Genomic DNA, 56396 nt, shown 5'->3' with positions numbered 1-56396 from the left:
GTGTTCCCCTGGGGGACACACGCGGCCAACGCGATCGCCTGCCTGCTCCTCGGGTCCGTCACGGTCCTGGCCCTCCCCGCGTGGGCCTATGCCCTGGTCGCGACCGGGTTCCTCGGGGCCCTGTCCACCTACTCCACGTTCGGGTACGAGACCCTGCGGCTCATGCGGCGCGAGACCTGGTTCCTGGCGGTCGCCAACGTCCTGGCCTCCGTGGGCGCGGGTCTGGGCGGGGCGTTCGTCGGCGCGGCCGTCGCCGCCGGCCTCTGAGGCGGTCCGCTGCCCTGCTGGAGGGTCCGGGCGGTCTGGGGATAACCTGGCCTCTGTCGACCCGGAGGTTCTCCTTGGCCCTTGTCCCGCTCCAGTACCGCCTCGACGGTCCGCGGCACGCGCCCGTCGTACTCCTCGTCCCGCCCTTCGGCACGACGATGTCGGTGTGGGACCCCCAACTGCCCGTGCTGACCGGTCGGCGGCGGGTCTTGCGGATCGACCACCGGGGGCACGGTGCCTCCCCCGCCCCGAAGGGGCCCTATACGGTCGAGGAACTGGCGCTCGACCTCCTCCACCTGCTGGAGGAGCACGGGTTCTCCCGGGTCTGCGCGGTCGGTGCCGGGCTCGGCGCTTCGCTGCTGGTGTGGATCGCCGCCAACGCGCCGCGTACGCTGGACCGACTCGTGCTGATCGCCGCCGCCCCGCGCACACCGGAGTCCCACGACTGGGGTCGTGTCGCGGCCGAGGTCCGTGCCTCCGGTACCGCCGCCGTCGCGGACGAGGTCGTGCTGCCCTGGTTCACCCCAGGCATGGCGGAGCGCCGACCGGAGGTGGTGGAGGGCTTCACCGAGGGGGTCGGCGCGCTCGACCCCGGGGCGTTCGCGTCCATCTGCGACGCCGTCGCCGATATGGACCAGCGCCACCTGGTGCCGGCGGTGCGCTCGCCGACCCTCGTGGTGTCGGCGGCGCACGACCCGCTGCTGCCGCCGGGGCACGGCCGCAGGCTGGCCGACGGGATCGGTGACAGCCGGTTCGAGGTGGTCGACGGCGCTGCGCACCTGGTGGGGGTGGAGCGCCCCGAGCGGGTCTCCGAACTGCTGGCGGAGTACCTCGTCCGCTGACGCTCAGCCGAGGTCGGGGACCAAGGGTCGACTGATCTCCACCAGGTATCCGTCGGGGTCGCGGAAGTGGGCGGCCCGAATGCCCCACGCGGTCCAGTCCCTGGGGTCCAGGACCTGCCGTGCCCCGTTCGCCGTCAGCTTGGCCGCGGTCTCGTCGACGTCGTCGACCTCGAAGACCACCGCGATCCGGTCCTGGTGGGGGAGTTCGGGGTCGGCCATGTCGGTCTCCAGGGCCTCGGCCATCACCTCGCGCTGGTTGAGGGCCAGGCGCGTGCCGGAACCGACGTCGAACTCGGCGTAGCGGCTGGCGGTGTCCCCCCGGAGGACGGGGAGCCCGAGGGTCTCGGAGTAGAAGTGGAAGCACGCCTCGTAGTCGTTGACGAGGAGTCGGATGTAGCTGCAGCGCATGGAGCCTCCTGGCGGTCGCGTCCGGTGTCGGTCGGATCCCTACCCGTTCACCGGAACCATCGCCCCTTCCGGTCCCGTGCGCTCGGCGACGCGCCGAAGGGTTGGGACTGGATATGTCCGGATGCGGCCATATTGTTACTGTACTTCTCTGTGTAGTACATCTACTATCGATCGCAGTGGAACGACCACAGAAAGAGGGAGGGATATGACGGACGCATCAGCCGCACCGGCCTTCAGAGCCGTGGCGCAGGCGTCGGGAGAACCGGCGGACACCGTGATCCGGGTCAGCGGGCTGCGGATGGCCTACGGCACCACCGAGGTGCTCAAGGGCGTGGACTTCACCGCGGCCCGGGGCGAGGTCGTCGCCCTGCTCGGACCCAACGGCGCGGGCAAGACCACCACCGTCGAGATCCTGGAGGGCTTCCGCGGGCGCTCCGGGGGAGAGGTGGAGGTCCTCGGTGCCGACCCCGCCCGGGGCGGAGAGGACTGGCGTGCCGGGATCGGCGTGGTCCTCCAGTCCTGGCGGGACCACGGCCGCTGGAAGGTACGCGACCTCCTGCACCACTTCGGCCGCTTCTACGCCCCCTACTCCACCCCCGGCCACGTCCGGCCGTATGGGACCGACGCGCTACTGGAGCGGGTCGGCCTCGCCGAGCACGCGGACCGGCGGGTCAACAAGCTGTCCGGGGGCCAGCGGCGCCGCCTGGACGTGGCGATCGGTGTCGTGGGCCGCCCCAGGGTCCTCTTCCTGGACGAGCCGACCGCCGGCTTCGACCCCGAGGCGCGCCGCGACTTCCACGCCCTCGTGCACGACATCGTCGACCAGGACGACACCACGGTCCTGCTGACCACGCACGACCTGGACGAGGCGGAGAAGCTCGCCGACCGGATCCTGCTCCTGGCCGGCGGCACCATCGTCGCCGACGGCAGCGTCGAACAGTTGTCGGGCCTGGTCGAGCAGGACAGTGAGGTTTCCTGGCGGGTCGGGGGAAGGCGGCACGTGCACACCACCGCCCACCCGGCCCGCCACGTCGCCGAACTGTACGAGAAGCACGGCGCGGACCTGGCCGACCTCCGGGTCAGCAGGGCCTCGCTGGAGGACGTCTACGTGGAACTGGTCCGAAGCCACGAGTCCGGTGACGCGGACCTGGCCGCCCGCGAGTTCGTGAAGGGGATTCGGTGAAGAACACCAGAGGCAACGCGGTCCGTGCGGGGCTCTCCCGGGGGCTCCTGGAGTTCCGGGGGACCTTCACCAACGCCATGGACCTGTTCGGCTACCTGTACCTGCCCGCCGTGTTCATCGTCGTGGGGGTCTTCCTCGCGGGTGAGCAGGTCGGCGACGCGCCCGTCGCCTACGGGGCGGTCTCCTACTCCGGTGGCGTGGCGCTCATCCTGATCATGCTGGGGACGATGAGTGTCGCCCAGGTGCTGGCGGCCGAACGCGAGGACGGCACGTTCCTGCGGGCCAAGGCCCTGCCGCACGGGATAATCGGCTACGGTGCCGCCAAGATCACTCATCTGGTGCTCATGTCACTGGTGGCGGTCATGCTCATGGTGGTGCCGGGACTGTTCGTCGTGGAGGGCTTCGGCCCCCGGGGCTGGGGTGCCGCGGCCACGCTCGTGTGGGTCTGCCTCCTGGGCCTGCTGGCCATGGCACCGATCGGGGCGATCGCCGGAGCCCTGATCGGCAACCCCAGGTTCGTGGGGCTGATGATGATCCCGATCATGGCCCTGGTCACGCTCTCCGGGGTCCTGTTCCCCATGGAACTGCTGCCGGACTGGGCGCTGACCGCCGCACAGGTGCTGCCCGTCTACTGGCTGGGCCTCGGCGTGCGTGCGGGAACCCTGCCCGTCGACTACGCCGCGCTCGAACTCGCCGGGTCCTGGCAGTTGCCCGTGGTGGCGGCGGTCCTGGCCGCCTGGGCGGTGGTTGGGTGCCTGGTGGCTCCCGTCGTGCTGCGGCGCATGGCCCGCCGTGAGTCGGGGTCGCGGGTCCAGGCGGCCAAGGAGAGGGCGATGAAGCGTGCCTACTGACGACGGCGGAGGGGGCGCGGGCCGCAAGGGGCGGTCCTCGGTCGGCAACAGCGAGGCGATCTACAACCGGATCGCGGTGCTGCGAGTCGAGCGGGGCGTGTCCCGCCGCGAGCTCTCCGAGGCGCTCGGCGTGCACTACCAGACGGTCGGCTACCTGGAGCGGGGCGAGTACAGCCCCAGTCTCCACCTGGCGCTGCGCATCGCCCGCTACTTCGAGGTGCCCGTGGAGGTGGTGTTCTCCACGGTCCCCTTCCCCCGCATAGGCCAGTGACCGCTCCTGAGGAACCGTTCATGCCCGTGATGTGGCTGATCTACATGGCGCGCACCGCGGTTCCCGCGCTCTACCTGGCCTGGACGCAGCCCGACGAGGTTCCCGACGACGAGGGCGAGTGGGGCCGGGCGGCCGTGCGGAGGCGGGTGGGCCCGCCCAGCCGTAGGTGTCGCACCGAGAGCCGGGAGACGGGCGAGTTCTCCGTTCTCCTGTGAGACCGAGAAAAATCTGATAGTCAGATATCATGGTGTGCATGCGTACGATCACCGCGACCGAGGCCGCGAGAAAGTTCTCGGATCTCCTGGACGCCATCGAGAGCGGCGAACGGGTGACCATCACGCGGGGCAGGACCCCGATCGCCCTGATCGGCCCCGCCCCTCGCTACACGGGTGCGGACCTGCGTGCGGCCCTGGAGAGAGCCGAACCGCTGGACGACGAGTTCGAAAGCGATGTGCTCAAAGCCAGGGCCGTGATGGACGACGAGGTAAGGAACCCGTGGGACGACGCCTGATACTCGATACCAACATCCTGATCTCCTATGAGCGGGATGCTCTGGACCGATCCCTGTTCGACCAAGACGAACTCGCCATCGCGGCCGTCACCGTGGCCGAGTTCCGTGCGGGGATCGAACTCACCGATACCGTGAAGCGAGCGGCGGCGCGTTCTCGTGCGCTGGCGGAGATCCTCACCTACATGGAAGTGCTCGATTACACGGAGGCCACGGCCGTGCACCACTCCAGGCTGATCGCACACACGATCGCTGGTGGGCGCAAGCGCGGTGCTCTGGACCTCATGGTGGCCGCGCACGCCGCCCAGACCGGGCGGACCGTCGTGAGCCGCGACGCCAAGGTGCGCTTCGGCGACCTCCCCGGCGTCCTGGCCACGGGCGTCGAGTAGGCCCTAGAAGATGTCCGGGCCCGCCCAGCCGTAGGTGTCGCGCACGCGTACCCGCGCCAGCTCGTCCTCCGACAGCACCCGGGGCTCGCCGAACTGCCGGGCCCTCAGGTAGGTGGCGCTGAGCCAGTCCAGCAGGCGCAGGTTCTCCAGCGCGTGCGCCAGGCCCCGGCCCAGGGCCACTCCGCCGTGGTTGGCCAGCAGCGCGGCGTCGCGCCCCTTGAGGGCCTTGGCCGCCTGGTCGGAGATCTCGCCGGTGCCGTAGGTGGCGTAGGGGGTCACCGCGATCACCCCGCCGAGGGCGGCGGCCCTGTGGTGCACCGGCGGCAGCTCCACCAGTACGGACGAGGCGGCGACGGTGTCGGCGGTGAAGGCGTTGACCACGGCCGTGACATCGCGTCCGTACTCGGCCGCACCGCGGTGCACGGCCAGGTGCAGGGTGGCCTCCGCGGCCGGGTCGCGGCGCCCCTCCAGTACGCGCTCGTCGAGGGACATGACCGGGCAGTCCACGGGCTGGAGCTGGTCGAGGGCGGCACCGTGGGGGGTGATCACCACGAGGTCCCCGTTGCGGACGCTGACGGTGCCCGCCTCTCCCGGTGCGGAGCCGGCGGAGGCAGCGAGGTTGCGGGCGGTCAGGCAGACGTCACGGCGTTCCTGCTCAAGCAGCATGTGTTCCTCGGAAAGGCGGTCGTCGCGGTCCTGGAACCGCAGCGGAGACTGTCCGTTGAGGTCGGGGCGTGCGGGCGGTCAAGCCGGACGGGCCAGCTTAGGCATACCTAAATGTACGCCACCTAACCGTTGTGTGTCGCCCCGCCCCGGAAAGTCGTCCGCGCGGACCCTCCCCGTGCCGCCCGCACGCGGATACGGTCGCCCTGGGGCGGAGCGCGCCCCGGGGACCGAACGGGAGGAGTCGGAGTGACGGAGACCACGTACGACTACGTGATCGTCGGCGGGGGTACCGCCGGGTCGGTGATCGCCGCCAGGCTCAGTGAGGACCCCGCGACCACCGTCTGCGTCATCGAGGGCGGGCCCGACGACCGCGACCACCCGAACGTGATCCGCCTTCGCGACTGGATGAGCGTCCTCGGCGGTGACCTCGACCTGAAGTACACCACCACCGAACAGCCGCGCGGCAACTCCCACATCGTCCACTCGCGGGCCCGGGTGCTCGGCGGCTGTTCCTCCCACAACACCCTCATCGGGTTCCGGCCCTTCGCGGAGGACCTCGACACGTGGGTCGCCCTGGGCGCGCAGGGCTGGGACAACGCCACGGTGCAGTCCTACGCCGACCGGATCAGGTGCGACATCGTGCCGGTCGCCCGCCAGCACCGCAACGCCATGGTCGCGGACTGGGTGGCCGCGGCATCGGCGGCCACGGGCGTCCCGGTCGTCGAGGACTTCAACGCCCTGACCTCGCACGGTGGCGGGTTCTCCGGAGGGGCGGGCTTCCTGTCCGTCGCCTACGACCCCTACACCGGCCACCGGTCCTCGGCCTCCACCGCCTACCTGCACCCCGTGATGGGTGTGCGCGAGAACCTCACCGTGATGCTGGAGACCTGGGCCGACCGGATCGTGTTCGACGGCGACCGGGCCACCGGCGTCAGCGCCGCCACCGCGTCCGGCGGGCGCGTCACCGTGCACGCCCGCGAGGAGGTCGTCCTCGCCGCCGGAGCCGTCGACAGTCCCCGGTTGCTCCTGCTCTCCGGGGTCGGCGATGCCGGGGAACTGCGTTCGGTCGGCATCGACCCCCGTCACGACCTGCCGGGGGTCGGGGAGAACCTGCTCGACCACCCCGAGTCGATCATCATGTGGGAAACCGTGCGGCCGGTGCCCCCGGAGACGGTCATGGACTCCGACGCGGCCCTGTTCGTGCGGCGCGACGCCTCCGATCCGCGCCCGGACCTGATGTTCCACCTGTACCAACTGGCCTTCGACGACCACACCCGGCGGCTGGGCCATGACACACCGCCCGAGGGGCACGCGGTGTGCATGACCCCGAACGTCCCCCGGGCGCGCTCACGCGGCAGGCTCTTCCTGACCAGTGCCGATCCCGCGGTACCGCCGGCGCTGGACTTCCGCTACTTCACCGATCCCGACGGCTACGACGAGCGCACGGTCGTCGACGGCCTCAGGATCGCCCGAGAGGTGGCCGCCACGGAGCCGTTCCGCTCCTGGATCAGGCGCGAGGTCGCTCCGGGGCCCGGTGTCCGGACCGACGAGGAGCTGTCGGAGTACGGCCGCAGCGTGGCGCACACCGTCTACCACCCGGCCGGCACCTGCAGGATGGGCGCGGCCGACGACCCGGCGGCGGTGGTCGATCCCCGGCTGCGCGTGCGCGGCCTGCGCGGCCTGCGTGTCGCCGACGCCTCAGTGTTCCCCGCCCTGCCCACGCCGAACCCGATGGTGACGGTTCTGGCGCTGGGCGAGCGCGCTGCCGACCTCATCCGCGCCGACCGCGACCGGCCCTGACGGCCTTCCGGGCGGTGCTGCTGATCCGTCCCCACCGTGACCACGATGAGTGTGTGCCAGAGGGTGACCTCTGTTACAGTACGACCGCTGTATGTGACAGGTAGGTGTGATGCGGACTCCAACCCCTCCACGGCGACTCCGTAGGTGCCGTCGCTGCGGCGGCCTCCGGTTGCGCGATCTCGTGGACCGGGGTCCGGTGAACCTGCCGTCTCCCAGCGGGGCCCGGTGACGACGACGTGCCGACAGCCCTTGCACTTCCTTCCTCCAGCACCTCCGCCACGAGCGGTGCGTACGGTCGCTCGTTCCCCCGACGGTCCGGTGCCCCTCTGCTCACCGACCCACCTGGAACCCCATGCCTCCCCGATCGCTCAGCAGTGTCCCCCTCCCCGACCGGTCGGCCATCGAGGCGGTCCGCGTCTCCTGCTCGGCGCTGCCAGCCGGGTCGACCCTCCTGGCCGAACGCTTCTACCAGAACCTCTTCGAGATGGCCCCGGACCTGCGGAGCATGTTCGCCGAGAACCTGCACCCGCAGCACAAGCGCATGGCCGACGCCCTCCTCCAGGTCGCCCACTACCTGGACACCCCGGACGACCTCGCACGCCAACTGCGCGTACTGGGCGCCCAGCACCGGCGGGAGTACGGGGTCGAGCCCAGGCACTACCCCTACGTGGGTCGCGCACTGATCCGTGCGGTCAGTGAAATCTCGCCGACGTGGTCGTCCTCGATGAGCTCCTCGTGGGTGCTCGTCTACGAGTGGATCACCGCCACCATGCTGGCCGGAGCCGAGGAGTCCGAACAGAGGGCGTCCGGAGCCGGCCCCAGCCACGCCCGGCCCGCGCGGTCCTCCCGCTGACCGCGTGCCACGCATCGCCCCACGCAGTCTTCCCGATCCCGTAGCCCCTTCCCCGACGCCACGAGGAATCCCCATGACGCGACAGGACCGGCCCGTTCCCGGAACGGAGGGCGAGCGCTACGTACAGGCGGCGCTCGGCAGTACCGACCGCGCCGACCGCTTCTACCGGGACCAGATGCTCGACCATCTGAACCCGCGTATGCGCGAGTTCATCGCCCGGCAGGAGATGCTGTTCATCGCCACTTCCGACGGCAGGGGCGAGTGCGACTCCAGTTTCCGGGCGGGACCGCAGGGTTTCGTCCACGTCATCGACGAGTACAGCGTCGCCTACCCGGAGTTCCGGGGCAACGGCGTCCACGCCAGCCTCGGCAACATCACGGAGAACCCGCACGTCGGGCTGATGTTCCTCGACTTCACCCGTGACCGGATCGGTCTGCACGTCAACGGGCGGGCCAGACTGGTGGAGGACGAGCGGATCCGCGAGGACGTCCCGGGGCTCCCCCCGCCCCAGGTGCCAGGGCAGCGGGCGCTGATCTGGACCCTGGTCCGGGTCGAGGAGGCCTACATCCACTGCCGCAAGCACATCCCCCACCTGCGCAAGGCCGGGCAGGACGAGGACTGGGGAACCGACGACGTCAAGAGCAAGGGCGGCGACTTCTTCGAGGCCAAGCGGGCGCCGGGCCCCTGGGCGGAGCCGCTGCGGGGTGAGCCCGTCGGACGCGCCTGCCCGTGAGGGGCTCCGGGCGCGCGGCCCGGGCCCCTTCAGGGGCGGGGGCGCTCGTAGCGCAGGCGGCGGCCCACCCAGTACACGTTCACGCACGCGCCGATGAGGCCCGCCGCCAGCAGGACGGTCAGCCAGGGCTCACGGGCCCAGACGAGGGCCGCGACCGTCCCGGCCAGCAGTACCAGGGCACCGAACACCGCCAGGACCAGCCGGAATCCCAGAGCGCTCGCCGGGCGCTCGTGGCTGCCCAGGGGTCCCTTCAGCCGTCCGCGTCGCATGGTCTCCGCCCCCTCGCATCGTCTCCCACTGTTCTACCGGTCCACGCTCTCCCCCTACCCAGCGGGTGAGCGGGTGAGCGGGGGTCCGCTGGGAGCCGGGGCGCCGGACGGGCGCGGGGGTGCCGTGCGGCGCCCCCGCGCGGGTACTACACGCCGTCCATGAGGGCGGGCAGGGCGGACTCGTAGGCGGTGCGCAGCTCGGCCAGCGGCACCTCCACGGACCCGGCCGGGTGCGTGTATGCCAGGACTTTTCTCGGAGAATCACATAGAGAACACCGTGTGTTGCTTAATAATATTCTTAAGTAAGAGTACTCTGGGGCTTGGAGGACGCCATTGGGGTCGTGGCAGATTCTCATGACCGAGGACGTTGCGGAGTTCCTGGACGTGCTCCACAGAGAGGACAGAAAGTCCCACACACTCGTCAATCAAGCGATCCTGGTCTTGGAACGCAACGGTCCGGCTGAAGGTCGCCCACTGGTGGACACCGTGGTCGGCTCGGCCATCGCCAACCTCAAGGAACTGCGTCCTGGATCCTCGGCCGGAACCGAGGTGCGTGTGCTGTTCGCCTTCGACCCGTGGCGTTCGGCGATCCTGTTGGTGGCGGGAGACAAGTCAGGGTCCTGGAAGACATGGTACCGAGCGGCGATACCGCGAGCGGAACAGCTCTATGAGATCTACCTGCAGGAACGGCGGGAAGAGGTGGGCGGATGAGTGGCTACCGTGACTGGCGGGGCAGCGGTCACCTGGAACGGGCGATCGAGACCGCTGGAGGAGAACAGGCATTCGAGGAGGCTGTGGCGCGACTCCTCGACGGGGCGAGGGCATGGCGACTGGTCGAAATGCGCAAGCGCCGAGGATTGGGCCAAGCGCAGGTTGCGCAGCGGATGGGTGTCTCCGTTGCCCGAGTGTCCCAGATCGAGGCCGGGGACCTCTCCACACGCGATGTCTTGGACCGCTACGTCTCGGCTTTGGGTGGGACCCTGGTCATCGTTGCGGACTTCGGTGACGAGCAGTTGAAAGTCGGTTGATACCCGCGCGGGGGTGCCGTGCGGCACCCCCGCGCGGGTACTACACGCCGTCCATGAGGGCGGGCAGGGCGGACTCGTAGGCGGTGCGCAGCTCGGCCAGCGGCACCTCCAGGGCCCCCGCCGGGTGGGTGAGTGCCAGGGCGTCGCCGCCCACCGTGCCGATCGCGGCCGCGGGCACGCCGTGCTCGGCGGCCAGCGCGAGGAAGGCCTCCCGGTGCTCGGGAGCCACCGACACGACTGCCCGCGCACCGGATTCGCTGAACAGGGCGGTGAACGCGTCACCCTTCAGCTCCACCCGCACGCCCCGGCCGCCGTGCAGCGCCGACTCGGCGAGCGCGACCGCCAGACCGCCGTCGGAGAGGTCGTGGGCGGCGTCGGCCAGGCCGCGGTCAGCGGCCGCGGCCAGGACCTCGCCCAGCGCGGCCTCGGCGGCCAGGTCCACCCGCGGGGGCAGTCCGCCCAGGTGGCCGTGGACCACGTCGGCCCACGCCGAACCGCCGAACTCCGCTCGGGTCTCGCCGAGCAGGAACACGGTGGCACCGTCGGTGCGCAAGCCCGACCGCAGGCGGTTCCGCACGTCGTCGATCACTCCGAGCACGCCGATCACCGGGGTCGGGTTGATCGCCACGTCACCGGTCTGGTTGTAGAAGCTCACGTTGCCGCCGGTCACCGGTGTGCCCAGCTCCTGGCAGGCGTCGGCCAGGCCCCGCGTGGCCTCGGCGAACTGCCACATGACCCCCGGGTCCTCGGGAGAGCCGAAGTTGAGGCAGTTGGTGACCGCCAGCGGCCGGGCACCCGTGGCGGCGACGTTGCGGTAGGCCTCCGCGTACGCGAGCTGTGTCCCCGTGTACGGGTCCAGACGCGTGAAGCGGCCGTTGCCGTCGGTGGCCAGGGCCACGCCCCGCTGCGAGTCGTCGGACACGCGGATCATGCCGGAGTCGTGCGGGGCCGACACGACGGTGTCGCCGCGCACGTAGCTGTCGTACTGCTGGGTGACCCACGTCGGGTCGCCCACGCCCGGCGCGCCTAGGACCCGCAGCAGTTGTCCGCGCAGCTCCGCGTCGTCGGAGGGGCGCGCCAGGGCGGCGGCGTCGTCGGCCTGGAGCGCGTCCTGGGAGGTCGGGCGGGCGTAGGGGCGCTCGTAGACGGGGCCCTCGTCGGAGGCGGTCCGCGGCGGCATGTCCACCACGGTCTCCCCGTGCCAGGTCATCACCAGTCGGCCGCCGCGCTCGGCCTCCTCGGGGGTGACATCGGTGACCTCGCCGATCTCCGTGGCGAGGATCTGCCACGTGTCGCAGACGGCCAGGAACTCGTCCATCTTCGCGGGTTCGACGATCGCCATCATGCGCTCCTGCGACTCACTCATGAGGATCTCCTCGGGCGTGAGCCGGGGGTCGCGCAGGGGGACGCGGTCCAACCGGATGTCCATACCGCCGGTGCCGCCCGCGGCCAGCTCCGTGGTCGCGCAGGAGACGCCCGCGGCGCCCAGGTCCTGGATGCCCACGACCAGGTCCCGGCCGTACAGCTCCAGGCTGCACTCGATGAGCAGCTTCTCCATGAACGGGTCGCCGACCTGCACGCTCGGCCGCTTGGCGTGCGATGCGTCGTCGAAGGTGGCGCTGGCCAGCACGGAGGCGCCGCCGATACCGTCGGGGCCGGTGGCGGAGCCGAACAGGACCACCTTGTTGCCCGGCCCGGGGGCCTGGGCCAGCTTGATGTCCTCGTGCCTCATCACGCCCACGCACAGGGCGTTGACCAGCGGGTTGCCGATGTAGCCCGTGCCGAAGCCGATCTCGCCGCCGATGTTGGGCAGGCCCAGGCAGTTGCCGTAGAAGGAGATGCCGGAGACCACGCCGGGCAGGACGCGCTTGGTGTCGTCGGCGTCGGCGGGGCCGAACCGCAGCGCGTCCATCACCGCCACGGGGCGGGCTCCCATCGTGAGGATGTCGCGGACGATGCCGCCCACCCCGGTGGCCGCGCCCTGGTGCGGCTCCACGTACGAGGGGTGGTTGTGCGACTCGATCTTGAACGTGACAGCGTGCCCGTCGCCCACGTCCACCACTCCGGCGTTCTCGCCCATGCCGACGAGCAGGGCGTCGCTGGCGGGCGCCTTCTCACCGAACTGGCGCAGGTGCACCTTGGAGGACTTGTACGAGCAGTGCTCGCTCCACATGACGGAGTAGATGGCCAGCTCGGCCGAGGTGGGGCGGCGGCCCAGGATCTCGCGGACCCGCTCGTACTCGTCCTTGGCCATGCCCAGTTCCGCGTAGGGCTGGGCGGTGTCCGGGGTGTCGATCGCCGTGGCGACGGTGTCGAGGCCGGGTACTTCAGACATGGGTGGTTCCGTTCGGGTGTGCGGATGTGGGCCCGGCCGGGTGCGTCCGCCGACCGGCGCGTCAGACGTGGTCACGGTGCGGGGGGTGCGGCTCCGGCCACCATGAGGAGCGCGGGCGCGTCCTGTGCCGAGTGGTCGGAGGAGTCGGTCACGAGCACCTGCCCGTCCGTGAGGAAGGTCTCGCCGAGGGGCACGTCGCCGGGCGACGCGGCCCCCTCGGGGAGGAGCTGCCCCCAGTCGGCGTCGAGCAGGTGGCGGTAGACCGACTCGATCGCCTCCTCGGAGTCGGGGACCGGCTCGCCGCCGTCGGTGACGACCTGGACCAGGCGGAAGCACTCGGCCTGGGTGCACTGGACGTCCTCGGTCTCGTCGGAGGCGTAGGACAGCCCTTCGGGGGGCTCGCCCAGGACGTCGACGCCCGGGGCCTCCAGGGGGGAGGCCGCCGTCGGCGCCTCGGCGGGGGAGGTGACCGGTGCCCGGAAGGAGCTGAACAGGCCCCACAGTCCGGAGAGGACGAGGCCGGTGACGACCACCACCGCCAGTACGACCTTGAAGCGGCGGGAGCGCAGCAGCGTCATCATGGCGAGGACCGTTCCCTGTCGGTGCGTGGGTGTGCCGGTGTCAGGCGTGCGCCGGGGCTTCGGCGGACAGGTGCCCGAGGACCGAGGTGAAGAACCCGAGACCGTCCGTGGAGGGTCCTGTGAGCGCCTCGACGGCGTGCTCCGGGTGCGGCATGAGGCCGACGACGTTGCCGTGCTCGTTGGTGATGCCGGCGATGCCGCGGCGCGAGCCGTTCGGGTTGCCGCCGACGTAGCGGACCACGACGCGCCCGGAGGCCTCCAGATCGTCCAGGGTCTCCTCGTCGGCGACGTAGCTGCCCTCGCCGCTCTTGAGGACGACCAGGACCTCCTGGCCCCCGGTGTAGTCGCCGGTCCAGGCGGTGCCGGTGTTCTCCACGCGCAGGACCTGGTCGCGGTTGACGAACCGGAGCGAGGAGTTGCGGGTGAGCGCGCCGGGGAGCAGGTGGCTCTCGCACAGGATCTGGAAGCCGTTGCAGATTCCCAGCACGGGCAGGGCGCCCGAACGTGCGGCCGGGACGAGCTCGGACATCAGAGGCGCGAAGCGGGCGATGGCACCGCAGCGCAGGTAGTCGCCGTAGGAGAAGCCGCCGGGCAGGACGACGGCGTCCACGCCCTTGAGGTCGGCGTCGGCGTGCCAGAGCGCGACGGGTTCGGCACCCGACAGCGCGACGGCGCGTGCGGCGTCCTTGTCGTCGAGGGAGCCGGGGAAGGTGACGACGCCCACACGGGCTGCCATGAGCACACTCCGGGTCTTGTCGTGTCCTCCGCGCGGGAGGACCGGGTGGTGGAACGAGGTGGGGCGGACGCCCGGCTGACCGCCGGGCGACGGTGTGTCCGCACCTGGCAGCGTACCCGCTCACCTGTGTCCCGGTGCGGCGCTCACCCGGGTTCGGGGCGGGCCGGCCCGTGCGGTGACCCCGGCCGGTGTGTGGCGGGGCGGGAGCCCCGTCCGCTCACAGGGCGGCGTGGGCGGCGGCGGGCGGGTGCAGCGGCCTGGCCCGGTCCTCCCCGTCGCACCGGGTGAGGCGCTTGCGCAGCAGGACCGTGGTGCGCTGCGCCTCACTGAAGTCGACCTCGTCCATCAGGTGGTGCATGAGGAAGACGCCCCGTCCCGATTCGGCACTGAGCCGGGGGAGGGGCTGGTGTTCGAGGTACAGGTGCCGGGGCAGGGCCGTGCCCTCGGGGAGCCTCCCCTTGTGGGAGATCCGCATTTCGCACAGGTAGGGGGCGAGGGTGGCCTCGACCCGGTAGTGGTGCGCGGCCCCCGCGTGTTCGACGGCGTTGGCGCAGGCCTCGGAGGTGGCCAGCAGAACGTCGTCGACGCAGTCCTGGCACATGCCGGAACGCTTCAGGAGGGAGCCCAGAACATCGCGTACGACGGAGACCGTGTAGGCCTGGCGGGGGAGTGAGATCGAGAACAGGGCATCCATCCGCGCACCTCCCAACGTCCGAAGAGTCATCATTCCGGCACGTTAAGGAGCGTTCCCGAGGCCAGAAGGTGCAAAACGAACATCAGGTGTCGATCCAGGTCACGTGCGTCCGATTGTTGACATACGTACCGCCCGCGGAGGTGTTCTCGATCCCGTTCCCCGGGCGGCGGGGGACACGGCTCAGGCGACGCGGACCTCGAAGTCCTCGATGACCGTGTTGGCGAGCAGGGTCTCGGCCAGGCGGCGGACGTCGGCGAGCGTGGTGTCGTCGGCCTCGCCCTCGACCTCCACCTCGAAGCGCTTGCCCTGGCGGACCTGGCCGACCCCCTCGAAGCCCAGCCGGGAGCAGGCCCCGGCGATCGCCTGACCCTGGGGATCAAGGATCTCGGGCTTGAGCATGACGTCAACAACGACGCGGGCCACAGCGTCCTCCAGAAGAAACGTGGTGTGCGCCGCCCCGCGCACCGTGCGGGGCGAAGCCCCCTTCCGAGCCGCCCGGAAGGGGCGACGCCAGATTACGGCACGACGCCGGTCGGACGGGCCGGGATACCCGCCGGGGAGTCCGGAGGCGGGCACGGCGCACCGTTCTTTACCGCATGCTGAACGGCTCTGGGAAGGCTCTCGGTACCCCCGTGACCCTTATCACGGCGATCGGTGTCATCATTGGAGGCGTGCGGTGGCGTCTCACAGGGTGGAAGTGAGAACCCGGTCGTCCTGAGGGGGAGTCTTGACGACTATCACAGCGGATCAGACCTCCACGACCGGTGAGACCCGCGCCGAAGAGCAGACTCTGGACTTCGCCGCCGCGGTGACACCGTTCGCCGACCAGCTCTACCCCACGGCCCTGCGGATGACCCGCAACCCGGCCGACGCGGAGGACCTCGTCCAGGAGACGTTCGCCAAGGCGTTCGCGAATTTCCACCAGTTCAGGGCGGGAACGAACCTGCGGGCCTGGCTGTACCGCATCCTGACCAACACCTTCATCAACTCGTACCGCAAGAAGAAGCGGGAACCCATCCAGGACACCACCGACGAGATCAAGGACTGGCAGCTCGCCGCCGCCGAGGCGCACACATCGTCGGGCATGCGCTCGGCCGAGACCGAGGTCCTGGACCACCTGCCCGACTCCGACATCAAGCAGGCTCTGGCGTGCCTGCCGGAGGACTTCCAGGAGGTCATCTACCTCGTGGACATCGAGGGCTACGCCTACAAGGAGGTGGCTGAGCGCATGGGGACCCCCCTGGGCACGGTCATGTCCCGTCTCCACCGCGCGCGGCGCCAGCTCCGCGGAATGCTTGCCGACTACGGCCGCGAACGCGGTATGCGCGTGCCGGGCTGACCCGCCCACGCGCCGCGGCCGACACCTCCACACGGTCCGCACGACGCCCGGTCCTGCCCCGACACGCGGGGAGAACCGGGCGTTTCACGTGTTCGCCCCCTCCGGTGTGCGAAATTGTAGGAAGTCCTTGCAATTCATAGGAAGGCCTGGTAGTTGCGCATACGCGCGAGTTCTGGATGATGGGCGGGCAGGCTCAAAGGTGACGCTGAGGTCTTGCGCTCTCCATAGTGACCCCTGTCACGATATGGGGAGGGCGGTCCGCGCCATCCACCACCCCGGGTGGGCGGGCCCTGATCCGGCCGACCAGCGTTCACCCACGCGTATTCGGCCCCGAGTAACCCAAGGAGCGACGTGTCGGACACCACCGCACACGCAGAACCGGAGCTGATCCAGCTCCTGACACCCGAAGGGGAGCTCACGCCGCACCCCGACTACCCTCTGGCCGTCGGAGCCGGGGAGATCCGCGACCTGTACCGGGACCTGGTACTCGTCCGCCGGGTCGACTCCGAGGCGGTCTCCCTCCAGCGGCAGGGCGAACTGGGCCTGTGGGCCTCACTGCTGGGCCAGGAGGCCGCGCAGATCGGCTCCGGCCGCGCCCTGCGCGCCCACGACATGGTCTTCCCCTCCTACCGCGAGCACGGCGTCGCCTGGTGCCGGGACGTCGCCCCCAAGAGCCTGCTGAGCCTGTTCCGCGGCGTCACCAACGGCGGCTGGGACCCCAAGGAGCACAACTTCCACCTGTACTCCATCGTCATCGCCAGCCAGGTCCTGCACGCCACCGGCTACGCCATGGGCGTCCAGCGCGACGGGGCCCTGGGTGAGGACGGCACCGCCGTCATCGCCTACTTCGGTGACGGCGCCACCAGCCAGGGCGACACCAACGAGGCGTTCAACTTCGCCGCCGTCAACCACGCCCCGGTGGTCTTCTTCTGCCAGAACAACCAGTGGGCCATCTCCGAGCCCTCCGCGCACCAGGTGGGCGTGCCCATCTACCGCCGCGCCCAGGGGTTCGGCTTCCCCGGGGTACGCGTGGACGGCAACGACGTCCTGGCCTGCCTCGCCGTCACCCGTGCGGCCCTGGACCACGCCCGCGAGGGCAACGGCCCCACGCTCGTGGAGGCGTTCACCTACCGGATGGGCGCCCACACCACCAACGACGACCCCAGCCGCTACCGCTCCAGTAGCGAACTGGACGAGTGGAAGGCCAAGGACCCCATCCTGCGCCTGCGCCGCTACCTGGAGAAAGAGGGCCTGGCCGACGAGGCGTTCTTCGCAGCCGTCGACGCCGAGGCAGACCGGGTCGGCGCGAGTGTCCGCACCGAGTGCCGGAGCCTGCCCGACCCCGGGCCGCTGGAGATCTTCGACCACGTCTACGCCGAACCGAACGTCCACATCGACCGGCAGCGGTCCGAGTTCGCCGACTACCTCGCCTCCTTCGAGGGCGCCGGCGCGGAAGGGGGCCGCTAGGCCATGGGAACCAGCCTCACGATCGGCAAGGCGATCAACGCGGGCCTGCGCGCCGCGATGGAACACGACCCCAAGGTCCTGGTCATGGGTGAGGACGTCGGCCGGCTCGGCGGCGTCTTCCGGGTCACCGACGGCCTGTACAAGGACTTCGGGGCCGACCGGGTCATCGACACCCCCCTCGCCGAGTCCGGCATCGTCGGCACCGCCATCGGCATGGCGCTGCGCGGCTACCGGCCGGTGGTGGAGATCCAGTTCGACGGCTTCTTCTTCCCGGCCGCCAACCAGACCTTCACCCAGCTCGCCAAGATGCGGCGCCGCTCGGCCGGCGCGCTCAGCGTCCCCGTGGTCATGCGCATCCCCTACGGCGGCGGGATCGGCGCGGTGGAGCACCACAGCGAGTCGCCCGAGGCGTACTTCACCCACACCGCGGGCCTGCGGGTGGTGACCGTCGCCACCCCGGAGGACGCCTACTGGATGATCCAGCAGGCCGTCCGCAGCGACGACCCGGTCGTCTTCCTGGAGCCCAAGCGGCGCTACTACGAGAAGGCCGAGGTCGACACCGGTGCCGCCGTCCAGGACGCGGCCCCCATGGACGCGGCGCGCGTCGCCCGCTCCGGCACGGACGTCACGCTCCTGGCCTACGGCCCCATGGTCAAGACCGCGCTCCAGGCCGCCGAGGCCGACACCGACCACTCCGTCGAGGTCGTCGACCTGCGGTCGCTGTCGCCGGTGGACTACGACACGGTCACCGCATCGGTGAAGCGCACCGGCCGCCTGGTCGTGGCGCACGAGGCCCCGCTCTCGGGAGGGCTCGGCGCCGAGATCGCCGCCCGTGTCACCGAGGAGTGCTTCTACCACCTGGAATCGCCGGTGATCCGGGTGGCCGCCTTCGACACCCCCTACCCGCAGTCCAGGCTGGAGGAGTACTACCTCCCGGACCTGGACCGGGTCCTGGACGGTGTGGACCGGGCGTTCGCGTACTAGACAGGCGGGGGATTCGAGAGACCATGGCGATGAACAAGAGCGCACCCGCCGTCGGCGGCGTGCAGTCGTTCGCCCTGCCCGACGTGGGCGAGGGCCTGATCGAGGCGGAACTGCTCACCTGGTACGTCGGACCCGGTGACGAGGTGGCCGTCAACCAGAACCTCTGCGAGATCGAGACGGCCAAGGCCGTCGTGGAGCTGCCCAGCCCGTACGCGGGTACCGTGCGCGAACTGCTGGTCGAGGAGGGCCGGACGGTCGACGTCGGCACGGTGATCATCACCATCGACGACGGCAGCGGCGGGGCCGGTGACTCCGGCACTGTCCCGGAAGGGGCGTCGTCCGGACAGGGCGAGGAGCGGGAGAAGCCGCTGGTGGGCTACGGCGAGAAGGCCGGTGCCACCAGGCGTCGCGCCCGCCGCCGCCCGGCCCCGGCCGCACCGGTGACACCGCCCCCGCCCACCGCCGCCGCACCACCCGCCCCCGCCGTGCCCGCCGTGCCGACGGGGGGACGGCCGCTGGCCAAGCCGCCGGTGCGCAAGCTCGCCCGGGACCTCGGCGTGGACCTGGCCTCGGTCACGCCGACCGGCGCGGGCGGCATCGTGACGCGCGAGGACGTCCGGTTGGTCGCCGGAGCCGCTGAGACTCCGTCGACCGCACTCGCCGAGGCAGCCGAGCACGCGCGGGCGGAATCCCTACGGGAGCGGCGCATCCCGGTCAAGGGGGTGCGCAAGCACACCGCCGCCGCCATGGTGGGCAGCGCGTTCACCGCACCGCACGTCACCGAGTTCCTCCAGGTGGACGTCACCGGGACCATGACGGCGGTCAAGCGGCTGCGCGCACGCCCCGAGTTCGCGGACGTACGGGTCTCGCCGCTGCTGATGGTGGCCAAGGCGCTCCTGCTGGCGGTCCGCCGCCACCCGGAGGTCAACGCCTCCTGGGACGAGGAGAACCAGGAGATCGTGGTCAAGGACTACGTGAACCTGGGGATCGCCGCCGCCACCGACCGCGGCCTGGTGGTGCCCAACATCAAGGACGCCGACGCCAAGTCCCTGCCGGAACTGGCCGCGGCCCTGACGGAGCTCACCACCACCGCCAGGGAGGGCCGGACCTCCCCAGCGGACATGGCCCGGGGCACGATCACCGTCACCAACGTCGGCGTGTTCGGCGTGGACGCGGGCACCCCCATCCTCAACCCGGGCGAGGCCGCCATCCTCGCCTTCGGGCAGATCCGGAAGATGCCGTGGGTGCACCAGGGGGAACTGGCGGTCCGCGACGTCACGACCCTGTCGCTGTCGTTCGACCACCGGATGGTCGACGGTGAACTGGGCTCCAAGGTGCTCCGGGACGTCGGCGCCGCCCTGGAGGACCCCGAACTCACCGCCCTCGCCTGGGGCTGAGGGACTGGGACCGGTCGAGGCGGCCCGACCCCCTTCCGGGGGCCGGGCCGCTCCGCCGTACCGGTCTCTCAGCCGTCGCTGGGCTCGTCACTCGGGGCGTCACTGGGGCTGGCGGAGGCCTCCGCCTCCTCCCGCGCCTCCTCCTCAGCCTCCCGGTTCGCCGCACGGGTCGTGCAGACCTCCTCCGAGGGGCCCGCGGCACCGTCCACGGCGACCACGGTGAAGCAGTACTCGGCCACCGTGTTCGCCGTGGCGATCTGTGCGGAGGTGACACCGGCTCCGATCCGGGCCAGGGTCGCGGGGTCGTGGCCCAACCGGCCGCCCACCACGAAGAACGAGGCGGTGCCGCCGCTGTTGTCGCTCCAGGTCAGCCGGACCGTGTCCAGGCCGTCCGCGAGCAGGATGCCGGTGGGCGCACCGACGGGGGCGGGGACGGCCGGGTCGACCACGTCGAGGGGCTCCCCGCTCCCCTCTCCCGAGGCCGGGGCCGAGGGCGCGGTGGACGGCCCTCCCGACGCCCCCGCCTCCTCGGACGGACCGCCGGTTACGGTGTCGGCCTCCTGGCCGTCCTCCCCGGGTGCGGCCAGGACGGGGGCCGGGCCGTCGACCGCCGCGAACCCGGCGGCCGCGGCGGTGACCACGAGGATGCCCGCCACGGCGGCGGCGATGTGCAGGTGCCCGCGCCACCGGGCCTGCCGGGGGGCGGGTCTGCCGAAGGAGGGGTACTCCTCCCCGTCCGGGGCGGGGCTGTCGTAGGGCAGCCGGGAGGACTCCGCGGTTCCGCTCCACCCCTCGACGCGGGACCAGGCGATCCGCGGCGGGATCTTCTCGCCGCGCAGCTTGGCCATCATGAGATCGGCGGTGCTGTTGGGGTCCAATTCCCCTTCGAGCGGGGCCGGGTTCTCGGAGGGGGGCGGCTCGCTGTGCAGGTGGCCGGTGCTGTCCGGCCGGGACGCGGGCACGGGGGGTGCCTGCGGACCGCTCCGCGGGCTCCCAGGGGGTGCCCCGGGCGGCGGCGGTACCGGCGGGCTGGGGATCGCGTACGGCGGTGCGGGCACGGCCCCCTGGCCCCCAGCGGGGTAGGGGGGAGCGCCGGTGGAGACGGTGTAGGGGGTGGCAGGGGAGGCCTGCGGACCGGTGTACGGGTGGGGGCCGCCGATGGGCGAGGACGCCGGGTCGACGTGCGGCGGCCGCTGCGGGCCGGTACCGGGATAGGGGGCCTGCGGTCCCGTCCCGGGAGCCGCCTGTGGAGCGCGTGCCCGCTCGAACGCGGCGGCGAACGCGGCGGCGCTGTCGTAGCGCTCCTCGGGAGCCTTCGCCAGGGCACGGGCCAGCACGCCCCGCAGCACGCGGGACACGTCCCCGCGGGTCACCGGAGGGGCCTCCTCGGTGAGCACGCGCCGTGCGTGGTCGCGGGAGTGCGGAGCCGAGCCGTCCTCGGGGGCGAAGGGCGACCGGCCCATGAGCAGCGTCCAGAGGGTCGACGCCAGCCGGTACACGTCGGAGGCGGCACTGCGGGCCTCTCCGCGCAGCGCCTCGGGCGGGGCGTGCCAGAACCCGTCGCTCTCCGGACCGGGCGGGGGCGCGGCGGCCCCGATCGGGCACACCGAGCCGAAGCCGGTGAGGACCGAGGTGCGGCCCGCCCTCAGGACGTTCCCCGGACTGACGGCGTCGTGCACCAGGCCCCGGGCGTGGACCGCGCCGAGCGCGGCGGCCGTGCTCCGGGCGATCGCCGCGCTCTCCTGGAGCGCTGTGGGCCCCCTGCGCGCCAGCATGTCCGCGAAGGAGCCGTCCGCGTAGAACGGCAGTGCCACGAAGAAGTCGCCGTCGGCCGTGCTACCCGCGTCCAGCAGGGGCACGACCCCCGGGCTGCCGCTGAGTTCGCGCAGTCGGTCGAGTTCGGCCTGGCCGGCCGAGCGGGACAGCACCTTGAGTACGACGTCCGCGCCGCTGGTGGTGCGGCGGCCACGGACGATGCGGGCACGGGGTCCTTCGCGCAGCACGGTGAGCGACTCGTACCCGGGTGCCCAAGCGGTGTGCTCGGAGCCGGACATGCGCGAGCGACCCCCGTTCGTGGTGGTGTCCCCGGGCCGTCGGGCGCGGGGGTGGTGGGGCGGGTCAGGCCCCGGGCAGCAGAGGGTTCTCGGCCGCGGGGTCCTGGACCGTCTGCTGCCCGTAGGTGCCGAACCCGCGTTCCTCGTTGACCTCCTGCTGGCGGCCGAACGCCCCGATGAGCGCGATGACCCCGCAGATCAGCGCGGTGAGGATGAGACCGCCGATCACCGCCGGCCACACCTGCTGACGGCGCCGCCAGTAGCGGCTGGAGCCGTGGAGCAGCGCCGAACGCAGTTGCCGGTGCCGCAGGGCGTCCGCCTGGAGGACGTACTTCTCCTCGTCGGGCGTGTAGTGGAACGCCTCGGGGAGCTGCGGTTCCGGGTCCGCGGGGGGCGGCGTGGGTGGCGCGGGGGTGGACATCGGCGATCAGCCTACTAGAACAGTCCGTCCAGGTACCGGGTGAGACGGCTGTACTTGTCGGCGGTGTCGCTGGTGGCCGCGATCATCTTCGAGAAGGCGGCGTTGACCTCGGAGAACTGCGCGTCGAACTCCTGGGCCTTGGCCTGGAACTGGGTGCTTCCGGAGCCCTCCCACTGGCTGACGGTGCTCTCGGACTGCTCGTTGATCTGGCTCATGATCGCGGTGAAGCGCGAGAGGTGGGCCTGCTGATCGGAGGCCAGGCCTTCCAGGCCTCCGACATCGCCGTAGACGTCGAACCGAGCGGACATGGTTGCCGCCTTTCTGGAGGTGGGGAGAAGAGGGAGGGGTCAGGCGTTGACGGGGCGGGAGAGCCCGCCGAGGTCGTTTCCGGCCTGGGAGAGGTCGGCGGCCGAGTCGGCGTCGGTGATGTTGAACTGCTGCTGGCCCTCGTTCAGCTTGATGCCGTTGTTGCTGCACCAGGTCATCAGTTCGTCGAAGCGCTCGGTGAGCTGGTTGCGCGCCTCGCGGAAGTCGTGCAGCGCCTGCCCCTGGAGGGAGTCGCCGTCGTTGGACATGTCCTGGATGAGCTGGTTCATCTGGGTGCGGAGGCCGTCGGACTCCAGTCCGAGGTTCTCACCGCCGGTCGAGAGTGCGTTGACGTTTTCGAGACCAGCGTGCTGGGACATCTGAACCCTTTCCGGGGTGGGGCGTCACTGGGCTGAACCGTCCTCCGCGAGGCGGGGTGTCCGCCGCGGGAGGGGACACGGGAGGAGGGTGGGGATACGGACGATAGTCAGCGGATCGACGGCGGGTCAATGCGTGCGCACCTTCCGCCACACGGTTCACAGAGCGGTGGCGACCTCCCCCGTCATCGGGGAAGGAGAAGGGCCGGGGGGCGTTCTCGAAGGGCCGGTGCATTCACCGGTCTTCGAGTGAGGCGGGGTCATGGGCGGCCGTCTCCGCAGTCGACGTAGTCGGCGATGCTCGCGGTGTATTCTTCCGAGGTGTCGAGGTTCTCCCAGAACTCGTCCATGTAGTCCTCGACAAACTTCTCGCCGGTGACGGTCTCGCCGCACCAGGTGACCTCGTTGAATTCCATGGCGTCGCCCAGTGCCCCGTCGATCTGGCCGAGATTGTGGACTGCTTCGGTGTTCCATTTGTCTTTATCGAGTTCGACGACGTATCCGCCCTCGTCCTCTTGGATTATTCGTGTATCGAGAAGCCGGTCTTTTTTGTCTGTGATGCTCGCAACGATTTCCCTTGGGTCACCTTCGGTGAACATCCGATCCAACGTGCGCACCCTGATTTCCCGTTCGACCCAGAAGAAGGAGACGTAGTCCGAGGGAGGTCCCTCTTCGGGTTCGGGCTCGGTGGTGGAGCAAGCGCTAAGAGTCAGAGCTGCGGACAGAGCGGTTGCCAAGAGAGGAAGCATATGCTTTCCTGTTGAAGGGGGAAATTCTTCTCTGGTCTTTTTGGTGGAGGCGATTGATCTGTTGCGTGTCATTTTTCTCCTCCCCCTTCTTCGCCACCGAAGGCACTATTCGTGTCGTTGTACGAGTTATTGTACTGTGTGACGAAGTCGTCTACGCGTTTGTAGCCCGGTTGCGTGCGCCCGTCATCGGTAGTGATCTCTACATCGTCCATGATGTTGCTTATCGCACTGTCCATGCGGTCGAGATACTGGTCTTCGTTGTCTGACCATTTACTCGGATCCTTCTCGACAATGATCGAGATGGTTTCGTCGAAGGTGAATTTTTCTCCTATTTCTTCGGGGGGAAGAGGAGTCCCATTCTGGGTGACGGTGATCGCCCCGCCTTCGATTAGAGTGTGGAACTCGTCGGGGCGTATGACGCTGTTGAATGTCGTTGGGTCGTTTTGTGAAAGATAATCGAGGGCTTCTATTCGAAAATTTCTCTCAATGAACTCGGCGCCAGAAAAGGTTGGATGGCGTGGAGATACATCGTATTCGCCATCGATGATTGCGTTCACGATGCTCTCCTCTCCGAGTTCCAACCCCTTGGATGCGGCTGTTCCGATCACTGGGATTCTCTCGGACAGGCCAGCTGCTTCGCCGACTACGAACTCGGCGATCTGTGTCTCGCGATCGATCTGTTCGTCCAGATCAGTGCTTCGATCGGCTGACTCTCTTCGGAGGGCTTCCTCTAGAAGGGCTTGAAGCTGCCCGCCCCCGCGGGCTGTCTCCTCGTCCTGGCCACTTCCGAAGAAGGCTGCTGCTTCGATCTGTTGGTACACATCAACGGAATTGACCACGCGCCCGGCGGTCTCGTCGTTGCCCATGAGAAGCTGCATGTACGTAGCGCGCTCCTCGGCTCCCATGGAGACAAAACTCTTATCTGCATTGAAATCGCCGATACCCGTGGCAGGTTCGTTGTCCTCCAACACATCGCTGTCGGCGAAGCTGTAGATGTGGGCGTCGAAGATGTCGGCGAAGCTGTCGGCCAGCTCCCCGTTGAACTGGGTGAACGAGGCATTGGAGTACTCGTTGTCCCCCTCGGTGACGTCCACGCCGGTGTTGACGAGTGATCCGTGCAGTTCCCCGGTGACGGTCTCCATGAACCCGGCGAAGGCGTCCCCGGCGCGCTGGCGCACCTCCGCATCCTCGCTGTGGATGTCCTCGGCGAGCCAGTCGGTGAGCTGGCGGGCGGTGTGGCCGTGGTCGTGCCACTCGTAGGTGAGCGTGCCGTCCAGCGCCTGGATACGAAGGTCCTTGTCGCCGTACTCGACGCCCGGCTCCTCGTTGAGGTGGTCGCCGGTGAGCACGTAGTAGTTGGCGTCCTCGTTGCGGGTGGCCGCGCCGAGGATGTGCGAGAGCTGCTCCGAGTCCGGCATCACCCCGTCGGGGTCGGGGACGTCGCCCCAGGCGTCGAGGAACGCGCCGGTGGACAACTGGAGGTTGGTGGACAGGCCGTAGCCGCCCTCCATGTCCTCGTCGGTGTGCGCGAGGAAGGCGGACAGCGCCTTCATGTCCATGCCCATGCCCACGGGTGTGCTCGGGACCCTGCCCTCCGAGTCCGCGTTGATCCACGGCCCCTCGACGGCGTTGACGAAGCTCTGGGGCAGCATGTCGTAGCCGCCGCCCAGGTCCGGGTCGGAGAGCGCCAGCAGACCGTCGCCGAGCGCGCCGAGGGCCTCCTCGCGCTCCTCCTCGCTCATGTCGGACTCGTTCATGAGGTCGGGGTAGACCATGATGCCCCCGCCGACCCCGTCGCGGAAGTACGGCTCCTCCAGGTGGGCGTAGAACTCCTCCAGGAAGTCCATCTCACGGTCGCTGAGCGGCGTACCGTTCTGCTGGCTCTGCCGCGCGTTGCCGCCGACCACCGAGAGCACGAGCATGATCTCGTGGTAGCGGTCGTCCAGGGGCCTGTCGCCGGACCAGTAGGCGTTGAGCTCGCCGGCGAACTCCTCGGCGTTCTCCGGCGTGAGCTCACCGTCCTCGATGAGCGAGGCGTAGCGGGCGGGGTCGATGTTGAAAAACGCCCAGCCCGCGTTGCCCGCGGCCATGAGGGTGCGGACGTTCTCCGGGGTCGGACCCTGTTCGAGCATGGTCCGCACCTCGTCGGCGCCGTCCTGGAGGTTCTGCCAGTTGGTCTGCTCGCGGGTGATGAGCCCTTCCCGCACGGTGACGAGCTCGTCGTAGAGGGTCCGGCAGCGCTGCTCGTCCCCGGTACCCCAGTCGGTGAACCACCAGCCGTCGACCTGCGGGTAGGACGAGGTGATGTGGGCGTCCCGGTACTTGGAGGGCACCGAGCCGACCTTCTCCGCCAGGGCGCCGTCCCAGGTGCTGATCTGGGCGTCGCGCTCGCTGTGGAAGGCCTTGACGGTGTCGGCCCACATCTCGGCGACCGTGGCCGCGTAGGTGACCGAGACGGCGGCGTCCCGCCAGTTCTGGAGGTCCTCCTCGGACAGGCCCCGGATGTCCCACGCGATGACGTCGGTGAACTGGTCGGCCGCGGAGTCGAAACTCCCGTTGAGGTCGTCGGCGCGGCCGAGCACACGGGCCGTGAGGACGTCCAGGTCCGCCGCGCACTCGTACACGCGATCGGAGTCGCAGTAGAAGTAGCGGGGGTAGAAGATGACGGAGAAGGTGGCCACGGTCTTCCTGGCAGGGGCGGTGAGCGGGCGGAGGGAAGGGGTGCGGTGCGGGGCGACGGCGGGTGGTCCTGCGGGGGGTCAGTCGAAGTTGATGTCCCGGTGCGATTCCCAAGGGTGGCCGAAGCCCTCCGAGCTCTCCAGGTCGTTCCGTGCGATCTCCGACGCGCCCGCCTGGACGTTGTCGGCCAGCGTCAGGCCGAGCGCCTGCACGTCGATGAGGGACTGGCCGGCCTCCTCCTTGAAGGCGTTGAACCCGGCCCGGACGTCCTCGTGGCCCGCCGCGCTCACGGCGTCCTCCATGAGGAGGTCGAAGGTGTCGGCGAGCCCGGCCATGGCGGCCGCGAGTGTCTCGGCGTACTCGCCGCCCTGCATCCCCTCGATCGGGTTGCCGCCCGCTTCGGTCATGTGGGGGTCTCCTCTTCGTCGAACGCGCAAGTCCGCCGGGACAGGGCATCGCCCCCGTGGACGGCCCGGGGCCGGGCGAGGGGTGGGATGCGTGCTTTGGGATGGGAGTTTCACGGTTTGCGGGGACTCTGGGGATGGTACCGACGGGGCAGCGGTATGTGTACCGCCCGTTTCGGAATGTCGTCGGCTGTTCACCGCAGCCCGGGACCCGTCCCGCCCCCCTCGATCCGTGACGGAGAGCCGCTGGTGCTCGTCGTGAGCGCGGCGCATCGCCGTGAGGTCTACCGGAACCTGTGACCTCGGCCGCTCCGAGGCCGTCACCGCTGGTCCGGCTGCGCCTCAGACGGAGGGGTCCGCGTCGGGTGCGCCGCCCCGTGCCCAGCGCACCACCAGCGGGTAGCCGTCCATGGAGGCGTCGTGGAACCGGGGGAAGAGCTCCTCCGTTCCGGCGACCGCGCCCTCCTCCAGGTCCACGCGGTGCCACGCCAGTTCGGTCTGAAGGAGCAGGGCGTCGCGCTCGGGCGAGGGAGCGTACTGCACCACCGGGCCGCCACCGTCCTCCAGCAGACGGGCGGCCGTGTGGCTCTGCCCCTCGACGGCCACCAGGTAGGCGCCCGCCGCAGGCTGGGCACCGTCGGGGTCGGAGCGCAGCACCGCGGTCCCCCCGCCCCAGACCTGCGCGTCGTTGAAGGTCAGCCAGAGCCCCTCGCCGGTGTTCATGGACGCGTTCACGACACTGCCGTCGGTCCTGCGCACGATCAGGGTCTGGCCGGAGGCCCCCGGGAACCGCTCGGTGGGCACACTGTTGCGGATGTGCAGGGCGCCGTCCGGGGTGAGCACCCAGTCGCTCGGGCGCTGGTGCGTGCCCAGGACGAGCACGCCCTCCTGGTTCGGGGCGCCGCCCGGGGCGTCAAGCGGCACCGACATCACCTGCGGGGCCTGTCCTTCGGCCGCGGAGACGTACCAGAGCCGCCCGTCGTGGACGACCGGGTGGGAGAGCGCCTCGCCGGGCGCGGCGCCGATCGACTCCACCGGCTCGTAGGCCGCCGTCTCGGCCGAGGCGCCCTCGTCCCCCGCGGGGCCGTCCCCCTCCTCGGGCCCGGCCAGCTCCGCGAGGGTGATCGCGGCCGGGTCGCCGGCGGCGTAGGCGAAGAACCGCCAGTCCTCGGAGAACTGCGCGTGCACCGGCAGGTCGGGGGCCATCGGGTCCACGGCCCCGGCGGGCAGGGCCAGTTCGTGCAGGGGCTGACCGGTCCCCGGGTCGTGGAACACCAGCACCTGGTCCGACTCCGGGTCCCCTCCCCCGTAGCCCCGGTGCAGCAGGGCGAGGCCGGCCAGGCCCTCTTCGCCCGCCTCCTCCGCCGCGGTCTCCTTCGGGTCCCCGGGATCCGCGGGCGCGCCTTCGCAGGCGGTGGCGGACACCAGGCACACGGTCGTGGCCAGGGCGAGCAAGCGCCGCATGGATCTGCCTTTCGGGAGAGGGAGCGGGGACGGGGCGGGGTCAGGCCGGGGGTTCGCTCCAACCGACCTGGACCAGGTCCGGGCGCTTGCCGCGCAGGGCGAGCTGCGCGCGCCCCTGCGGCAGTGCCTTGGAGGCGGTGCCGTTGGCCAGGCGCCCCTCCATCCGGTCGCCGGAGAACAGCATGCCGGGTGTGGCCATGTCGTTGAGCGCCTGGAGGACCGGTTCGAACATGGCTCGGGCTGTGCCGCCCGTGCGCCGCGCCGCGATGACGTGCAGACCCAGGTCGGCGCCCTGCGGGATGTAGGGCGCGAGCGGGGCGAGCGGGTTGCTGCGCGAGGCGATCATGTCCATGTCGTCCACCACGATGTACAGGTCCAGGCCCTGCCACCAACTGCGCTCGCGCAACTGCCTGGGGGTCACGTCCGGGCCCGGCAGGCGCTGCTTCAGCGACCCCGCCAGGTGGTCCGCGACCGCCTTGGTCTGCTCGGCGGTGGTGCAGTAGGCCAGGAGGTGCTCCTCGGGCACCAGTTCCAGGTGCGTGCGCCGGAAGTCGACCATCACCACGCCCAGCTCCTTGGACGGCCGCCGGACGATCTGCTTGACCAGTCCGCGCAGCAGGGTCGACTTGCCGCTCTGCGGGTCGCCGAACACCACCAGGTGCGGATCGCGCTCCAGGTCGGCCGTGGCCGGTGCGAGCGAGCTCTCGGCCATGCCCAGGACGAGTTCCTTGCGGCGGCTCCCGCGTCCCTTGAGCAGGTCGTCCAGCTCCACGCGGGTGGGCAGGGTCCGCACGCCCTGCACGGCCTGCTGCGGCCAGCGCTCGCCGACCCGTTCGGCCAGGTCGCGGAGGCCGGCGGTGACGTCCTCGGCGTCGGCCACCCCGTCCACGCGCGGCAGTGCCACGTGCGTGTGGTGCTCCTCCGAGGTCAGGCCGCGGCCCGGTGTGTCCTTCGGGACCTCCTCGGCGGCCTTGCGGCCGATCCCGGAGTCCATCGGGTCGCTGAGCCGGAGTTCGAACCGGCCGCCGAACAGGGCCTGGAGGCGGGAGCGGATCTGCGAGGACGCCGCCCCGGTGAGGACGGTGTGCACACCCAGGGACGGTCCCCGCGTGGCGATGTCCATGAGGAACTCGTCCGCGCTGTCGAAGGAGTCGCGCACCGCCGACCACCCGTCGACCATCAGGAACAGGTCGCCCACCACGCTGTCGGGCAGCCTCCCCTCGGCGCGCGCCTGGCGCAGGGCCGCGGGGGAGTCCAGCTTGTACTTGCGGAACACCCGCTGCCGCCGGTCCAGGTGCCCCGCCACGTCGGTGAGGATGCGCTGCACCCGCTCGGGGTCGGCGCGTCCGGCCACCCCCGCCACGTGCGGCAGTTCGTCCATCGCCTGGAGCGCGCCGCCGCCGAAGTCGATCGCGTACACCGCGACGCGGCCGGGCGGGTACCGCCACGCCAGGCTCGCGATGACCGTGCGCAGCAGGGTGGACTTGCCGGACTGCGGTCCGCCCAGGACGACGATGTTGCCCTCGCCTCCGGTGAAGTCCAGTTCGGCGGGGATCACGCGCTGCTCGCGGGGGATGTCGGTAAGGCCGATGACGGCCCGGCACTCGGCCGGGTCCGGCTCGGTGCCCCGGCCCGCCAGGTCGTCGGCCTCTCCGAGGTCGGCCAGGACGGAGTCGAAGGCCAGCGCCTCCGGCAGCGGCGGCAGCCAGACCGGGCGCACGGGGTCGGCCCCCGAGGCGGCGAGGCGGTCCACGGTGACCTGGAGCGTGGTCCGGCTCTGCTTTCGGGGCCTGCTCTCCTCCTCCCCGGCCTTCACGGAGTCCGTGAGGGTGTCCATCAGTGAACCCGCGCCCGTCACCTTCGCCAGGCCGTTGTAGGACAGCAGGGGCAGGACGGGGTCGGCCGCGTCCCCGGTCTCCTCCTGCGGCGGCTCGTAGGGCTGGGAGACCATGGCGGCCTTGAACCGTTCGAAGACGGAGGTGTCCACCTTCAGATAGCCCGAACCCGGTTCGGGCGGCAGGTGGTAGGCGTCGCCCACGCCGATGGCCTCGCGGCTCTCCGCCTCGGAGAAGGTGCGCAGGCCCACGCGGTAGGACAGGTGCGACTCCAGCCCCTTGATCTTGCCGGACTCCAGCCGCTGGGTGGCCAGCAGCAGGTGCACGCCGATGGAGCGGCCGATCCGCCCGATCGCCACGAACAGCTCCGCGAAGTCGGGGTGGGCGGTCAGCAGTTCGGAGAACTCGTCGATGATGATGAGCAGGTGCGGCAGCGGCTCCAGCCCCGGGTCGTTCTCCCGTGCCGCCTCGTAGGCGTGCAGGTTGGGCAGGTTGCCCGCGTTCTTCAGGATCTGCTGGCGCCGGAGCAGCTCGCCGAAGGTCGCCTCGCGGAAGCGCACGACTAGGCCGCCGTCGTCGGCCAGGTTGGTGATGAGGCCCGCGCTGTGCGGCAGCCGGTCGGTGTCGGCGAAGGTCGCGCCGCCCTTGAAGTCCACCAGCAGCAGCGCCAGGTTCTCGGGGGAGTGGTTGATGACCAGCGAGGCCACCATGGTGCGCAGCATCTCCGACTTGCCCGAACCCGTCGCGCCGACCACCAGGCCGTGCGGTCCCATACCGCCGAACGCCGCCTCCTTGAGGTCCAGCAGGACCGTGTTGCCGCTCGGGCCGACGCCGATGGGCACCCGCAGGTAGTCGCCGGTGCTGCGCTTGCGCCAGGTCTGCCGGGTGTCCAGCCGTGCGACGTCGGGCACCCCCAGGATCTCCGGCAGCCCCACGGTGTCGTGCATGGCGTCGTCGCCGTCGGCCGCCGTGATCCCGTACGGGGCCAGCAGGCGCGCCAGGCTGGTCAGGTGGGCGACGCCCGCGCGGTCGGCCCGGCCCCGGAGCGGTGCGTGCTCGCCGTCCGCGGCCGGTCCCGGGTGCTCGGTGTCCTCCTCCAGGTTCCCGTCCGCGTCGACGTGCAGCCGCAGGTCGACCGACTCGGGCTCCTCGCGGCGGTCGGCGACCAGGACGATGACGTGGATTCCGAGGTCGGCCAGGGAGGTTACGGGAGCCTCGGCGCGCAGGCCGGAGAGCGTCGACTGGTGCTCGCCGTCCAGCACCACGACCAGCCGCTGGGTGCCCGGCCCCGGCGGCCTGCCGCGCCGCCGCTGGAGGTCGATGGTGCGGCGCTCGATCTCCTCCGAGAGCAGTTCGGCGGCCTGGACGCTGTTGACGGACACGAACCGGGCGGGCAGGGGCCCGTCCCGGGCGTCGTCGAAGGTGTTGTGCGGCAGCCACTTCAGCCACTCCCACAGGGGGCGCAGGCGGGTGTCGCGCACCACCCCGATCCGCAGGTCGTGCGGTGAGTGGAAGACGGCCATCTGGGCGATCATCGCCCGGGCCAGGGCGCGCCCCGCCTCGCGGTCGCCGACCACCGACACCACGCCGAACTCGCGCAGCGGGATCACCAGCGCCGTCTCCGGAACGTTCGCGTACAGCTCGATGAGCTGGTCCGCGGCGCCCTGGCACACGGGGTCGTAGACGATCAGGGGGTTGGAGCTGTCCACCTTGAGGGTGAGTCTGCGCGACAGCGGACGGACCCCCGTTCCGGTCCGCACGTCCAGGAAGTCGGGGTCGGAGGCGCGCCGTTCCCACCGCCGGGCGCGGGAGCGCGCGGGTTCGGTGAGCAGCCGCGGGTCGGGGTGGCGGAACGCGTTGTCGGTGCGCTGGGTGGCGGCGACGCCCCGGACGATCTCGCGCAGTTGGTCCAGGTAGTCGACGTAGCGCTCGCGCTGCTCCCGGATGCGCTTGCGCGGGCCGTTGTGCTGGGAGATGAACATGATGATGCCGACGATGACGCTGGCCATCATGATCATCACGCCCGCGACCGCCATCAGCGGCCGGTGCCCCATGGTGATCGACATCAGCAGGGAGCCGGAGCCGGTGATGATCGGCATGATGATCATCGCTCCCGAGCTGGACGAGGGCGGGTTCTCCGGCATCTGCGGGGGTGTCGCGATGACCAGGGGCGTGTTTCCGGGAGCGGTCGGCGTGCTGCGAGCGGGGCGGGGGACCGATCTCGTCGCCACAATGATCCCTTTCCGTCCACCTTCGGGGGGTCGGTGCCGTACGTGACTACGCTAGGGATGATCTCGCGAACCCCGTGAATCTCCTAATTCGCCTCCCCTCGAACGGCTATCGCCCCCCCCCCCGACCGCTACGACACAAGGGACTTTTGGTGTGAGTGGATACTGCCGGGTCACCGTCACCGGACCGGACCGCTGGGCCGACCTGGCGCTTCCGGGCAGCGTGCCGGTGGCCGCCCTGATGCCACGCATCATCGAGGTGTGCTCCTCCCAGGAGGAGGGCACCGAGCCCGCGCACTGGGAGCTGACGACCGTCGACGGCCACCCGGTGCCGATGGAGGAGCCGCTGGAGTCCTCCGGGGTCTACGACGGCGACGTCCTCATGCTGGGCAGGCAGACCGCTCCGAGCAGGCCCGCGCACGTGGACGACGTGCGCGGTGCGGTGGAGGACCGGGTCGACGGGACCGCGCGGATCTGGAACCCGACGACGACCTTGTCCTTCGGCCTGCTCGTGTCCGGAATCGGCCCCCTGGCCTTCCTCGCCGTGATGATGCGGCTCAGCCCCTCGGCCGGACACCTGGGCGTGGCGAGCGCGGGGACGCTGTTCGCCGTCGCCGCCATGCTGCTCGCCGCCCGGAGGCCGCTGCCCGCCGTCGCCCACGTGCTGTTCACCGCCTCCTGCGTGTGGGGCGCGCTGACCGTGGTGCTCGCCGCGGGGCTGGTGGTCGGTTCGGGTCTCCTCGTGCAGTCGGCGTTCGCCCTCGTCGGGGCGCTGCTCGTGGCCGGGGCCGGCTGGGCCCTGCACGAGACGGGGCTGCCCCACATCGCCGCGCTCGGCGTTCTCGCCCTGGCCTCGGGGGCGCTGGTGGCCGTCGGCGCCTTCACCGACACGGTCCAGGGGGTCCGCGCCATGGGCTTGGCGCTGGCCCTGTGCGTGGGGGTGCTGCCGCGCGTGGCGATGGTGATGGGCGGGCTGTCGGGGCTCGACTACGAGGTGGGGCGCACGGGCCGGGTCGCCACGGACCGCTTCGAGGACACCTTCACCACCACTGACCGCCTGCTGCTGGGCCTCACCCTGGGCACCGCACTCAGCGGCGGCGCCGTGACGGTCCTGCTGGCCCTCCTCGCGGACGGGCCGCCGGACCTGCTCCTGTGCGGGCTGCTGTCCGTCTTGCTGGTACTGCGCTCGCGCCTGTTCGACCGGATCCGGCACGTTCTGCCGCTGCGGCTGGCCGGCGTGCTGGGCCTGGGCGCCGCGTGCGCGGCCGTCATCGGCGAGTACACGGTGATGGCACCCTGGATGCCGCTGCTGGTCCTGGTCCTGGGCACCACGGTGGGGGTCCTGAGCTGGGTGCGCCTGACCGAGGTGCCCCGCGCCTCGCTGCGTCGCCTCCTCAACTGGACCGAGGTGCTGGTGATCATCGGGGTGTGCGCGGTCTTCGCGTGGGCGATGGGCCTGTTCGCCCTCGTGGCCCGGATGTCCGGGGTGGAGTAGGCCCGTCCTACTCCGCGGGCTCCTCCACCGGGTGCGCCGTGCCCGCGGTGGAGCACCGCCGCGCCTCGGCGGTGGAGCACCGCCGCGCCTCGGCGGCGTAGCGCCGTTTGCGGCGGGACTCGCGGACCGAGACCCCCACGATGCGGACCGCGGCGATCGCCGCGACCACCGCCAGGGGAACGACGAGCCTGGCCACGGGTTCGCGGATCGCGCGGTAGTCGGCACCCCGGCCGTCCAGGACGAGGAACCCCGCGGGGCGCACGCGCACCACCGTGCCGCCGCCGCAGCCGTCGGTGCTGGGAACGCGGCTCGAACCGCCGCCCATGGTCGTGAACGCGCTGACCCGTGCCACGGGGACGACGGTGGTGTCCCCCGAGGCGACCGGGGTGCCGAACACAGCGGCGGCGTCGGCTGCGGCACCGGCTCCCTCGATCATCCGGGTGAGGGCGTCCAGGGAGGTCGTGCGTGCGCGGCGCCGGGGAAGCGTGTCCGTGGCGGCGCCGCGTCGCAGTCGCGTGTCGAGGGTCTCGACGGCGCGTCGGGCGGTGGATCGGAGCATGGGTGAGCCCTCTCGGTCGTGTCCGCGTGGGTTCCCACGCTAACCGCCGGAGCGCCGTCCGGGGAGGATCCGGGGCCCGGTGCGGGTCAGGCGGCGGCGAGACCGGACAGCGCGCGGCGGTGCTGGCTGTAGGAGGTCTCGGGGATGCTCGCGAACGGGTTGAGGAGAGCCGCCGCGCCCACCGGGTCGCTCGCCGGGTGGGAGACCGCTCCGCCGCGGAAGAAGTCGGTCCAGAAGAAGCGCCCGTCGCGGCACCAGACGTTGACGTCGTGCTGGATCGACATGACGGCCATGTCGGAGCTTCCGGACCAGTAGAGCTGGCGGTTGGTCAGCGAAGCGAGTTCGCCCAGGAGAGCGGTGATCGCCTTGGCCGCGCAGAAGGCGTGGCGGGGCTTGTGCTTGACTCGGTTGGCCAGTGCCGACCGCGCCCGGGAGACCCGGGGGTTGTTGAGTCGCGAGTGGCTCAAGGTCGTCTCCAGTGGGTGAGTCGGTAACCGCGTTGCTGACCGTGTGCGCTTGTCGCGGCCACGTGCCGCGGTCGGGGGTGCCACCGTGCTCGCGCACCTGTGGCGGCCTCCGCAAAGTTGGTGAGGTATCAACTGTGTCGTTACCTCGTAGTTATCCTTTGCGCTCCGGATGCTAGCAGCAACCAGCCCGTTATAGTCGAGACTTTTCAGAGTGACCAATGTCACATTTAACGAATGGATATCAAGCCTGCAACGTTGAGAACATGCAGGTAGAGACATTTATTTCGAACCTGCGTCCGTAGGTCTGGGCGTTCGAGACCGATCCCTGGTCTCAACCTCTCCGCCCGCTCGGCCCCCGCTCCGGTGGCCCTGGGTCCCCGCTTCGCGACCGAGCGTGCCCAGGGGGTGCTTTGCCCGTCCGGGGTGTGCCCTGTGCTCCCCGCATGCGTTCACCGGGGCGGCGCAGGCCGGTCCCGCTCCGCCCGTCCCGACCCGGTGCGGGGCGCGGTCCCCCCTCTGGAGGAGACTGGAAGGGGCCGAGACGAGGAGAGAAGCCGCGCCGTGACGACAACGAGGACATCCGATGACCGGGCCGCCGAGCGGCGGACCGCCCCAGTGGAGCCCACCGGGGGCACCCGGGCGTGGATCGTGTGGGGCGTCGCCGTCGGCGGCTACTTCCTGGCCATGCTCCAGCGCAACGGCCTCGGCGTCGCCGCCCTGGAGGCCCAGGAGCGCTTCGGCGCCGGACCGGCGCTGCTCTCGCTGCTGCCGATGCTCCAACTCCTGGTCTACGTCGTCCTCCAGGTGCCCTCCGGGCTGCTCGCCGACCGCCTCGGCCCGCGCTACACGCTCGTCGCCGGCACGCTGGCCATGGCCGCGGGATCGTGCCTGTTCGCCCTCGCCCCTGGTATCGGGACGGCTGTCACCGGGCGGTTCCTCATCGGTCTCGGCGACGCACTGATCTTCCTCAACGTCATCCGGCTCGCCGCGCTCTGGTTCCCGCGGTCCCGGTACGCGCTCGTCAGCGGTCTGACGGGGGTGGTCGGCGGGATCGGCCAGGTGGCCAGCGCCGCGCCCCTGGCGTGGATGCTGGAGGGCCTGGGATGGGTCCCCGCCTTCCTCTCGACCGCGGTCCTGGGCGCCCTCATGGCGCTGATGGTGCTCCTGGTCGTCCGGGACCGCCCCTCCGGTGCCGCCGGGCGCTCCACCGTCGCCGCACCCGTCTCCGTGTGGGAGGCGCTCAAAGAGGCGCTCAGGGCGCGCGGCCCGCAGATCGGCATGGCCCACCACGCCGCCGTCATGGCCCCGTTCACGATGATGATGGTGCTCTGGGGCTACCCCTTCCTCGTCGGCGGCCTGGGGCTGGCCGAGGGCACGGCCGCGCTGACCCTGACCGGGCTCGCGGCCGGAGGGCTGTGGACCGCCCCGCTCGTCGGCGCGGCCATCGGCCGCCTGCCGGGGGTCCGGACGGTGCTCGGGCTGGGCCTGGCGACGGCGCTGAGCGCCGGGCTGCTGGTCCTGGTGTCCTGGCCCGGGGGCGTCCCCGCGGGCGTGGGGGTGGCGGTGCTGGCGGTCGCCGCGGTCGGCCAGACCCTGGCCCCCACGATCTCCTTCGACTTCGCCCGCGACGGCATCCCCGCGAGCCGGACCGGTGTCGCCTCCGGTCTGGTGAACATGTCCGGGTTCTCGACCGCGGTGCTGGGTACCGTCCTGGCCGGCGCGCTCCTCCAGGTCCGCCCGGAGGGGCCCACCGCCTTCCAGGCGGCCTTCCTGCCGCTCTTCCTCACCACGGCGGCGGCCACGGCCGTCCTCTACGCCCTCCTCCTGCGCCGCCCCCGGTGATATCATGAGATATCACTTGGAGGTGGTGCCATATGTCTGACGTTCTCATCCGCAATGTCCCGGATGGTGTCCTTGATGTGATCGATGCGGACGCCGCACGGCAAGGACTGTCGCGTAGCGAGTACCTGAGACGCTCACTGGAGCAGATGGCGAGAACCGCCGGTGCCTCGGTGACGGTGGACGACCTCTTGCGTTTCTCGGAAACCTTCTCTGACCTGGAAGATCCGGATGTTATGAAGCGGGCGTGGGAATGACCTGGTTGATCGACAAGTCCGCATTCATACGGTTGGGGACAAGCCCCGATGCCCACCAGTGGGCCGTAAGGATCGAACGGGGCCTGGTGCGTGTGTCGACCATGACGCGTTTGGAGATCGGGTTTTCAGCCAGGTCCGGGGCTGAGCTGCGCAACGCTGTTGGTCGTCCTCCGCTCTCTTTGATGCCGGTCGAGTACCTCACGCCTTCGGCTGAGAACCGTGCGGTCGAGGTGCAGGCGATGCTCGCGGATCGGGGACAGCATCGGGCTCCGGGGCTGCCGGATCTCCTGATCGCGGCGTCAGCCGAGCTGGCCGGACTCGCCGTGCTCCATCTCGACAAGGACTTCGAACTGATCGCGGAGATCACCGCGCAGCCGGTGGAGCGTCTGAGGACCGCCTGACCGTTCCTGGCCCTGGCCCCCGTGGAACACGAAGGCGGGCGGGCCGGCCCCCTCGGCCGACCCGCCCGCCGTGCGGGAGCCGCGTCAGAAAGCGGACTCGGGGAGGTCCATCAGCTCCAGGTCCACGTTCTCGGCGACGCGCAGCTCGGCGGCCACGCGCGGCAGGAACTGCTCGGCGAAGAAGCGCGCGGCGGCGATCTTGCCGGTGTAGAAGTCCCGGTCCGCGCCCTCGGCGCCGTCGATCCGGTTCAGCGCCACCTCGGCCTGGCGCAGCAGCAGCCAGGCGAGGACCACGTCGCCGAAGGCCATGAGCAGCCGGGTGGAGTTCAGGCCCACCTTGTAGATCTCGCGCTTGTCCTCCGCCGCGGACATCGTGTGGCCGACCATGAGCTCGACCAGCTTCTCCACGTGCCCGACGGCCTCCATGAGCAGGCCGCGCTCCTCCTTGAGAGAGCCGTTGCCGGCCTCGCTGCGAGCGAAGTCCTTGATCTCGCCCGCGAGCGTGCCCAGGGCGGCGCCGCCGTTCTTCACGATCTTGCGGAAGAAGAAGTCCTGCGCCTGGATCGCGGTGGTGCCCTCGTAGAGGGTGTCGATCTTGGCGTCGCGGATGTACTGCTCGATCGGGTACTCCTGGAGGAACCCGGAACCGCCCAGGGTCTGGAGGGACTCGGCGAGCAGCGCGTAGGAGCGCTCGGAGCCCACGCCCTTGACGATCGGCAGCAGGAGGTCGTTGATCGCCTCCAGCTCCGCGGGGTCCTCACCGCTGGCCTTGGCGATCTGTACCGCGTCCTGCTGGCAGGCGGTGTAGAGGACCAGGGCGCGCATGGCCTCGACGTAGGACTTCTGCGTCATGAGGCTGCGGCGCACGTCGGGGTGGTGGGTGATGGTCACCTTGGGGGAGTTCTTGTCCCCGGCCAGGTCGTTGCCCTGCACGCGCTCCTTGGCGTACTCCAGGGCGTTGAGGTAGCCGGTGGACAGGGTGGCGATCGCCTTCGTCCCGACCATCATGCGCGCGTACTCGATGACGAGGAACATCTGGCGGATGCCGTCGTGCTTGTCGCCGACGAGGTAGCCGACGGCGGGGTGCCTGTCGCCGAAGGTCAGCTCACAGGTGGTGGAGGCCTTGAGGCCCATCTTGTGCTCGACGTTGGTCACGTAGGCGCCATTGCGCTCACCGAGGGAGCCGTCCTCGTTCACCAGGTACTTGGGCACCAGGAAGAGGGAGAGGCCCTTGGTGCCGGGACCCGCGCCCTCGGGGCGGGCGAGCACCAGGTGGAAGATGTTCTCGGTCATGTCCTGCTCGGCCGAGGTGATGAAGCGCTTCACGCCCTCGATGTGCCAGGTGCCGTCGCCCTGGTCGACGGCCTTGGCGCGGCCCGCGCCGACGTCGGAGCCCGCGTCCGGCTCGGTGAGCACCATGGTGGCACCCCAGCCGCGCTCGATGGCGAGCTTGGCGAACTCCTGCTGCCTCTCGTTCCCCTCGGCGAACAGGATGCTCGCGAAGCCCGGACCCGACGAGTACATGTGCACGGAGGGGTTGGCACCGAGGATGAGCTCGGCCGCGGCCCAGCTCAGGGAGCGGGGGGCGTTGAGGCCGCCGAGCTCGGGCGGCAGGTCGAGGTTGTACCAGCCGGCGTCCATGTAGGCCCGGTAGGACTTCTTCAGGCTCTCGGGGATGGCGACCGTGTTGGTCTTGGGGTCGAAGACCGGGGGGTTGCGGTCGGCGTCCTCGAAGGATTCGGCGACGACACCGGTGGCGAGGCGGTTGACCTCGTCCAGGATGGTGCGGGCGGTGTCCTCGTCCAGTTCTCCGAAGGGGCCCTTGCCCAGGATCTCCTGGCGGTCGAACACCTCGAAGAGGTTGAACTCGATGTCCCGCAGGTTGCTCTTGTAATGCGTCATGGACAGCTCCGCTGTGTCCCGGCCGCGGTGTCTGTACACGCGGATCTACCGACTAGTAACAAGTTAATGTTACTACTCAGTAGCACCAGATGCCAGTAAAGGGAGGCGCTTGTGCCCGCGGGGTGAGGAAGATGTGTCTCCTCTCGCGTTGGGGCGGGCGTCGGGAAAGGCTGCGCCGGAACGGTCCGGCGGGGCCGTCCGGGAGGAGAGAAGCGGGTGCGGCCACCGATCGGCGCGCTCCTATCCTCGAAGGCGCACGAGTCACCGAACGTGGGGAGCCACGACACCATGCTGGAGCTGCTGCCCGGGCTCACCCGGATCTACGAGGAGTGGGCCGGGGTGCACCCGGGCGTCCGGCCGCTCACCGTCCAGTTCCCGCCCGGGGACGGGGACGGGGGACTGAACGGCGTGCTCGCCTACCCCCTGGAGGGCCACTGGCTCCTGGTGACCTTCGGTCTCACCGAACTCGGGGAGAAGACCAGCGCCGAACCGCGCGTCTCCGGTGCCGGGTTCGAGTTCACCTGCCGCATCCCCCGCGAGGACGGCGACGAGACCGTGCCGGCGTGGGTCCTGCGCGTGCTCAGGGCCCTGGCCGACCGCTTCCTCGACGGGGCCGACCTGGACGTCGGCCACTGGATCGTCACCCCCGCACCGCTGGGCGGCGACCCCGCCAACGGCGCGATGACCTCGCTCGTCATCGTCCACGACACCGAACTGCGCGCCATGGCCACCGACAACGGCCTGGTCGCGTTCTTCCAGCTCGTCGGGCTCATGGCAGAGGAGGGCGCACAGGTGCAGGAGGCCGGGACCGCCGCGCCGCTGGTCGCACTGCTGCGCGACCGCGACTCCAGGATGCTCACCGACCCCGCCCGCGCCCCCGTCCGGCTGTAGCCGACGGCGGAGGACACGTCGAGCGAGGGGAGGGGTGCCGAGGGGTACGCCCCTGGAGGACACGCTGGCCGAGCGGCCCGTCGACGGTGGGGCGGTACGCGCGCCCAGGGAACGCATGCCGGAGGGGGTCCGCGCCCACCGTCTGCGAGAGTTCCGCCAGGCGGCCGGATCAGCCGACACCGGGCACGGCGGCACGGGCGTCAGCGTTCGGCGGCTTCGCGGATCCGCGCCCTGATCGCCTCCACGGCCCTGTGGACGTCGGTCCAGGGGGAGCCGTCGTAGCGGTCGATCGGTGTCCGCGCGGCCTGGACGCAGGCACGGTCCAGACCTTCGGCGAAATCCCTGAAGTCGGTGCCGGGCCTGCCGGGGCTGGTCCTGTGTCCCTTGGCCCAGCCGGATACGGTTCGCTGGAGAAGCCTCTCCGTACTCTCGGCGTCGTGGCAGCCGTTCAGTCCGCCCCGGTCCAGGTGGTGGAGCAGAAGCCAGACCTCGAAGGCCGGATGGGAGACGGCGGTGTGAACGGTGGCCTCCGCACGGGAACACCGGGTCCCGCTGACCTGCGTACGTATCGGCGTGACCTTCTCGCACTCGGTGTCGAACACGGCCCAGATCTCCGAATAGCCCTCATCGCGCCGGTCCAGGGCCTTCTTGGCGATCGACTTGGCGTCGGTCCGGCGGGCGGTGCTGGAGGTCACGGGGTTGGGCACCGGCCTTCCGCTGCCGTGTTCCGGCTTCAGCGGTTCGTGGAGGTGCTGACTGAGACCGTCGAAGTAGGAGTCCTCGGTCTCGCCCTCACACAGCACCAGGACCTTGTGGTGCTCCTTCCTCGAACCCGGACGCCTTCCGGAACTGCGGCGTTTCTTCTCCGTGTCGGCCGGGCCCGGGCCGACGGCCACGACGATCCAGTAGAGCGCGATCACCAGCAGCGGGACCGTCAGCGCCACTGTGGGGAAGCCGAAGGCCGTGCCCAGGAAGAGCTCCACGCGCGTTCACCCCTCCGGGGATCTCCTCGCGGTGCGGGCGGCCCCGTACCCCCTCGCCCCTTTCGACGCGGCGTGGCCGGGAGCGGTTCCGCGTCCCGGCCCGGAACTCAATTGACCCAGCGGTATCTGCGGCAGGCGAGCAGCAGGCCGTGTTCGGAGAGCGTGAAGACGTCCACGAATTCTGTTTCGTTCCTGTTTCCTTCTGATTCTCTTTCTCTGGTGAATCGCCCGATGGCGACGACGGTGTCCCCTTCCGCCACCGTTTTGAATAAGGAGTGCCTGGTGTGGGTGGTGAGTGGGCGGTCGAGAAGCGAAACGACCTGTGACGGCCCCCGGGCGGTCGGTCGACCCGGGTACCGGAAGCGGGTGTCGGGGTCCAGGAGGGACACCAATCCCTCCGTGTCGCCGAGGTCGAGGTAATGGTAGAAGAGCCGGACGTGCTCCGCTCCGAGGGGAGCCACGGTGGCGCTGGGTCCGGGCTGAACGCCTCCGGCCTGGGAGAACATGATCGAAGCCTCCTGTTTTCAGAGAGCCCCATCGTCCTCGCTCCGCCAATCGGCGCCCTATCCTGGCGCTATCGCCCTCAGTAATGGTTTCTTTTTCCTGTCCACTTTGCCGTGTAAGTATGGTATAAATCGCCAGGAAGGCGGCGCTGAAGGCTTTTTAGGGCGAAGCGGGGTGTCACGATAAGTACCGCGTTCGACACCGAGGGAGACGAAGGGGCGGTCCGTTTCCGATTGCTGGGGCCGTTGGAGATCAGCGGTGCGGAGCGCCTCCGGGTCCCACCGGGACGGCAGCAGGTCGTCCTGGCGGCGCTCCTGCTCGAACTGGGCCGGGTCGTGTCCACCGACGCCCTGGTGGACGCCCTCTGGGTGAGTGACCCACCCGAGACCGCCCGTACCCAGGTGCAGATCTGTGTCTCCCGGCTGCGCAAACTCCTGCGCCCCCTGGGCGCGGTCATCGACACCCGTTCCCCCGGATACCTGCTCCGGGCCGAACCCGGGACGGTCGACGTCCACCTGTTCCGGTCGGCCGTCCGCGACGCCGAGATCCTGGTCAAGGAGGGCCGGACCGAGGACGCCGCAGCCTGCCTCCGCGAAGCCGTCGGGCTCTGGCGGGGACCCGCGCTCTCCGGCATCGACGCCGAGGTACTGCGCACCAAGGCGGTCCGGCTCGACGAGGACCGTGTGGACGCCATCGAGACCCACCTGGAACTCGAACTGGGGCTGGGGCTGCACGCCCGCCTCGCGGGGGAGATCCCGTCCCTGGTCGAGCAGTACCCCCTGCGCGAGCGGCTGCGGTCCCTGCTCATGCTGGCCCTGTACCGGTCCGGCCGCCAAGCCGAGGCGCTCCGGGTCTACCGTTCGGGACGGGACCTGTTCATCGAGGAACTGGGGCTGGAGCCCGGGGCCGAGCTGCGGTCGCTGGAGGCCGCCATCCTCAACGGCGATCCGTCCCTGGACGCCCCCGGACCCGACACGTCCGCCGTCCGCGGTCCCGACGCAGCCGACCGCGGGCGTTCCGCACCCCCGGACGGAGCGGACGGCGGGAACGACCCCGAACCCGGGTCCGCCCCCTCCGTTCGGGCCGGGACCGCGCTCTTCCAACTCCCCACGGCGGCGGGGGACTTCGTCGGCCGCCGCGACACCGTCTCCGCCGTCACGGGGGTCCTCCTCTCCGGCACCGACTCCGTCGGCATCGCCGTCCTCCTGGGCCGTCCCGGTGTGGGCAAGAGCGCCACCGCCGTGCACATCGCGCACAGGCTGGCCGACGAACACTTCCCCGACGGCCAGCTCTACTGCGACCTGCGCGGGATGCACGACACGCCGCTGACGGCGTCAGGTGTCCTGGGACGGTTCCTGCGGGCCCTCGGCGTTCACGGACCGGCCGTCCCCGACGACCTGGACGAGCGCGCGGCGCTGTACCGGGGGCTGATGGCCTCGCGCCGGATCCTCGTCGTCCTGGAGGACGCGGCCACGGAGGCACAGATCGCGCCGCTGATCCCCGCCGGCGGCGGATGCGGCGTGCTGGTCACCTCGCGGGCGCGGCTCACCGGACTGCCCGGTGCCGTCCGGATCGACCTCGACATCCTGGAGGAGGAGCACGCCCTGGAGCTGCTCGCCCGGGTGATCGGGGCCGACCGCGTCACCCGCGAGCCCGAGGCGGCCCGCGTGCTGGTCCGGAGCGTGGGGCGGCTGCCCCTGGCACTGCGGATCGTGGCCGCCCGCCTGGCGGCCCGGCCGCACTGGGCGCTCGCGGCGATGGTCACGCGCCTCTCCGACGAACGCCACCGGCTCGACGAACTGGCCCACGGGGACATGACCGTCCGGGCGAGTCTGTCGCTGACCTACGACGGCCTGGACCAGCGTTCCGCACGCGTGTTCGGTCTGCTCAGCGGAGCGGAGGGGCCGACGGTCCCGGCATGGTCCGCGGCCGCGCTGCTCGACGACGGCCGCCCCTTCCCCGCCGACCTGGCCGAGCCGCTGGTGGACGCGCGCATGCTCGACGTCACCGGGATCGACCAGGCCGGAGAACCGGTGTACCGCTTCCACGACCTGGTGCGCGAATACGCTCGGGAGAAGGCGCGCGATGCCGGGATACTGGGCCCGCAGGAGATCCGGCGCCTGGTCGGCGGCTGGCTGTTCCTCCTGGAGGAGGCCAACGTACGGGTGGTCGGCTCCAACCTGCTGCGGGTTCGGGGGGAGGGGATGCGCTGGCGCCCTCCGGAGGCCTACACCGAACGCCTGCTGGCCGACCCGCACCGATGGATCGACGGCGAACGGGCCAACCTGCTGGCCGCCATCGCCCAGGCCGCACGGTCCGGACTGCACGAGGAGTGCTGGGAACTGGCGTCGCTGTTCGGCGTCTACGCCGAACGCCGCGGCTACTTCGACGAGTTCAGCGAGGTCTTACAGGTGGCCGCCTCGGCGGTGCGGACCGCGGGCGACCGCCGGGGGACGGCGGCCGTGGACTTCGCGACCTCGCTGCTGATGAGCAACGACCGCAGGACCGACGAGGCGGAAGCGGCGCTCTCGGCCTCCTTCGACGGGTTCGCCGGGATCGGCGACCGGCTGGGGCAGGGGCTGTGCCGGGCCTGGATGGCCGACTCCGCCTACAGCCGCGGTGACGCGGAGTCGGCCCGTGGACTGTGCGAGGGGGCGCTCGCGGATTTCGGTGCGGCGGGCGAGCCCACCGCGGTATGGCGCCCGCTGGTCTTGCTGGGGCGCATGTACGTCGAACAGGGCGCCTACGGCGACGGGACGGCGTACCTGGAGCGCGCCCTGCGGTGCACGGAGACGGCCGGGGACCCCCGTGCCCAGGCCCAGGTGCTCTACCAGATGGCCAGGCGGGACATGGCCCTGGCGGAGCACCGGCGGGCGCGGGAACGGTATCTCCGGGCCCTCGAACTGATCGCCCATCCGGGCGACCCGGTCGGTGAGGCACTGCTCAGGTTCGGTCTCGGGCGGGCACAGGCGGCGTTGGGCCAGTCGGGGCCGGCCCGCGTGTCGATGGGACGGTCGATGGAACTGTGGGAGCAACTGGGCGACCGCGAGGGTGTGGAGCAGGTCCGGGCCGCACTCGAAGGGCTTCCCGCTGACAGCGGTGCGGTCGTCACGGTCAGCGGCCATCACGGTTCCTGACCCCGCTCACCGGCGGGCTACTTCGGCCAGTTCCCGCTGTTGGGGCACACGGTACCGAGCTCACAGGCGGTGTCGGCGGCGGCCGGGGCGACCGCCAGCGAGCCGAAGGCGAAAGCGGCGGCGACGGTCAGGAGCAGAGCGCGGATCCGCATGGGAACCTCCAGTGTTCGGGGGCCTCGCTTCGAGGTGTGACCACACCGTAGAAATCCGTCCTGTCCTGCGGTTATCCTCCGGCTATCACGGCCCGGACCGCCCCGCACTGCCACGGGATAGCCGTCCTTTCCGCTCCGCCCGGCACCGGGTCGGCAGCGGACGGCCCCGAACCTTCCCACGTGCGCACTATCACCCCCTCGGCGGAACCCGGGACGCCGGTAACCGGGAGAATGCGGCTGGGATAGGGCCTTCTCCGACAGTGGTTCCACATTCAAGCGAGCGTCTCGAAAGGTCGTCGTGGAACCATGGAAGCCCAGGAAGAACAGCGATCCTTCGCCCACCTGCTGCTCAGGTACCGCCTCCGAGCCGAGATGACCCAGCAGGAGCTGGCCGACTTCTCCACCATCAGCGTCCGCGCCATCCGCGACCTGGAGCACGGCCGCGCCCTCCACCCCCGCAGGGACACGGTGCGTCTGCTCGCCGACGGGCTCCGGATCGGGGACCGCGACCGGAGCCGCCTGGAGGAGGCGGCCGGCCGGGGAACGGGCCGCTCCCTGCTCCGCGCGGGCCTGTCCGGCGCGGCCGCCGCGCCGACCCCCGCCGGGGAACCCCTCCTCGGCAGGGAGAACGAACTCTCCTCACTGGTAGCGAGCCTCTCCACCGACGGCCCGACGGCGCTCTCCCTCGTCGGAGCCCCCGGAGTGGGCAAGAGCCGCCTCGCCTTCGAGGCCGCCGCCCTCCTGCACCGGGACCACGGCCTGCCCGTCCTGTGGGCCTCCTCCTCACATGACCTCGTCCCCCACGGACCCGACGGCGTCGCCGGACTGCCCGACGGCATCGTCGACGTCCTCCACGGGGCCGCGGAGAACCGGGGCGACCTCAGCGCCCTGGAGGACACCGTGGGAGACCGGGCCGCACTGCTGCTCCTGGACGACCCGCGCCCCGACCCCCTGTCCCCCCGCACCGTCGCCCGCCTGCTGTCCCGGTGCTCCGGACTGCGCGTCCTCACCACCTCCCCCCGGCCGCACGGACTCACCGGGGAACAGGTCTTCCTCCTCGACCCCCCGGACCTCGGGGCGGCGGTGCGGATCCTGGAGGCACGACTGAGGCGGTCCGACCCCCTGGTGCCCTCCGACGGCGGCCAGGGCCTCTCCGCCGAGATCTGTGGTCTGGTCGACCACCTGCCCGGAGCACTGGCGGCGGTCGCCACCTGGTCCACCGTCTACGATGCGTCCACCCTGGTGTCCTGCCTGAGGAAGGACCCCGTGCCCCTGCTGGCCCCCCTGTCCGGGGACGGGGCCGACACGGGCGTCGGCCTCGCCCGCTCCCTGGCCGAACTGCCCCCCGCGCAGGACGGGCTCCTGGGCCTGCTGTGCGCCTCGCCCGCGGGTGAGACCGCGCTCCGGATCGCCGAGACGTCCGGCCTCTCCCCCGCCGACTGCGGGCGCGCCCTGGCCGACCTGATCACCCGGGGCCTCGTCCTCCGCGACCGGGCCACCGGGGACTCCCGTTTCCACACCCTGAACCTCGTCCGCGCCCTGCGCGGACCCGCCGCCGTCCCCGCCGAGCCGATGGAGTACGTGTCATGAGCGACACCGGACGCCTGACCACGGGCCTGCGCCCCGGAACCCGACGGATGCTCTTCGAGAGCGGCACCGCCGACACGGCGGCCGAGCTCTCCCTGATCAGCGAAGTCGACCTCGCCCACCTGGTCATGCTCGTGCGCCGGGGCCTGCTGGAGCGCGAACGCGCCGCCGCCCTCGTCGGCCACATCACCCGGCTGCGCGCGGACGGCTTCTCCGAACTGCGCGCACTGCCCAGACCGCGGGGCCTCTACCTGGCCTACGAGGAGTACCTGGCCCGTACCCTGGGGGCCGAGACCGGCGGTGCGCTGCACACCGGCCGGTCCCGCAACGACCTCAACGCCACGACCACCGCCATGCGGCTCCGGACGTGGTGGCTCGGCTTCCTGGAGGAGGCGCTCCGCCTCAACGCCGTACTGCTCAGCCGGGCCAGGGCGCACCGGCACACGGTGATGCCCGTCTACACCCACTTCCAGGCGGCCATGCCCATCACCTACGGCCACTACCTTCTGGGCGTCGCCGAGGCGCTCGGCCGCGACACCGACGCGGTCCTGTACGCCGGACAGGGCCTCGACCGCTGTGCCCTGGGCGCCGGGGCGGTCGCCGGAACCGACCTGCACATCGCCCCGGGGACCACCGCGGACCTGCTCGGGTTCGCCCACCCGGCCCGGCACGCCGTCGACGCCGTGGCGAGCCGGGACACCTCCCTGCGCCTGCTGGCCGCCGTCGCCGGCCTGGGCATCACCCTCAGTCGGCTCGGCACCGACCTGCAACTGTGGAGCACCGCAGAGTTCGGCCTCCTGCACATCCCCGACCACCTGGTGGGCGGCAGTTCGGCGATGCCCCAGAAGCGCAACGCCTTTCTCCTGGAGCATCTCAAGGCCAAGGCCGGCACGGCCGTCGGGGCGTGGACCTCGGCCGCCTCGATGACCAAGTCCACACCCTTCACCAACTGCATCGAGGTCGGTACCGAGGCCGTGGGCGCCTGCCAGCCCGGGTTCGACGCGGTGTCCGACGCCGTACGGCTGGCCCAGGTCCTGGTGAGCGGTGCGCGCCCGGTGGCGGAGCGGATGCGCGAGCGCGCGGCGGACGGCTTCACCACGGCGACGGCCGTCGCCAACCACCTCGTGCTCGAGGGAGTCCCGTTCCGCGCCGCCCACCACGCCGTGGGCGCGGCCGTGCGCCGCGCGCTGGAGGAGGGGCGGACCCGGATCGACGCGGTGGAGGCGGACGGGGTCCGCCACACCGTCCCCGGCCACCTGGCCTCGCCGGACGAGGCGGTCCGCGCCACGTGCTGGGGCGGCGGGCCGGGCAGCTTCGACCCCGTCTTCGCGCGGGCGGTGGGGGACCTGCGCCGACGCGCACACGAACGCGCCCTCACCGCGGAGCGGGTCGCCGCCGCCCGGGCCCGGCTGGACCGGGCCGCGCGGGAACTGGCGGCTCCCCCCGTGCCCGTGTGAGGACGCACCGGTCCCCAGCCACGCACCGTCCCGCCCCGCCCACCGGAGGAAGATCCCCCATGGTCCACGAACACCCCGCGCCGCGCCTGGTCCTCATCGAGAGCAACACCACCGGCTCCGGCCGCGACTTCTGCGCACGGGCCCGCGACCGCGGCCTGGAGCCGCTCCTCGTCACCCGCGACCCCGGCCGCTACCCCTACGCAGCCCAGGACGGCGTGCCCGTCCTGGTGGCCGACACCGGTGACACCGGCACCGTCCTGCGCCTGTGCCGGGAGCTCGACGCCCCCGTGGCCGGAGTGACGTCCAGCTCGGAGTACTTCGCGGCCACGGCCGCCGAGGCGGCCCGGAGCCTCGGGCTGCCCGCCCCCGACGCCGGAGCCGTGTCCCGGTGCAGGGACAAGGCGCTACAGCGGCGGGCCCTCGCCGACGCGGGTGTCCCCGTGCCGTCCTTCCACGAGGTGCGGACCGTGTCCGAGGGCGTCGCCCTCGCACGCGGGTCGGACCGGCCCGTGGTGGTCAAACCGGTGCTGGGCTCCGGCTCGGACGGGGTACGGCTGTGCCGCACTCCGGAGGAGACCGCCGAGGCGCTGGCGGCCCTGCTGCGCGCACCGTCCGAAGGCCCCGGCCGCGCGCTGGTCGAGGGGTACATGGACGGCCCGGAGTTCTCCGTCGAGACCTTCGACGACCGGGTCGTGGGGGTGACCGCCAAACACCTGGGTGAGCCGCCCCGCTTCCTGGAGACCGGCCACGAACACCCCGCCCCGCTGCCCGCCGACCGGGAACGGGCACTGGGGGAGACGGCCCTCGCGGCCCTGGCCGCCCTGGGCCTGGGCTGGGGCCCCGCCCACGTCGAACTGCGCCTCACCACCGACGGTCCGCGGATCGTCGAGGTCAACCCCAGACTGGGCGGCGGGATGATCCCGGCTCTGGTAGAGGCCGCGACCGGGGTGGACCTGGTGTCCGCCACCGTCGCACGTGTCCTGGGGGAGCGGCCGGACCTGGCCCCCGTGCGGTCGCGGGGCGCGGCCCTCCGCCACCTGTTCACGCCCCGCTCCGGAACCGTGGTCCTGGCCGCGCCCGACGGGGCCGAACGCGCGCCCGGTGTCGTCCGTGCGGCCGTCACCGTCCGGGAGGGGCGGCGCCTGGAGGTGACGCACACCTTCCGGGACCGGATCGGACACGTCATCGCGACCGCCGGGGACACCGCCCGCGCCGCGGAGCGCGCCGAACACGCGCTGGGACTGCTGGGCGTGCTCATCGCCTCGGACGGGGAGATCACCGTTCCCGCCGACTAGGTGCCGCCCTTTCTTCCGCTTTCCGCCGGGACCCGCGAGATACGTTCCTCGTGCCTGATGAGAAATGTACATTGCGAATCACCTGGCGGTATCCCATGCGGTCCATCACACAAAGCACGTTTCCGGTGGACTCCGGATCCGTGACCGTGCTCTCCGGTACGTCCTCCGACTCGCACACGTGGAACCTCGTCTTCCTCCAGCTTCTCCTGGAGGAGGCGGGGCACCGGGTCGTCAACCTCGGCCCCTGTGTTCCGGACCGGCTCTTCGTTGAGGAGTGCCGGACCCGGACACCGCGCCTCGTCGTCGTCAGCAGCGTCAACGGCCACGGGTACGGCGACGGCCTCCGGATGATCAGGGCGCTCCGGGACGCCCCCGGGACCGGTCGCGTCCCGGTAGTGATCGGCGGCAAACTCGGGGTCGGCGGCACCCTCGAGGACGAGCGGGCGGAGGACCTCCTGGCCGCCGGATACGATGCCGTGTTCGCCGACGGCGACACGGACGCCTTCACCGTCTACCTGTCCGGTCCCGTGGTCAGGGCGGCGTCGTGAACTCCCCGTCCGCGCCCGTGTCCTTCGGGGCCTTCGTGTCCGCCTCACGGGACCGGGGCCGCCTCGTCGTCCAGCCGCGGATGGGGTTTGGCGACCCCGAACGCATGCGCACCGGACTCGCCGCCACCCGGGCCGCCCGGGCCGCCACGGTCGGCACCATCACCCTCGACAGCTACACCCGGGTGGGCGACCACGCCGCCGCCCGCCGGGCCATCGCGGCGGGCGGTGCGGCCCTCAACGGCTATCCGATCGTCGCACGCCCGGCGCGCGAGACCCTGGACGTCCTCGCGGGTGTGCGGGGGCACCGTTTCCCCGTACAGGTCAGACACGGTTCGGCCGGCCCCCAGGACATCTTCCGCGCCCTGCTGGAAGTCGGGCTGACCGCGACCGAGGGCGGACCGGTCTCCTACTGTCTGCCCTACGGCCGTACCCCGCTGAGCGTGTCGGTGGCCAACTGGCGGGAGAGCACCGAAATCCTCGCCGCGCACAGCGGAACCGAACCCGAGCCGCACCTGGAGACCTTCGGCGGCTGCATGCTCGGCCAACTGTGCCCGCCCGGCATGCTGGTGGCCATCAGCCTCCTGGAGGGCCTGTTCTTCGTCCGCCACGGGGTGCGCAGCGTGTCCCTCAGCTACGCCCAGCAGACCAGTCCCGAACAGGACCGGGAGGCGGTCCGGGCACTGCGGCGTCTGGCGGGGGAGTTCCTGGCGGGCGCGGACTGGCACGTCGTCCTCTACACCTACATGGGCCTCTACCCGCGGACCCCGGAGGGAGCGCGGTCCGTGCTCCGCCAGGCGGCGCGGACCTGTGTGTCGGCGGGCGCTGAGCGGCTCATCGTCAAGACCGAGGCCGAGGCGCACCGCATCCCCACCATCGGGGAGAACGTGCGCGCGCTGGAGACCGCCGCCCGTGCGGCGGAGGCCGAGCCGCCCGGTACCGGGGGCGACCCCGACAGCGAGACCTACGCCGAGGCCCGTGCGCTGGTGGAGGGGGTGCTGGAGCACTCCGACGACGTCGGGGACGCCCTGCTGCGGGCCTTCGCGCACGGGCACCTCGACATCCCCTTCTGCCTGCACCCCGACAACGCCGGGCGGGTGCGCTCCTACATCGACGACGCCGGGTACCTGCGCTGGGCGGACACCGGGGCGCTGCCGCTGCCCCCGGTGGCCCGGCGTGCCGACCCCGGTGCGGTGACCTCGGCGAACCTGCTCAGCACGCTCTCCTACATGGAACGCAGACACGACAGCCGGGTGCGGGGATGACCCCGCACCGGAGAGGAACGGTGAACCCGTGACCGGTACCGCCTACGGAAACGCCTTCACGGCGCACATGGTCCTGGCCAGGTGGAACGAGGAGGAGGGATGGTCCCAGCCCCGGACGGTGCCCTTCGGGGAGCTTCCGATGCACCCCGCCATGGTGGGCCTGCACTACGGCCAGGTCGTCTTCGAGGGGCTCAAGGCCTTCCGGGGCGGGGACGGCACCGTGGCGCTCTTCCGGCCGGAGGAGAACGCCCGCAGGTTCCGGCACTCGGCCCGCCGTCTGGCGATGCCCGAACTCCCCGAGGACGTCTTCCTCGGTGCGGTGGACCGCCTGGTGGCCGAGGACGGGCACGTCCTGGGAGGGGCCGGTTCGGACAGCCTGTACCTGCGCCCCCTCATGTTCGCCAGTGAGCCCGACCTGATGCTCCGCCCGGCCCGTGAGTACACGTTCCTGCTCATCGCGTTCGTCACAGGCGGGTTCTTCGGTGACGCGGACGCCATCTCGGTCTGGGTCTGCCACGACCAGAGCCGGGCCATGCCCGGAGGGACCGGGGACGTCAAGTGCGCCGGCAACTACGCCCCCACCTACCTGGCCCAGAACCGGGCGGCCGAGCACGGCTGCCAGCAGGTGGTCTGGCTCGACGCGCTCGAGGGCCGCTGGATCGAGGAGGCCGGTGCGATGAGCCTGTTCTTCGTCCGGGGCGGACCGGAGGGGGCACGCGTGGTCACCCCCGACCTCACCGGGACCGTACTGCCCTCCGTCACCCGGGCCAGCCTGCTCGAACTCGCCGGACGGCTCGGGCACACACCCGTGGTGGAGCGGGTCTCCCTCGAACAGTGGCGCAAGGAGTGCGAGACCGGTGAGATGACCGAGGCGTTCGCCTGCGGAACGGCCGCCGTCGTCACCCCGATCGCCCGGGTCCGCGACCGGGACGGCGACTGGCGGATCGGTGACGGGACGCCCGGACCCGTCACCCGCGCCCTGCGTTCGCACCTAGCGGACATTCAGAACGGGCGGGTCCCCGACCACGCGGACTGGCTGCGTCCGGTCGCCGCCCGCTGACCCGACCACCCGCCGACACATCCCCGACCCCCCGAGGAGCACACCGTGACCATCACCCACGACACCCCCGCTACCCGCTCGACCGACACCGATGACCTGCGTGAGCGGGTCCGCCAGGTCTACGCCCGCGTGGACTCCGGCGACATCGCCGGCCTCCTCGAACTCTTCAGCGAGGACGTCGTCTACCACCGTCCCGGCTACCCGGCCATCGACGGCCGCGACGCCTTCGAACGGTTCTACCGCAGCGCCCGCATCATCCAGGAGGGCGTCCACACCCCCGACTCCGTCGTTCTGGACGGGGAGGGCGGCGCGGCGGTACAGGGCCGCTTCGAGGGCGTGCTCAAGGACGGCCGCACCGTCGACCTGCGCTACGCCGACTTCTTCCGGGCCGCCCCCGACGGCCGCTTCCGCAGGCGCGACACCTATTTCTTCGCCCCCATGGTGTGAACGGAGAAAAGGCCGGAAAAGACGGGGCACTCGGAGAACTGCCGCCGAGCTGCCCCGTCCGTGTGCCGGAAGGGAATTCGACGCGGAAATACCTTCACTACGTGCCGTAGACGAAGGAAATCCTTGACTACATGAATGACGAGGAACCGCGCGATGTCCCCCACGCATGACGACACCTGGCCGCTCAGCGCATCCCAGACCGGCATCTGGTTCGCACAGCAGTCCGACCCCGCGACGCCGATGTTCACCAACGCCGAGTACTACGAGATCAACGGTCCGGTCGACACGGATGTGCTGGGGCGGGCCGTGGACACGGTCGTCGCGCGGGCCGAGACACTGCGTCTGCGTTTCGTGGAGACGGAGGACGGACCCCGCCAGTACCCCGATCCCGGTGCGCGCCGCCCGCTGCGCGTGGTCGACCTGAGCGATGTCCCCGACCCCCGGGCCGCCGCGCTGGCGTGGATGCGGGAGGACGTGGGACGCACGGTCGACCCGCTGACCGACGAACTGTGCGCCTTCGCGCTCTTCCGCCTCGGGGCCGAGGAGTACTACTGGTACCAGCGGGCGCACCACCTGGTCGTGGACGGCTACACCTTCATGCTCCTCGCCCGCGGGATCGCCTCGGTGTACACGGCACTAGCCGGCGGCGAGGAGCCCGAGGCGTCCTTCGGCACGTTCCGGGAACTGCTGGAGGAGAACGAGCGCTACGGCCGGGGCGAGGACGCGGCCACGGACCGCCGCTACTGGGAGGAGCGCCTCGCGGGCGCGCCCGCCTACACCGCGCTCACCGACCGCACCGCCCCCGCCCAGCACCGCTACCTGCGTTCGACCACGCTCGTCGACGAGGAGGGGTTCGCACGCGTCGCCGAGGCCGCCGCCCGGATCGGCACCGGATGGAAACAGCTCCTCATGGCGGTCGCCGCCGTCTACACGCGCCACTGGTCCGGCGAGGAGGACGTCCTGCTCAGCCTCCCCGTCGCGGCACGGACCACCGAGTTGAGCCGGCGCACCCCGGGCATGCAGTCCAACGTCATGCCGCTGCGCTGCGCGGTGGGCGACGCCACCCCGTTCGCGGAGCTCGCCCGCACGGTCGCCGCCGACCTGCGGTCCGGCCTCCCACACCAGCGCTATCCGGTGGCCTCCGTGCTGAGGCTGCTCGGACAGACCTCGGATGCCCGGCACGAGTGTGGGCCGATCGTCAACATCATGGCGTTCGACTACGACCTGTCCTTCGCCGGTGTGCCCGCGGTGCCGCACAACATCTTCCAGGGCCCCATCGAGGAGATGCGCATCGACGTCCTCCAGCGCGGTCGCGGGGGCGCGCTGCACATCGACTTCGACGCCAACCCCGCGGTCCTGTCCGCCGAGGAGCTGGAGCTGCACCGGCGCAGTTTCGAGGTCCTGCTCGACACGGTGTGCGCGGACCCCGAACTGCCGGTGGGTGATATCGACGCCCACCCCCGGGCCGACCGGCTCCGCCAGATCACCGCATTCAACACCGCCGGACGTTCCCTGCCGCCCCTGACGGTGCCGGAGGTGTTCGAGGGGCACGCGCGGCGGGCTCCGGACGCGGTGGCGGTGGTGTTCGGCGGTGAGCGTCTGACCTACGGGGAGTTGGAGGCGCGTGCCAACCGGTTGGCGCGGCATCTGGCCGGGTGTGGTGTGGGTCGGGGTGATGTGGTGGGTGTGCTGTTGGAGCGGGGCATTGATCTGGCGGTGGCGGTGCTGGCGGCGGCCAAGGCCGGTGCGGTCTATCTGCTGCTGGACCCCGGGTTCCCCGATGAGCGCCTGGCTTCGCTGGTCCACGACGCGGGGGCGGCGTTCCTGGTGACCCGTGAGGGGTGGGCCGAACGCGTACCGGTGGAGCACCCGCCGGTGTGCGTGGACACCGACGCCGAGGCGATCGCGTCCCTGCGCCGGACACCGCCGGCGGTGGTCCTCGATCCGGCCGACGGGGTGTGTGTGATGTTCACGTCGGGGTCGACGGGGCGGCCCAAGGGGGTGTTGGCTCCGCATCGTGCGGTGGTGGGCACGTTCCTGGGCCAGGACTTCGCCGATTTCGGGCCGGGCCAGGTGTGGTTGCAGTGCGCGCCGGTGTCCTGGGACGGGTTCGTGCTGGAGTTCTGGGGTGCGCTGATGTCGGGTGCGGCGTGTGTGTTGCAGCCGGAGCGCTCGCCCGAGCCGGGGCGGATCGCGGCGTTGGCCTCGGCTGAGGGTGTGACCACGCTGTGGTTGTCGGCGGGGTTGTTCAACCTGTTGTTGGACGAGTACCCGGTGGTGTTCTCGGGGGTGCGGCAGGTGATGACCGGTGGTGAGGCGCCGTCGGTGGAGCATCTGCGGCGGTTCCGGGAGCGGTTCCCGCACGTGCGTTTGGTGCACGGCTACGGTCCGGCGGAGGCGATGGTGTTCACCAACGCGGCGACGGTCGCGGAGGTGCCGGAGGGGCGGGTGCCGGTCGGTCGTCCCCTGGCCAACAAGCGCACCTATGTGTTGGACGGGGGGCTGCGTCCGGTGCCGCCGGGTGTGGTGGGCGAGGTGTACGCGGCCGGTGCCGGGGTGGCTCTGGGTTATGTGGGTCGGCCGGGGGAGACGGCGGAGCGGTTTCTGCCGGATCCGTTCGGCGGCCCGGGGGAGCGGATGTATCGGACCGGTGACCTGGCGCGGTGGACCTCCGCCGGTGAGCTGGTGGTGGTGGGCCGGGCCGACGGCCAGGTCAAGGTCCGCGGTTTCCGGATTGAGCCCGGCGAGGTCGAAGCGGCACTCACCGCGCTGCCGGGGATCGCCCAGGCCGCGGTGATCGCGCACGGATCCACGGCCGGGGAGCGCCGACTGGTGGCCTACGCGGTGGCCGAGGACGGCGTGGAGCTGGAGCGCAGGGCCGTCGTCTCCGAGGCCGCGCGGGTGTTGCCGGAGCACATGGTGCCGTCGGCGGTGGTGGTGTTGGAGCGGTTGCCGTTGACGGCCAACGGGAAGCTGGACCGGCGTGCGCTGCCCAAGCCCGATTTCGGGGCTCTGTCCCAGGGCCGGGCTCCGCGCGATGCCCGGGAGGAAGAGCTGTGCGCTCTGTTCGCCGAGCTCCTCGGCCTGGAGTCGGTGACCGTCGACGACTCCTTCTTCGACCTGGGCGGGCACTCCCTGCTCGCCGCACGCCTCACGACACGGATCAGGGCCTCCCACGGCGTGGAGATCACGCTGAAGGACCTGTTCCGGGCTCCGACGGTCGCCGAACTGGCCCACAAGGTCTCCCAGGCGACCCCGGCGCGGCGCGCACGCCCCAAGCTGAGCCGCCGCACGCGGGCGGGCGCACGGCTCTGACCCGGAGCCGTCCCCGTCCGCCCCGGGCGGGCGCGGCCGGCCGCCGTACCCGGCGGTTTCCGTGCCCGCCCCGATCCCCAACTGCCGCCGACCCTCCTCCGGGACCTGCCCGTCGGGAGCGGCCCCCCTTCCTAGGGTCGGCTGAGACGAGAAGAAGAACACGAGCGCCGGTCAAGGCGGGACGACAGGTGGGCCGACATGCTTCCCCTTTCATACGCTCAACGCAGACTCTGGTTCCTGGACCGTGTGGAGGGGCCGAGCGCCACCTACAACATCCCGGTGGTGCTGCGCCTGCGCGGTGCCCTGGACGCCGGTGCCCTGGAGGCGGCGCTGGGGGACGTGGTGGAGCGGCACGAGGCGTTGCGGACGGTGTTTCCCTCCCATGAGGGCGACCCCCACCAGCGGGTGCTCTCCTGCGAGGAGGCGCGCCCTGTCCTCGCCCGGGTGGGGACAGGGGCGGCCGACACCGCCGACCACGTCGCGCGGATGGTGCGGCACACGTTCGATCTGGAGCGGGACGTTCCGGTGCGGGCGTGGCTGCTGTGCGAGTCGGAGCGTGAGCACGTGCTGGTGCTGGTGGTGCACCACATCGCCGGTGACGGGTGGTCGATGGGTCCGCTGCTGCGGGATCTGGGGCGGGCCTACCGGGACCGGTCCCGGGGCGCGGTTCCGGACTGGGAGCCGCTGGAGATCCAGTACGCCGACTACGCGCTCTGGCAG

At 71.1% G+C, this 56396-nt stretch carries 55 protein-coding genes (1 of these 55 running past the window's edge); 32 read left to right on the top strand and 23 right to left on the bottom strand.

Annotation, left to right across the window (positions count from 1 at the left end; translation table 11 throughout):
• Both B042_RS0114215 and B042_RS0114210 read left to right on the top strand, forming a co-directional pair.
• Window positions 1-267 carry the 3' portion of a CrcB family protein gene (locus B042_RS0114215; protein ID WP_028648859.1) on the top strand. The gene continues 90 nt to the left of window position 1, outside the view, so only the last 267 of its 357 coding nucleotides appear in the window; its start codon lies beyond the left edge, outside the window; it ends in the stop codon at window positions 265-267.
• A 74-nt stretch (window positions 268-341) separates the two neighbouring features.
• Window positions 342-1109, top strand: a complete 768-nt coding sequence (locus tag B042_RS0114210; RefSeq protein WP_028648858.1) for an alpha/beta fold hydrolase — start codon at window positions 342-344, stop codon at window positions 1107-1109.
• A 3-nt stretch (window positions 1110-1112) separates the two neighbouring features.
• On the opposite strand, the gene B042_RS0114205 is transcribed toward B042_RS0114210, so the two are convergent.
• On the bottom strand, window positions 1113-1517 hold the full coding sequence (locus B042_RS0114205) for a VOC family protein (protein ID WP_028648857.1): 405 nt from the start codon (window positions 1515-1517) through the stop codon (window positions 1113-1115).
• Between the two features lie 205 nt (window positions 1518-1722).
• On the opposite strand from B042_RS0114205, the gene B042_RS0114200 reads away from it, so the two are divergent.
• The 6 genes from B042_RS0114200 to B042_RS0114175 are packed head-to-tail and all read left to right on the top strand — an operon-like array spanning window position 1723 to window position 4719.
• A complete protein-coding gene (locus B042_RS0114200; protein WP_028648856.1) occupies window positions 1723-2700 on the top strand; it encodes an ABC transporter ATP-binding protein in 978 nt (325 codons plus the stop codon).
• Window positions 2697-3551: an ABC transporter permease gene (locus tag B042_RS0114195; protein ID WP_028648855.1), complete on the top strand. Its 855-nt coding sequence runs from the start codon at window positions 2697-2699 to the stop codon at window positions 3549-3551. Before B042_RS0114200 ends, B042_RS0114195 begins: the two co-directional genes overlap by 4 nt.
• Before the next feature lie 58 nt (window positions 3552-3609).
• Entirely contained in the window at window positions 3610-3822 is a 213-nt protein-coding gene (locus tag B042_RS0114190; RefSeq protein ID WP_369797706.1) for a helix-turn-helix transcriptional regulator, read from the top strand.
• A 20-nt stretch (window positions 3823-3842) separates the two neighbouring features.
• Window positions 3843-4037, top strand: a complete 195-nt coding sequence (locus B042_RS0114185; RefSeq protein ID WP_028648853.1) for a hypothetical protein — start codon at window positions 3843-3845, stop codon at window positions 4035-4037.
• Window positions 4038-4075: 38 nt separating this feature from the next.
• Window positions 4076-4333 (top strand): type II toxin-antitoxin system Phd/YefM family antitoxin, encoded by a 258-nt coding sequence (locus B042_RS0114180; protein ID WP_028648852.1) that lies wholly within the window; start codon window positions 4076-4078, stop codon window positions 4331-4333.
• Window positions 4318-4719, top strand: coding sequence for a type II toxin-antitoxin system VapC family toxin (locus B042_RS0114175; RefSeq protein WP_036555058.1), 402 nt, complete (start codon window positions 4318-4320; stop codon window positions 4717-4719). Before B042_RS0114180 ends, B042_RS0114175 begins: the two co-directional genes overlap by 16 nt.
• 3 nt (window positions 4720-4722) lie before the next feature.
• On the opposite strand, the gene B042_RS0114170 is transcribed toward B042_RS0114175, so the two are convergent.
• Window positions 4723-5385, bottom strand: coding sequence for a class II aldolase/adducin family protein (locus B042_RS0114170; protein ID WP_028648850.1), 663 nt, complete (start codon window positions 5383-5385; stop codon window positions 4723-4725).
• 246 nt (window positions 5386-5631) lie between these two features.
• Here B042_RS0114170 and B042_RS0114165 point away from each other — a divergent pair, with 246 nt between their 5' ends.
• The 3 genes from B042_RS0114165 (at window position 5632) to B042_RS0114155 (ending at window position 8771) form a co-directional block, all read left to right on the top strand.
• Window positions 5632-7185 (top strand): GMC family oxidoreductase, encoded by a 1554-nt coding sequence (locus B042_RS0114165; protein WP_028648849.1) that lies wholly within the window; start codon window positions 5632-5634, stop codon window positions 7183-7185.
• 352 nt (window positions 7186-7537) lie between these two features.
• On the top strand, window positions 7538-8038 hold the full coding sequence (locus B042_RS23255) for a globin domain-containing protein (RefSeq protein WP_036555055.1): 501 nt from the start codon (window positions 7538-7540) through the stop codon (window positions 8036-8038).
• Window positions 8039-8111: 73 nt separating this feature from the next.
• Window positions 8112-8771 carry a pyridoxamine 5'-phosphate oxidase family protein gene (locus B042_RS0114155; RefSeq protein ID WP_028648848.1) on the top strand — a complete coding sequence of 220 codons (660 nt, stop codon included), beginning with the start codon at window positions 8112-8114 and terminating at the stop codon, window positions 8769-8771.
• Window positions 8772-8800: 29 nt separating this feature from the next.
• On the opposite strand, the gene B042_RS0114150 is transcribed toward B042_RS0114155, so the two are convergent.
• Window positions 8801-9040 (bottom strand): hypothetical protein, encoded by a 240-nt coding sequence (locus B042_RS0114150; protein ID WP_028648847.1) that lies wholly within the window; start codon window positions 9038-9040, stop codon window positions 8801-8803.
• Window positions 9041-9394: 354 nt separating this feature from the next.
• On the opposite strand from B042_RS0114150, the gene B042_RS0114145 reads away from it, so the two are divergent.
• Both B042_RS0114145 and B042_RS0114140 read left to right on the top strand, forming a co-directional pair.
• Entirely contained in the window at window positions 9395-9751 is a 357-nt protein-coding gene (locus B042_RS0114145) for a type II toxin-antitoxin system RelE/ParE family toxin (RefSeq protein ID WP_036555052.1), read from the top strand.
• Window positions 9748-10068, top strand: coding sequence for a helix-turn-helix transcriptional regulator (locus B042_RS0114140; RefSeq protein WP_028648845.1), 321 nt, complete (start codon window positions 9748-9750; stop codon window positions 10066-10068). Before B042_RS0114145 ends, B042_RS0114140 begins: the two co-directional genes overlap by 4 nt.
• A gap of 40 nt (window positions 10069-10108) precedes the next feature.
• On the opposite strand, the gene purL is transcribed toward B042_RS0114140, so the two are convergent.
• From purL to purS, 5 genes are all read right to left on the bottom strand, one after another.
• A complete protein-coding gene (gene purL / locus B042_RS0114135) occupies window positions 10109-12403 on the bottom strand; it encodes a phosphoribosylformylglycinamidine synthase subunit PurL (protein ID WP_028648844.1) in 2295 nt (764 codons plus the stop codon).
• Between the two features lie 71 nt (window positions 12404-12474).
• A complete protein-coding gene (locus tag B042_RS0114130) occupies window positions 12475-12984 on the bottom strand; it encodes a hypothetical protein (protein WP_028648843.1) in 510 nt (169 codons plus the stop codon).
• A 40-nt stretch (window positions 12985-13024) separates the two neighbouring features.
• On the bottom strand, window positions 13025-13720 hold the full coding sequence (gene purQ, locus B042_RS0114125) for a phosphoribosylformylglycinamidine synthase subunit PurQ (protein WP_028648842.1): 696 nt from the start codon (window positions 13718-13720) through the stop codon (window positions 13025-13027).
• Between the two features lie 217 nt (window positions 13721-13937).
• Window positions 13938-14414: an ATP-binding protein gene (locus tag B042_RS23250; RefSeq protein ID WP_051415696.1), complete on the bottom strand. Its 477-nt coding sequence runs from the start codon at window positions 14412-14414 to the stop codon at window positions 13938-13940.
• Between the two features lie 180 nt (window positions 14415-14594).
• Window positions 14595-14837, bottom strand: coding sequence for a phosphoribosylformylglycinamidine synthase subunit PurS (gene purS, locus B042_RS0114115; protein WP_028648841.1), 243 nt, complete (start codon window positions 14835-14837; stop codon window positions 14595-14597).
• Window positions 14838-15141: 304 nt separating this feature from the next.
• Here purS and B042_RS0114110 point away from each other — a divergent pair, with 304 nt between their 5' ends.
• From B042_RS0114110 to B042_RS0114095, 4 genes are all read left to right on the top strand, one after another.
• Window positions 15142-15753 (top strand): sigma-70 family RNA polymerase sigma factor, encoded by a 612-nt coding sequence (locus B042_RS0114110; protein WP_028648840.1) that lies wholly within the window; start codon window positions 15142-15144, stop codon window positions 15751-15753.
• 351 nt (window positions 15754-16104) lie between these two features.
• Window positions 16105-17220, top strand: coding sequence for a pyruvate dehydrogenase (acetyl-transferring) E1 component subunit alpha (pdhA, locus tag B042_RS0114105; protein ID WP_028648839.1), 1116 nt, complete (start codon window positions 16105-16107; stop codon window positions 17218-17220).
• Between the two features lie 3 nt (window positions 17221-17223).
• Window positions 17224-18204, top strand: a complete 981-nt coding sequence (locus tag B042_RS0114100) for an alpha-ketoacid dehydrogenase subunit beta (protein ID WP_028648838.1) — start codon at window positions 17224-17226, stop codon at window positions 18202-18204.
• A 23-nt stretch (window positions 18205-18227) separates the two neighbouring features.
• The gene (locus B042_RS0114095; RefSeq protein ID WP_028648837.1) at window positions 18228-19601 is read left to right on the top strand and encodes a dihydrolipoamide acetyltransferase family protein; all 1374 of its coding nucleotides are present in this window, start codon (window positions 18228-18230) and stop codon (window positions 19599-19601) included.
• Window positions 19602-19669: 68 nt separating this feature from the next.
• On the opposite strand, the gene B042_RS0114090 is transcribed toward B042_RS0114095, so the two are convergent.
• The 9 genes from B042_RS0114090 to B042_RS0114050 form a co-directional block, all read right to left on the bottom strand.
• Window positions 19670-21655 carry a protein kinase gene (locus tag B042_RS0114090; RefSeq protein ID WP_028648836.1) on the bottom strand — a complete coding sequence of 662 codons (1986 nt, stop codon included), beginning with the start codon at window positions 21653-21655 and terminating at the stop codon, window positions 19670-19672.
• 64 nt (window positions 21656-21719) lie between these two features.
• Window positions 21720-22076, bottom strand: coding sequence for a hypothetical protein (locus B042_RS0114085; protein WP_028648835.1), 357 nt, complete (start codon window positions 22074-22076; stop codon window positions 21720-21722).
• Window positions 22077-22090: 14 nt separating this feature from the next.
• Window positions 22091-22384, bottom strand: a complete 294-nt coding sequence (locus B042_RS0114080; RefSeq protein ID WP_028648834.1) for a WXG100 family type VII secretion target — start codon at window positions 22382-22384, stop codon at window positions 22091-22093.
• A 39-nt stretch (window positions 22385-22423) separates the two neighbouring features.
• Window positions 22424-22762, bottom strand: coding sequence for a hypothetical protein (locus tag B042_RS0114075; RefSeq protein ID WP_028648833.1), 339 nt, complete (start codon window positions 22760-22762; stop codon window positions 22424-22426).
• Window positions 22763-23019: 257 nt separating this feature from the next.
• Window positions 23020-23580, bottom strand: a complete 561-nt coding sequence (locus B042_RS0114070) for a hypothetical protein (RefSeq protein ID WP_231494093.1) — start codon at window positions 23578-23580, stop codon at window positions 23020-23022.
• Window positions 23577-26189 (bottom strand): hypothetical protein, encoded by a 2613-nt coding sequence (locus B042_RS0114065; protein WP_028648831.1) that lies wholly within the window; start codon window positions 26187-26189, stop codon window positions 23577-23579. The genes B042_RS0114070 and B042_RS0114065 overlap by 4 nt, the downstream gene beginning before the upstream one ends.
• A 78-nt stretch (window positions 26190-26267) precedes the next feature.
• The gene (locus tag B042_RS0114060) at window positions 26268-26594 is read right to left on the bottom strand and encodes a hypothetical protein (protein ID WP_028648830.1); all 327 of its coding nucleotides are present in this window, start codon (window positions 26592-26594) and stop codon (window positions 26268-26270) included.
• A gap of 339 nt (window positions 26595-26933) precedes the next feature.
• Window positions 26934-28055 carry a hypothetical protein gene (locus tag B042_RS0114055; RefSeq protein WP_028648829.1) on the bottom strand — a complete coding sequence of 374 codons (1122 nt, stop codon included), beginning with the start codon at window positions 28053-28055 and terminating at the stop codon, window positions 26934-26936.
• A 40-nt stretch (window positions 28056-28095) separates the two neighbouring features.
• Window positions 28096-31998, bottom strand: coding sequence for a type VII secretion protein EccC (locus tag B042_RS0114050; protein ID WP_028648828.1), 3903 nt, complete (start codon window positions 31996-31998; stop codon window positions 28096-28098).
• A gap of 274 nt (window positions 31999-32272) precedes the next feature.
• Between B042_RS0114050 and eccD the strand changes: the two genes are divergently transcribed.
• On the top strand, window positions 32273-33613 hold the full coding sequence (gene eccD, locus B042_RS0114045; RefSeq protein ID WP_028648827.1) for a type VII secretion integral membrane protein EccD: 1341 nt from the start codon (window positions 32273-32275) through the stop codon (window positions 33611-33613).
• Window positions 33614-33620: 7 nt separating this feature from the next.
• Here the strand turns inward: eccD and B042_RS23245 are convergent, their stop codons facing one another.
• Window positions 33621-34172, bottom strand: a complete 552-nt coding sequence (locus B042_RS23245; protein WP_369797703.1) for a GerW family sporulation protein — start codon at window positions 34170-34172, stop codon at window positions 33621-33623.
• Between the two features lie 86 nt (window positions 34173-34258).
• Window positions 34259-34639: a hypothetical protein gene (locus B042_RS0114035; RefSeq protein ID WP_028648826.1), complete on the bottom strand. Its 381-nt coding sequence runs from the start codon at window positions 34637-34639 to the stop codon at window positions 34259-34261.
• Window positions 34640-35200: 561 nt separating this feature from the next.
• On the opposite strand from B042_RS0114035, the gene B042_RS0114030 reads away from it, so the two are divergent.
• Genes B042_RS0114030 through B042_RS0114020 form a run of 3 tightly spaced genes read left to right on the top strand, consistent with a single transcriptional unit; the run spans window position 35201 to window position 37136 of the window.
• Window positions 35201-36481 carry an MFS transporter gene (locus B042_RS0114030; protein WP_028648825.1) on the top strand — a complete coding sequence of 427 codons (1281 nt, stop codon included), beginning with the start codon at window positions 35201-35203 and terminating at the stop codon, window positions 36479-36481.
• 32 nt (window positions 36482-36513) lie between these two features.
• Window positions 36514-36735 (top strand): ribbon-helix-helix protein, CopG family, encoded by a 222-nt coding sequence (locus tag B042_RS0114025; protein ID WP_028648824.1) that lies wholly within the window; start codon window positions 36514-36516, stop codon window positions 36733-36735.
• Window positions 36732-37136, top strand: coding sequence for a PIN domain nuclease (locus B042_RS0114020; protein WP_028648823.1), 405 nt, complete (start codon window positions 36732-36734; stop codon window positions 37134-37136). The genes B042_RS0114025 and B042_RS0114020 overlap by 4 nt, the downstream gene beginning before the upstream one ends.
• Before the next feature lie 84 nt (window positions 37137-37220).
• Here B042_RS0114020 and B042_RS0114015 read toward each other — a convergent pair whose 3' ends face one another.
• Window positions 37221-39038 (bottom strand): acyl-CoA dehydrogenase, encoded by a 1818-nt coding sequence (locus tag B042_RS0114015; protein WP_028648822.1) that lies wholly within the window; start codon window positions 39036-39038, stop codon window positions 37221-37223.
• 288 nt (window positions 39039-39326) lie between these two features.
• On the opposite strand from B042_RS0114015, the gene B042_RS0114010 reads away from it, so the two are divergent.
• Entirely contained in the window at window positions 39327-39929 is a 603-nt protein-coding gene (locus B042_RS0114010; protein ID WP_028648821.1) for a suppressor of fused domain protein, read from the top strand.
• A 200-nt stretch (window positions 39930-40129) separates the two neighbouring features.
• Here the strand turns inward: B042_RS0114010 and B042_RS0114005 are convergent, their stop codons facing one another.
• Both B042_RS0114005 and B042_RS23240 read right to left on the bottom strand, forming a co-directional pair.
• A complete protein-coding gene (locus B042_RS0114005; protein WP_028648820.1) occupies window positions 40130-40912 on the bottom strand; it encodes an RloB family protein in 783 nt (260 codons plus the stop codon).
• Window positions 40913-41019: 107 nt separating this feature from the next.
• Window positions 41020-41418 carry a nuclear transport factor 2 family protein gene (locus B042_RS23240; protein WP_051415695.1) on the bottom strand — a complete coding sequence of 133 codons (399 nt, stop codon included), beginning with the start codon at window positions 41416-41418 and terminating at the stop codon, window positions 41020-41022.
• Window positions 41419-41649: 231 nt separating this feature from the next.
• On the opposite strand from B042_RS23240, the gene B042_RS23235 reads away from it, so the two are divergent.
• Window positions 41650-44553, top strand: coding sequence for an AfsR/SARP family transcriptional regulator (locus B042_RS23235; RefSeq protein ID WP_051415694.1), 2904 nt, complete (start codon window positions 41650-41652; stop codon window positions 44551-44553).
• 17 nt (window positions 44554-44570) lie between these two features.
• Here B042_RS23235 and B042_RS26895 read toward each other — a convergent pair whose 3' ends face one another.
• Window positions 44571-44705, bottom strand: coding sequence for a hypothetical protein (locus B042_RS26895; RefSeq protein WP_255342347.1), 135 nt, complete (start codon window positions 44703-44705; stop codon window positions 44571-44573).
• 306 nt (window positions 44706-45011) lie between these two features.
• Here B042_RS26895 and B042_RS23230 point away from each other — a divergent pair, with 306 nt between their 5' ends.
• From B042_RS23230 to B042_RS23220, 9 genes are all read left to right on the top strand, one after another.
• On the top strand, window positions 45012-46295 hold the full coding sequence (locus B042_RS23230) for a helix-turn-helix transcriptional regulator (protein ID WP_051415693.1): 1284 nt from the start codon (window positions 45012-45014) through the stop codon (window positions 46293-46295).
• Complete coding sequence (locus B042_RS23225; RefSeq protein ID WP_051415692.1) at window positions 46292-47749, top strand: argininosuccinate lyase; 1458 nt, start codon at window positions 46292-46294, stop codon at window positions 47747-47749. Before B042_RS23230 ends, B042_RS23225 begins: the two co-directional genes overlap by 4 nt.
• 59 nt (window positions 47750-47808) lie before the next feature.
• Entirely contained in the window at window positions 47809-49044 is a 1236-nt protein-coding gene (locus B042_RS0113975) for an ATP-grasp domain-containing protein (RefSeq protein WP_028648819.1), read from the top strand.
• Window positions 49045-49169: 125 nt separating this feature from the next.
• A complete protein-coding gene (locus tag B042_RS0113970; RefSeq protein WP_028648818.1) occupies window positions 49170-49592 on the top strand; it encodes a cobalamin B12-binding domain-containing protein in 423 nt (140 codons plus the stop codon).
• Window positions 49589-50854, top strand: coding sequence for a methylaspartate mutase (locus B042_RS0113965; protein ID WP_028648817.1), 1266 nt, complete (start codon window positions 49589-49591; stop codon window positions 50852-50854). Before B042_RS0113970 ends, B042_RS0113965 begins: the two co-directional genes overlap by 4 nt.
• Window positions 50855-50882: 28 nt before the next feature.
• The gene (locus B042_RS0113960; protein ID WP_028648816.1) at window positions 50883-51914 is read left to right on the top strand and encodes a branched-chain amino acid aminotransferase; all 1032 of its coding nucleotides are present in this window, start codon (window positions 50883-50885) and stop codon (window positions 51912-51914) included.
• Window positions 51915-51959: 45 nt separating this feature from the next.
• Window positions 51960-52361, top strand: a complete 402-nt coding sequence (locus tag B042_RS0113955; protein WP_231494092.1) for a nuclear transport factor 2 family protein — start codon at window positions 51960-51962, stop codon at window positions 52359-52361.
• A gap of 153 nt (window positions 52362-52514) precedes the next feature.
• On the top strand, window positions 52515-55676 hold the full coding sequence (locus tag B042_RS0113950) for a non-ribosomal peptide synthetase (RefSeq protein ID WP_028648814.1): 3162 nt from the start codon (window positions 52515-52517) through the stop codon (window positions 55674-55676).
• Window positions 55677-55874: 198 nt separating this feature from the next.
• Window positions 55875-56396 (top strand): condensation domain-containing protein (locus B042_RS23220; protein WP_155989095.1); only part of this gene is annotated, 522 nt, incomplete at its 3' end.

Source organism: Nocardiopsis sp. CNT312 (assembly GCF_000515115.1).
GTDB lineage: Bacteria > Actinomycetota > Actinomycetes > Streptosporangiales > Streptosporangiaceae > Nocardiopsis.
The sequence above is the reverse complement of the archived record's forward strand: the minus strand, read 5'-3'. Positions and strand labels throughout refer to the sequence as shown.

Coding starts and splice junctions, on each gene's coding strand:
- B042_RS0114205 (WP_028648857.1), bottom strand. CDS start 1,517: ATGCGCTGCAGCTACATCCGACTCCTCGTCAACGACTACGAGGCGTGC.
- B042_RS0114200 (WP_028648856.1), top strand. CDS start 1,723: ATGACGGACGCATCAGCCGCACCGGCCTTCAGAGCCGTGGCGCAGGCG.
- B042_RS0114185 (WP_028648853.1), top strand. CDS start 3,843: ATGCCCGTGATGTGGCTGATCTACATGGCGCGCACCGCGGTTCCCGCG.
- B042_RS0114180 (WP_028648852.1), top strand. CDS start 4,076: ATGCGTACGATCACCGCGACCGAGGCCGCGAGAAAGTTCTCGGATCTC.
- B042_RS0114170 (WP_028648850.1), bottom strand. CDS start 5,385: ATGCTGCTTGAGCAGGAACGCCGTGACGTCTGCCTGACCGCCCGCAAC.
- B042_RS23255 (WP_036555055.1), top strand. CDS start 7,538: ATGCCTCCCCGATCGCTCAGCAGTGTCCCCCTCCCCGACCGGTCGGCC.
- B042_RS0114155 (WP_028648848.1), top strand. CDS start 8,112: ATGACGCGACAGGACCGGCCCGTTCCCGGAACGGAGGGCGAGCGCTAC.
- B042_RS0114150 (WP_028648847.1), bottom strand. CDS start 9,040: ATGCGACGCGGACGGCTGAAGGGACCCCTGGGCAGCCACGAGCGCCCG.
- B042_RS0114145 (WP_036555052.1), top strand. CDS start 9,395: ATGACCGAGGACGTTGCGGAGTTCCTGGACGTGCTCCACAGAGAGGAC.
- B042_RS0114140 (WP_028648845.1), top strand. CDS start 9,748: ATGAGTGGCTACCGTGACTGGCGGGGCAGCGGTCACCTGGAACGGGCG.
- purL (WP_028648844.1), bottom strand. CDS start 12,403: ATGTCTGAAGTACCCGGCCTCGACACCGTCGCCACGGCGATCGACACC.
- B042_RS0114130 (WP_028648843.1), bottom strand. CDS start 12,984: ATGATGACGCTGCTGCGCTCCCGCCGCTTCAAGGTCGTACTGGCGGTG.
- purQ (WP_028648842.1), bottom strand. CDS start 13,720: ATGGCAGCCCGTGTGGGCGTCGTCACCTTCCCCGGCTCCCTCGACGAC.
- B042_RS23250 (WP_051415696.1), bottom strand. CDS start 14,414: ATGGATGCCCTGTTCTCGATCTCACTCCCCCGCCAGGCCTACACGGTC.
- B042_RS0114100 (WP_028648838.1), top strand. CDS start 17,224: ATGGGAACCAGCCTCACGATCGGCAAGGCGATCAACGCGGGCCTGCGC.
- B042_RS0114095 (WP_028648837.1), top strand. CDS start 18,228: ATGGCGATGAACAAGAGCGCACCCGCCGTCGGCGGCGTGCAGTCGTTC.
- B042_RS0114090 (WP_028648836.1), bottom strand. CDS start 21,655: ATGTCCGGCTCCGAGCACACCGCTTGGGCACCCGGGTACGAGTCGCTC.
- B042_RS0114085 (WP_028648835.1), bottom strand. CDS start 22,076: ATGTCCACCCCCGCGCCACCCACGCCGCCCCCCGCGGACCCGGAACCG.
- B042_RS0114080 (WP_028648834.1), bottom strand. CDS start 22,384: ATGTCCGCTCGGTTCGACGTCTACGGCGATGTCGGAGGCCTGGAAGGC.
- B042_RS0114075 (WP_028648833.1), bottom strand. CDS start 22,762: ATGTCCCAGCACGCTGGTCTCGAAAACGTCAACGCACTCTCGACCGGC.
- B042_RS0114070 (WP_231494093.1), bottom strand. CDS start 23,580: ATGACACGCAACAGATCAATCGCCTCCACCAAAAAGACCAGAGAAGAA.
- B042_RS0114060 (WP_028648830.1), bottom strand. CDS start 26,594: ATGACCGAAGCGGGCGGCAACCCGATCGAGGGGATGCAGGGCGGCGAG.
- B042_RS0114055 (WP_028648829.1), bottom strand. CDS start 28,055: ATGCGGCGCTTGCTCGCCCTGGCCACGACCGTGTGCCTGGTGTCCGCC.
- B042_RS0114050 (WP_028648828.1), bottom strand. CDS start 31,998: ATGATCATCATGCCGATCATCACCGGCTCCGGCTCCCTGCTGATGTCG.
- B042_RS23245 (WP_369797703.1), bottom strand. CDS start 34,172: ATGCTCCGATCCACCGCCCGACGCGCCGTCGAGACCCTCGACACGCGA.
- B042_RS0114025 (WP_028648824.1), top strand. CDS start 36,514: ATGTCTGACGTTCTCATCCGCAATGTCCCGGATGGTGTCCTTGATGTG.
- B042_RS0114020 (WP_028648823.1), top strand. CDS start 36,732: ATGACCTGGTTGATCGACAAGTCCGCATTCATACGGTTGGGGACAAGC.
- B042_RS0114015 (WP_028648822.1), bottom strand. CDS start 39,038: ATGACGCATTACAAGAGCAACCTGCGGGACATCGAGTTCAACCTCTTC.
- B042_RS0114010 (WP_028648821.1), top strand. CDS start 39,327: ATGCTGGAGCTGCTGCCCGGGCTCACCCGGATCTACGAGGAGTGGGCC.
- B042_RS23240 (WP_051415695.1), bottom strand. CDS start 41,418: ATGTTCTCCCAGGCCGGAGGCGTTCAGCCCGGACCCAGCGCCACCGTG.
- B042_RS26895 (WP_255342347.1), bottom strand. CDS start 44,705: ATGCGGATCCGCGCTCTGCTCCTGACCGTCGCCGCCGCTTTCGCCTTC.
- B042_RS23230 (WP_051415693.1), top strand. CDS start 45,012: ATGGAAGCCCAGGAAGAACAGCGATCCTTCGCCCACCTGCTGCTCAGG.
- B042_RS23225 (WP_051415692.1), top strand. CDS start 46,292: ATGAGCGACACCGGACGCCTGACCACGGGCCTGCGCCCCGGAACCCGA.
- B042_RS0113975 (WP_028648819.1), top strand. CDS start 47,809: ATGGTCCACGAACACCCCGCGCCGCGCCTGGTCCTCATCGAGAGCAAC.
- B042_RS0113950 (WP_028648814.1), top strand. CDS start 52,515: ATGTCCCCCACGCATGACGACACCTGGCCGCTCAGCGCATCCCAGACC.